This window comes from Vibrio sp. Y42_MX_L11 (assembly GCF_024181785.1).
Lineage (GTDB): Bacteria > Pseudomonadota > Gammaproteobacteria > Enterobacterales > Vibrionaceae > Vibrio > Vibrio diabolicus.
This window is the reverse complement of the sequence record NZ_JAMZAP010000001.1, coordinates 57,672-115,342: the sequence shown is the minus strand read 5'-3', so window position 1 is coordinate 115,342 and position 57,671 is coordinate 57,672. Positions and strand designations below refer to the sequence as shown.

The 57,671-nt window shown below is 45.2% G+C and carries 47 protein-coding genes (2 of these 47 cut by a window edge); 19 read left to right on the top strand and 28 right to left on the bottom strand.

Going from position 1 to position 57,671, the window contains the following annotated elements; all coding sequences use genetic code 11:
• Both NL643_RS00465 and cls read right to left on the bottom strand, forming a co-directional pair.
• Nucleotides 1-884, bottom strand: the 5' portion of a protein-coding gene (locus NL643_RS00465) for a cystathionine beta-lyase (protein ID WP_253643723.1). The gene continues 325 nt to the left of window position 1, outside the view; 884 of the gene's 1,209 nt are visible here — the first part of the coding sequence; it begins with the start codon at nt 882-884; the stop codon falls past the left edge of the window.
• 241 nt (nt 885-1,125) lie between these two features.
• Complete coding sequence (cls, locus tag NL643_RS00460) at nt 1,126-2,580, bottom strand: cardiolipin synthase (protein WP_005393277.1); 1,455 nt, start codon at nt 2,578-2,580, stop codon at nt 1,126-1,128.
• A gap of 430 nt (nt 2,581-3,010) precedes the next feature.
• On the opposite strand from cls, the gene NL643_RS00455 reads away from it, so the two are divergent.
• From NL643_RS00455 to NL643_RS00445, 3 genes are all read left to right on the top strand, one after another.
• Entirely contained in the window at nt 3,011-4,381 is a 1,371-nt protein-coding gene (locus NL643_RS00455; protein ID WP_043884644.1) for a sodium-dependent transporter, read from the top strand.
• Nucleotides 4,382-4,463: 82 nt separating this feature from the next.
• A complete protein-coding gene (locus NL643_RS00450) occupies nt 4,464-5,156 on the top strand; it encodes a TIGR01621 family pseudouridine synthase (RefSeq protein WP_005393273.1) in 693 nt (230 codons plus the stop codon).
• A 31-nt stretch (nt 5,157-5,187) separates the two neighbouring features.
• Nucleotides 5,188-6,129 carry a class I SAM-dependent methyltransferase gene (locus NL643_RS00445; protein ID WP_005393271.1) on the top strand — a complete coding sequence of 314 codons (942 nt, stop codon included), beginning with the start codon at nt 5,188-5,190 and terminating at the stop codon, nt 6,127-6,129.
• Nucleotides 6,130-6,359: 230 nt separating this feature from the next.
• On the opposite strand, the gene NL643_RS00440 is transcribed toward NL643_RS00445, so the two are convergent.
• From NL643_RS00440 to NL643_RS00400, 9 genes are all read right to left on the bottom strand, one after another.
• Complete coding sequence (locus NL643_RS00440; RefSeq protein ID WP_182033827.1) at nt 6,360-7,415, bottom strand: hybrid-cluster NAD(P)-dependent oxidoreductase; 1,056 nt, start codon at nt 7,413-7,415, stop codon at nt 6,360-6,362.
• An 81-nt stretch (nt 7,416-7,496) separates the two neighbouring features.
• A complete protein-coding gene (gene hcp / locus NL643_RS00435; protein ID WP_253643722.1) occupies nt 7,497-9,158 on the bottom strand; it encodes a hydroxylamine reductase in 1,662 nt (553 codons plus the stop codon).
• 174 nt (nt 9,159-9,332) lie between these two features.
• On the bottom strand, nt 9,333-10,862 hold the full coding sequence (gene norR, locus NL643_RS00430; RefSeq protein WP_253643721.1) for a nitric oxide reductase transcriptional regulator NorR: 1,530 nt from the start codon (nt 10,860-10,862) through the stop codon (nt 9,333-9,335).
• Between the two features lie 212 nt (nt 10,863-11,074).
• Nucleotides 11,075-11,554: a glycine zipper 2TM domain-containing protein gene (locus NL643_RS00425; RefSeq protein ID WP_005393265.1), complete on the bottom strand. Its 480-nt coding sequence runs from the start codon at nt 11,552-11,554 to the stop codon at nt 11,075-11,077.
• A gap of 124 nt (nt 11,555-11,678) precedes the next feature.
• A complete protein-coding gene (locus tag NL643_RS00420; RefSeq protein ID WP_253643720.1) occupies nt 11,679-12,290 on the bottom strand; it encodes a CDP-alcohol phosphatidyltransferase family protein in 612 nt (203 codons plus the stop codon).
• Nucleotides 12,283-12,930 carry an ATP-binding cassette domain-containing protein gene (locus NL643_RS00415; protein WP_253643719.1) on the bottom strand — a complete coding sequence of 216 codons (648 nt, stop codon included), beginning with the start codon at nt 12,928-12,930 and terminating at the stop codon, nt 12,283-12,285. Before NL643_RS00415 ends, NL643_RS00420 begins: the two co-directional genes overlap by 8 nt.
• Nucleotides 12,896-14,605: an ABC transporter permease gene (locus NL643_RS00410; protein ID WP_253643718.1), complete on the bottom strand. Its 1,710-nt coding sequence runs from the start codon at nt 14,603-14,605 to the stop codon at nt 12,896-12,898. Before NL643_RS00410 ends, NL643_RS00415 begins: the two co-directional genes overlap by 35 nt.
• A gap of 9 nt (nt 14,606-14,614) precedes the next feature.
• A complete protein-coding gene (locus NL643_RS00405; protein ID WP_253643717.1) occupies nt 14,615-15,775 on the bottom strand; it encodes an ABC transporter substrate-binding protein in 1,161 nt (386 codons plus the stop codon).
• A gap of 466 nt (nt 15,776-16,241) precedes the next feature.
• Nucleotides 16,242-16,688 (bottom strand): META domain-containing protein, encoded by a 447-nt coding sequence (locus tag NL643_RS00400; protein ID WP_005393252.1) that lies wholly within the window; start codon nt 16,686-16,688, stop codon nt 16,242-16,244.
• 210 nt (nt 16,689-16,898) lie between these two features.
• Between NL643_RS00400 and NL643_RS00395 the strand changes: the two genes are divergently transcribed.
• Entirely contained in the window at nt 16,899-17,147 is a 249-nt protein-coding gene (locus tag NL643_RS00395) for a DUF1289 domain-containing protein (RefSeq protein WP_048626242.1), read from the top strand.
• A gap of 98 nt (nt 17,148-17,245) precedes the next feature.
• Here the strand turns inward: NL643_RS00395 and NL643_RS00390 are convergent, their stop codons facing one another.
• On the bottom strand, nt 17,246-17,467 hold the full coding sequence (locus NL643_RS00390) for a hypothetical protein (protein ID WP_005393249.1): 222 nt from the start codon (nt 17,465-17,467) through the stop codon (nt 17,246-17,248).
• A 414-nt stretch (nt 17,468-17,881) separates the two neighbouring features.
• Nucleotides 17,882-19,570, bottom strand: a complete 1,689-nt coding sequence (ushA, locus tag NL643_RS00385) for a bifunctional UDP-sugar hydrolase/5'-nucleotidase UshA (RefSeq protein ID WP_237311822.1) — start codon at nt 19,568-19,570, stop codon at nt 17,882-17,884.
• A gap of 749 nt (nt 19,571-20,319) precedes the next feature.
• On the opposite strand from ushA, the gene NL643_RS00380 reads away from it, so the two are divergent.
• On the top strand, nt 20,320-20,835 hold the full coding sequence (locus NL643_RS00380) for a GNAT family N-acetyltransferase (RefSeq protein ID WP_031780335.1): 516 nt from the start codon (nt 20,320-20,322) through the stop codon (nt 20,833-20,835).
• Between the two features lie 147 nt (nt 20,836-20,982).
• Here NL643_RS00380 and rplY read toward each other — a convergent pair whose 3' ends face one another.
• From rplY to NL643_RS00355, 5 genes are all read right to left on the bottom strand, one after another.
• Nucleotides 20,983-21,261, bottom strand: a complete 279-nt coding sequence (gene rplY / locus NL643_RS00375; protein ID WP_005393245.1) for a 50S ribosomal protein L25 — start codon at nt 21,259-21,261, stop codon at nt 20,983-20,985.
• A 284-nt stretch (nt 21,262-21,545) separates the two neighbouring features.
• Complete coding sequence (locus tag NL643_RS00370; RefSeq protein WP_253643716.1) at nt 21,546-22,895, bottom strand: ATP-binding protein; 1,350 nt, start codon at nt 22,893-22,895, stop codon at nt 21,546-21,548.
• Entirely contained in the window at nt 22,885-23,544 is a 660-nt protein-coding gene (locus NL643_RS00365; protein WP_005378073.1) for a response regulator transcription factor, read from the bottom strand. Before NL643_RS00365 ends, NL643_RS00370 begins: the two co-directional genes overlap by 11 nt.
• 76 nt (nt 23,545-23,620) lie before the next feature.
• Nucleotides 23,621-24,046, bottom strand: a complete 426-nt coding sequence (locus NL643_RS00360; RefSeq protein ID WP_253643715.1) for a PepSY domain-containing protein — start codon at nt 24,044-24,046, stop codon at nt 23,621-23,623.
• Nucleotides 24,047-24,141: 95 nt separating this feature from the next.
• A complete protein-coding gene (locus NL643_RS00355; RefSeq protein ID WP_104969302.1) occupies nt 24,142-25,893 on the bottom strand; it encodes a DEAD/DEAH box helicase in 1,752 nt (583 codons plus the stop codon).
• Between the two features lie 121 nt (nt 25,894-26,014).
• Here NL643_RS00355 and rsuA point away from each other — a divergent pair, with 121 nt between their 5' ends.
• The 3 genes from rsuA (at nt 26,015) to NL643_RS00340 (ending at nt 29,014) form a co-directional block, all read left to right on the top strand.
• Nucleotides 26,015-26,716 (top strand): 16S rRNA pseudouridine(516) synthase RsuA, encoded by a 702-nt coding sequence (gene rsuA / locus NL643_RS00350; protein WP_033905117.1) that lies wholly within the window; start codon nt 26,015-26,017, stop codon nt 26,714-26,716.
• A gap of 436 nt (nt 26,717-27,152) precedes the next feature.
• A complete protein-coding gene (locus NL643_RS00345) occupies nt 27,153-28,355 on the top strand; it encodes a Bcr/CflA family multidrug efflux MFS transporter (protein WP_253643714.1) in 1,203 nt (400 codons plus the stop codon).
• A complete protein-coding gene (locus NL643_RS00340) occupies nt 28,355-29,014 on the top strand; it encodes a DUF2913 family protein (RefSeq protein WP_176320378.1) in 660 nt (219 codons plus the stop codon). The genes NL643_RS00345 and NL643_RS00340 overlap by 1 nt, the downstream gene beginning before the upstream one ends.
• A gap of 86 nt (nt 29,015-29,100) precedes the next feature.
• Here the strand turns inward: NL643_RS00340 and NL643_RS00335 are convergent, their stop codons facing one another.
• Genes NL643_RS00335 through NL643_RS00325 form a run of 3 tightly spaced genes read right to left on the bottom strand, consistent with a single transcriptional unit; the run spans nt 29,101 to nt 34,391 of the window.
• A complete protein-coding gene (locus NL643_RS00335; protein ID WP_253643713.1) occupies nt 29,101-31,083 on the bottom strand; it encodes an MtrB/PioB family decaheme-associated outer membrane protein in 1,983 nt (660 codons plus the stop codon).
• A 9-nt stretch (nt 31,084-31,092) separates the two neighbouring features.
• On the bottom strand, nt 31,093-32,073 hold the full coding sequence (locus NL643_RS00330) for a DmsE family decaheme c-type cytochrome (RefSeq protein WP_253643712.1): 981 nt from the start codon (nt 32,071-32,073) through the stop codon (nt 31,093-31,095).
• A gap of 53 nt (nt 32,074-32,126) precedes the next feature.
• Nucleotides 32,127-34,391, bottom strand: a complete 2,265-nt coding sequence (locus NL643_RS00325) for an OmcA/MtrC family decaheme c-type cytochrome (protein ID WP_253643711.1) — start codon at nt 34,389-34,391, stop codon at nt 32,127-32,129.
• 451 nt (nt 34,392-34,842) lie between these two features.
• Between NL643_RS00325 and NL643_RS00320 the strand changes: the two genes are divergently transcribed.
• Together NL643_RS00320 and NL643_RS00315 are read left to right on the top strand one after the other, a co-directional pair.
• Nucleotides 34,843-35,466, top strand: coding sequence for a c-type cytochrome (locus NL643_RS00320; protein ID WP_253643710.1), 624 nt, complete (start codon nt 34,843-34,845; stop codon nt 35,464-35,466).
• A gap of 22 nt (nt 35,467-35,488) precedes the next feature.
• Entirely contained in the window at nt 35,489-36,073 is a 585-nt protein-coding gene (locus tag NL643_RS00315; RefSeq protein ID WP_145532244.1) for a NapC/NirT family cytochrome c, read from the top strand.
• Here the strand turns inward: NL643_RS00315 and NL643_RS00310 are convergent.
• Entirely contained in the window at nt 36,030-37,508 is a 1,479-nt protein-coding gene (locus NL643_RS00310; RefSeq protein WP_104971537.1) for a DUF2867 domain-containing protein, read from the bottom strand. The two genes, NL643_RS00315 and NL643_RS00310, sit on opposite strands and share 44 nt — an antisense overlap.
• Before the next feature lie 95 nt (nt 37,509-37,603).
• On the opposite strand from NL643_RS00310, the gene NL643_RS00305 reads away from it, so the two are divergent.
• The 8 genes from NL643_RS00305 to fabV all read left to right on the top strand — a co-directional run bounded on the left by NL643_RS00305 (nt 37,604) and on the right by fabV (nt 49,970).
• Complete coding sequence (locus NL643_RS00305; protein ID WP_170902136.1) at nt 37,604-38,980, top strand: MATE family efflux transporter; 1,377 nt, start codon at nt 37,604-37,606, stop codon at nt 38,978-38,980.
• A 187-nt stretch (nt 38,981-39,167) separates the two neighbouring features.
• Nucleotides 39,168-39,839 (top strand): ABC transporter ATP-binding protein, encoded by a 672-nt coding sequence (locus NL643_RS00300; protein ID WP_005393230.1) that lies wholly within the window; start codon nt 39,168-39,170, stop codon nt 39,837-39,839.
• On the top strand, nt 39,820-42,273 hold the full coding sequence (locus tag NL643_RS00295; RefSeq protein WP_005393229.1) for an ABC transporter permease: 2,454 nt from the start codon (nt 39,820-39,822) through the stop codon (nt 42,271-42,273). The genes NL643_RS00300 and NL643_RS00295 overlap by 20 nt, the downstream gene beginning before the upstream one ends.
• Nucleotides 42,273-43,397, top strand: coding sequence for a lipocalin-like domain-containing protein (locus tag NL643_RS00290; protein ID WP_253643709.1), 1,125 nt, complete (start codon nt 42,273-42,275; stop codon nt 43,395-43,397). The genes NL643_RS00295 and NL643_RS00290 overlap by 1 nt, the downstream gene beginning before the upstream one ends.
• Nucleotides 43,398-43,726: 329 nt before the next feature.
• A complete protein-coding gene (gene nhaA, locus NL643_RS00285) occupies nt 43,727-44,878 on the top strand; it encodes a Na+/H+ antiporter NhaA (RefSeq protein ID WP_006742626.1) in 1,152 nt (383 codons plus the stop codon).
• Nucleotides 44,879-45,603: 725 nt separating this feature from the next.
• Nucleotides 45,604-46,248, top strand: a complete 645-nt coding sequence (locus NL643_RS00280; protein WP_005393225.1) for a TetR/AcrR family transcriptional regulator — start codon at nt 45,604-45,606, stop codon at nt 46,246-46,248.
• Nucleotides 46,249-46,310: 62 nt separating this feature from the next.
• On the top strand, nt 46,311-48,593 hold the full coding sequence (locus NL643_RS00275; protein ID WP_253643708.1) for an acyl-CoA dehydrogenase: 2,283 nt from the start codon (nt 46,311-46,313) through the stop codon (nt 48,591-48,593).
• Between the two features lie 174 nt (nt 48,594-48,767).
• Nucleotides 48,768-49,970: an enoyl-ACP reductase FabV gene (gene fabV, locus NL643_RS00270; RefSeq protein WP_006742624.1), complete on the top strand. Its 1,203-nt coding sequence runs from the start codon at nt 48,768-48,770 to the stop codon at nt 49,968-49,970.
• Nucleotides 49,971-50,046: 76 nt separating this feature from the next.
• On the opposite strand, the gene NL643_RS00265 is transcribed toward fabV, so the two are convergent.
• Together NL643_RS00265 and NL643_RS00260 are read right to left on the bottom strand one after the other, a co-directional pair.
• Nucleotides 50,047-51,729: an aspartate:alanine antiporter gene (locus tag NL643_RS00265; RefSeq protein WP_253643707.1), complete on the bottom strand. Its 1,683-nt coding sequence runs from the start codon at nt 51,727-51,729 to the stop codon at nt 50,047-50,049.
• 174 nt (nt 51,730-51,903) lie between these two features.
• Entirely contained in the window at nt 51,904-52,170 is a 267-nt protein-coding gene (locus tag NL643_RS00260; RefSeq protein WP_005378026.1) for a GrxA family glutaredoxin, read from the bottom strand.
• Between the two features lie 378 nt (nt 52,171-52,548).
• On the opposite strand from NL643_RS00260, the gene NL643_RS00255 reads away from it, so the two are divergent.
• Nucleotides 52,549-53,793, top strand: a complete 1,245-nt coding sequence (locus NL643_RS00255) for an iron-containing alcohol dehydrogenase (protein WP_253643706.1) — start codon at nt 52,549-52,551, stop codon at nt 53,791-53,793.
• A gap of 77 nt (nt 53,794-53,870) precedes the next feature.
• Here the strand turns inward: NL643_RS00255 and NL643_RS00250 are convergent, their stop codons facing one another.
• The 4 genes from NL643_RS00250 to NL643_RS00235 all read right to left on the bottom strand — a co-directional run.
• A complete protein-coding gene (locus NL643_RS00250) occupies nt 53,871-54,725 on the bottom strand; it encodes a MurR/RpiR family transcriptional regulator (protein WP_005378021.1) in 855 nt (284 codons plus the stop codon).
• 311 nt (nt 54,726-55,036) lie between these two features.
• Nucleotides 55,037-56,683 carry a pyridoxal-dependent aspartate 1-decarboxylase PanP gene (panP, locus tag NL643_RS00245; protein ID WP_237311810.1) on the bottom strand — a complete coding sequence of 549 codons (1,647 nt, stop codon included), beginning with the start codon at nt 56,681-56,683 and terminating at the stop codon, nt 55,037-55,039.
• 199 nt (nt 56,684-56,882) lie between these two features.
• Nucleotides 56,883-57,395, bottom strand: a complete 513-nt coding sequence (locus NL643_RS00240; RefSeq protein WP_253643705.1) for a hypothetical protein — start codon at nt 57,393-57,395, stop codon at nt 56,883-56,885.
• 206 nt (nt 57,396-57,601) lie between these two features.
• Nucleotides 57,602-57,671, bottom strand: partial view of a lysine exporter LysO family protein gene (locus NL643_RS00235; protein ID WP_006742620.1) — the 3' end only. 836 nt of this gene lie beyond the right edge of the window; 70 of the gene's 906 nt are visible here — the last part of the coding sequence; its start codon lies beyond the right edge, outside the window — the gene reads right to left on this strand; it ends in the stop codon at nt 57,602-57,604.

The following is a 57,671-nucleotide window of genomic DNA, read 5'->3' as shown; positions in this document are numbered from 1 at the left end:
TCATGCCCAGGGCATGATTCCAAAGCTGGATGGCGGACATGATCAACTTCCGGACGAGAAGTCAGCCACTTGGCGACTTTCAAGCTACTTTCTGCGTGTTGTCTTAGGCGAACATCCAGCGTGCGAATACCACGAAGGCCTAGGTATGCGTCGTCAGGAGAAACGCATTGGCCCATCAAGTAGCTTTGTTCACGCAGTTGGGGCCAGTATTTTTCGGAAGCTACCGCTGTACCTAACATTACATCAGAGTGACCAACTATGTATTTGGTGGCGGCTTGAATGGAAATATCGACACCATGTTCAAATGGTGAGAAGTTCACGCCAGCTCCCCATGTGTTATCAAGCATCACAATAATATCGTGCTCGTGAGCAATGCGCGCCAATGTTGGTACGTCCTGCACCTCCATTGTGACTGACCCCGGAGATTCTAGGAAAAGGACTTTGGTATTTGGTTGAATCAAATCACGAATACCTTCTCCAATCATTGGATCATAATAGGTAGTTTCGATGCCCATTTTCTTCATGATGGTATTACAAAAATCACGAGTTGGTTCGTAACAAGTGTCCACCATCAGAATGTGATCGCCAGTTTCGACGAAAGAGAGAATCGCATTTGAAATTGCTGCCGTGCCACAAGGGTAGAGAGCACAACCTGATCCACCTTCAATCTCAACCATTGCATCTTGAAAAGCGAAGTGCGTGTTGGTGCCACGGCGACCATAAAATAATGTTTTATTGGTGCGGTTCATGGTGGCTTGGTTCTTCTCTGCAACCGTGTTGAATACCACGGTTGAAGCGCGTTGAACGGGTGGGTTTACAACACCGTTTGTCCACTTTTTATCGCGGCCAGCGGTAATGAGCTTGGTTTTTTTGCCCTCTGACATAAAAGTTCCCTGTCTTAAATATTACGATTTTGATTATTTAAAACATGGACGACATAACGTTTGCAAGGGAAAAGTCAACTATCACCCAATAATAGCCGAGATTATCGAGTGAAGGCGTCAAAGCTGAAAGGTTGAGTTGTAGGCTTAGAGTGTATCGCTAAGGTGAAAAACGTAAGTAGAACAAACCTCCGGCAAGATGTTTGAAGCGCTGGAGGTTTTTTTAGTCGGTGTATTTGAGGTGTTAGAGGAGTGGATTGAAGAGATAGAATACTCGCTCTAAGAATCGAGAAAATAGACTTCTTTTCTCCCATTCTTCCAATACAACAGTGTGAGATTGCTTAATATAGCTATCTTGTAACCAAGACATTTGCTTCGTGAACTCTTCGTCGTCAACGGCGAGGGTAACTTCGAAGTTCAGCCACAAGCTGCGCATATCCATGTTTACGGTGCCAACTAAACAGAATTGGTCGTCAATTACGACGGATTTCGTATGCAGCAAACCACCGTAAAACTCATAGATTTTGACTCCTGCACACAAAAGCTCACTATAAAAAGCGCGTGACGCCCATTGCACCATCATTGAGTCATTTTTATGTGGAATAATGAGTTCAACATCAATGCCTCGTTGTGCTGTCATCTTTAACGTTTCAAGTAAGTCTGCATTGGGCACGAAATATGGCGTTGTAATTCGTACCGAGCGATTGGCTTGGTTGATTGCCAATGTTAATACTTGATAGATCAGATATTCCGGCATACCAGGGCCAGAAGGCACAACCTGAATAGGGTGTTGGAATTCACTCTCATCGATCTTGCATTCAGGTAGTCTTGGTAAATGACGTTCGCCAGTTTCGACTTCCCAATCCCAACAGTGGATGGCACTCAATACGTTTACCGTTGGTCCTGTAATGCGAACCATGATGTCCACCCAATGCCCGACGCCACTGTTTTGCTTGAAGTAAGCCGGGTCAACCAAGTTCATTGAACCTGTATAAGCAATTTCATCATCAATTACGATGATCTTGCGATGTTGGCGAAGATCAAGACGACGTAAGAAAATACGCCACATCTTCACTTCTAGCGCTTGAATAACTTCAATTCCAGCATCCTGCATCATTCGATACCAAGGACTTCTGAAAAAACGTGGACTACCTGCTGAATCGAGCAATAGTTTGACATCTACGCCGCGTTTAGCCGCTTGGATAAGTGCAGAAGCGACAGAGTCAGCCAAACCACCTGGATGCCAAATGTAGAATACCATTCGAATACTGCTCTGCGCATTTTCGATGTCTTCAATAATGGAATGCAAAATCTCATTAGGTGACTGTTGCAGCGACAATGTATTACCGCTCAATGCGGGAAGACCAAGGCGGTTGTTACAAAGTTCATCAATTCGGTAGATGTGCCTTCCCATTGTTTCTGGGTTGTGCGCGTTACAGTCGTTTAACTGACTGAACCATTTCTCGAATGGTGTAAACATCTCTTTTGCGCGTTCGGCCCGTTTTCTGCCTAAGTTCAGTTCACCGAAGAGGAAATAACACGCGACACCCAGAACGGGAAGGATATAAATGATCATTAGCCAAGCTAAAGACACGCTCACTGCACGGCGCTTTAAAACGACACGAATGGTCACACCTGCGACCAGTAACCAATATAGCCCGATGCCAGCTAAAGTAAGAAAGTGATAAAACTTGTCCATATACGCTCAGAGTAATATGCCCTTCTAGGATATTAAGCATAAAAGTGGGTTGGGGGAATAGATTTCCCATTTAGACGTGGGATTGACCTTATATGAGGAACGAATTTCATAACAGCTGATTCTGTTATTTTAATGTGAAAAATAAGGCCATTCTTTAACTTTTGAACAAAAAAGCAGCATTTAACCTGCGTAACTCGACACTTGTGCGATAAATGTACTTTTTTGGGGTTCCAATTTTAAAGGGGAGCTGCTTTACTTTCTAGACATAGTGCGTCGAACGCTTATTTTATAAGTGTACAATAATTTTTACATAAACTTTTTAGACGCCTATCTCTATGCATACACAACAAACTAATTTTGGAGAAAAAGCGTGGCTACAACTAATACAGCAGCACCACGTGATACGTGGGGGTCTAAACTAGGCTTCGTAATGGCAGCAGCGGGTTCCGCTGTCGGTTTAGGCAATATATGGAAATTCCCTTACACAGCGGGTGAGAGTGGCGGCGGTGCATTCGTTGCTATCTACCTTATCTTTGTTATTTTTATCGGCTTTAGCGTGATGCTGACAGAGTTCGCTATTGGTCGTAAGACAGGTCTTTCTGCCGTAGGTGCATTCAAAACAACTGACCGACGCTGGACGTTCACTGGCGTTATGGGAGTCTTTAGTGGTCTTTTGATCATGGGCTTCTACCCAGTGGTTGGTGGTTGGGCATTGGCCTACATCTTTAAAGTGGGCGGTGGTCTACTCAGCGCGCCAGAAGCAATTGGCGACAGCTTTGGCGGTTTCATCTCAGATCCGATTCAGCCTCTCATGTGGATGGGTGTTTACCTGTTCCTTAACGTCATGATTGTGATGAAAGGGATCTCGGGTGGTATTGAGAAAGCCGGTAAGGTTCTGATGCCGCTTCTGTTCTTAATCCTGATCGTTGTTTCTGTTAAGGGCTTAATGCTGCCAGGTGCAATGGCTGGCCTTGAGTTCTTATTCATGCCGGACTTTTCTAAAGTCGACAGCAACGTGGTTCTTGCTGCACTAGGGCAGGCGTTCTTCTCACTTAGCTTAGGTATGGGTTGTATGATGACGTACGGTTCTTACCTGAAGAAGAAAGAGAACCTAGTTCAAACAACCGGTATGGTTACAGCGATGGATACAGGTGTAGCGATTCTTGCTGGCGTTGCTATGTTCCCAGCTATGTTTGCCTTCGGTATGGAACCTGCGGCAGGCCCAGGTCTTGTATTCGTTGTCGTTCCTCAACTATTTGCTGAAATGGGCGGTGTGATTGGGTTGCTATTCGCGTTGCTATTTTTCATCGGCTTGACGGTGGCTGCATTAACTTCTTCAGTCTCACTATTGGAAGTTGTCGTGTCTTACCTAATCGATGAGAAAGGCATGAAGCGCTCTAACGCTGTTCTGTCTGCAAGTGCAGTTATGGCTGCATTATGTATTTTTGCGTCACTATCGTTAGGTGGAATGGGACCAACGCTGTTCGGTACCGGTGCCTTTGATATCTTCGACTTGCTAACGGACAAAATCTTCTTAGCGGTTGGTGGTATGTTGGTTTGTATCTTTGCAGGATGGCGCCTAAGCCGTGCTGAGCTAGAAAAAGAGATCACTAATGACGGCGAAGTATCCTTCCCGCTATTTGGATTGTGGTACAACCTAGTTAAATACTTGATTCCTGTTGCGATCGCTATTGTTGCCTTCATGGGGATTAAGTCTGGCTTTGATAGTGGTAAAGGTGAAATCATGCTGCTGGGTATCGCGATCATTGGTCTTGCTGGTATTTTCTCTAGAAAGCTCTAGCTCAGGCCTTGGGGCAAGCCTCGATAGCTTTGTCCGATAACTTATGTATACTGCTGGCTCCAAACGTGGAGCCAGTTTTTTTATGTTCGATATTCTACATACCCATCCCGATTTTCTGATCATCAATAAGCATCCCAACGTCTCTGTTCATAAAGACGATGGCGACACAATGCTGCTGCAAGAAGTGGCTAAGCAGAGTGGTGATGAGCAGCTCTATCTTATCCATCGCTTGGATAAAATGACATCGGGTATTCTGCTCCTCGGACGCAACGCCAAAGCGGCCAGTGCGTTATCGCAAGCCTTTGCTGACCGCCAAGTGGAAAAGTTCTATCTGGCGATTGGCTCTAAAAAGCCGAAAAAGAAACAAGGTTTGGTCGTTGGTGATATGGAGCGTTCGCGCCGTTCATCATGGAAGCTGGTCAACAACAAAAATAACCCAGCCGTTACCCAGTTTTTCTCTCTTGCGGCAGAGCCCGGAGAACGCCTATTTTTATGTAAGCCGCACACTGGTAAAACGCATCAAATCCGCGTGGCATTAAAATCGGTTGGCTCAGGTATTGTTGGTGACCCGATTTACAATGCAGGCAATGAGGCTGATCGCGGTTACCTGCATGCATTTTCACTTTGCTTCCAATACCGAGATGAGCAATATCGCTTTGTTTGCGATCCACGAGAATACCAAGTGCTAGGTAGCAAATGGCACAGTGAAATCGTCTCTCAGGGTTTGGATACTTGGCTTTCCCCTTGGGAACTGAACTGGCCTACGATCAAATAACCGTCACAAAGAAAACTAATAAGAGAACTCGATGCAAGCATCACAACTTCCGCTGTTTTTTCAGCATCTAGAAACCGAGCTCACGCAAGCTCCGAACGAAATTCGTCGACTGTTTCATGGTCGTGGCCGTCGTTTTGAGGGCTTAGAGCAAATTACCTGTGACTGGTTACAAGGTCAGTTGATCATCAACTTGTTTAAAGAAGTCGACGACGCGTTTCTCGCTGAGCTGAAAAGCGGCCTCAATGCGTTGGTACAATCACAACTGTGGGCAGACAAGCAAGGTCGCACTATGGTTCTTCAGCACCGTTATGCCGATGGTGCGCCTTCAGAAGTGCTTGTCGGTGAATTAGACGCTCGCCCTGTCGTTGAAGAAAGCGGTTTGAAATACCAATTGGATATTGGCCGCAACCAAAACTTCGGTCTGTTTTTGGACATGCGCTACGGTCGTGATTGGGTACGCGAAAATGCGAAGCATAAAAACGTGCTTAACTTGTTTGCTTACACGTGTGGCTTTTCTGTCGCTGCCATTGCGGGGGGCGCAGATAAAGTGGTTAACGTCGACATGGCGAAAGCATCGCTGTCTAAAGGTCGTGAGAACCACAAGCTAAATGGTCATAACATCAACCAGGTAAGCTTTATGGGGCACGATATCTTTAAATCGTGGGGTAAGATTAAAAAATCTGGTCAGTATGATTTGATTATCATCGATCCGCCTTCATTCCAGAAAGGCAGCTTTGCGCTTACGAAAGACTACAAAAAGATTTTACGTCGGTTGCCGGATTTGTTGGCAGACAGCGGTCAAGTGATGGCATGTGTGAACTCGCCATCTGTGACAAGCGACTTCTTGATTGAAAGCATGAAAGAAGAAGCGCCAGAGTTGACATTCCGTGAGCGTCTGGATAACCCACCAGAGTTTATGGACGTAGACAGCGAAGCAGCATTGAAAGTGTTGCTGTTTAGCCAGAAGCAATGACGACGAAACGAAAGTTGTACCTATCTAAAAGTTGTAACTATCTATAATACCAGCCGTTTGAGTACGGCTGGCATCTCCGCGATACCCCGTCAATCTGAATAGCGAGACGCGAGTGTGATTCAGAGTCTATTATCAGAATGAGTTATTCCTAACACGCTGATATTAGGTTTCTGATCTCGCCTAGGCTCGTCGGAATGACGGGAAACAATAAAAGATCGATACCAGCAGCATTAACCGATCTGCACTTCAAGATCCGCTTCGATGGTTGATGAGCAGGCGAGCACATAGCCTTGTTCAATTTCTTCTGGCGTTAATGTTTCTAGGCTGGTGGAAGAGACGCTGCCTTGACGAACCTTGCATTTGCACGAGCCACAAATGCCGCTACGACAAGCGACGATTAATGGTAAACCTGCGCCTTCAAGCACATCGGCCAGTACCTGACCTTTTTGCGCATCGATAGTTTGAGCAAAGTCAGGAGCAGAAACACGAACAACTTCATCGGAGACCGATGTTTCTGCGCCAGTCGCTGGCGTAAAACTCTCTTGGTAGAAGTTCGTCATGTCAAAACCAAGGTCATTCAAATAGCCGTGAACATCTTGCATGAACTGACTTGGACCACACAGGTAAACGGTGCGTTGCTTGAAATCAGGAACAAGCTCTTTAAGCCAGTCGGCATTCAAACGACCTTGTGGGTGTGACGTTCCTTCGCGGTTTTTCAGCAACAGCTTTAAATGGAAGTTGGGATACACAGCGTCGAATGTTTCTAGCTGATCGTAGTAAATCGTCTCTTCAGGGCTGCGTGCGATATGAAGAAATGCGATGTCCACATCGTTGTCGTTTTCATCTTGCTCACTCAGCCAGTGTTTTGCCATCGAAAATACGGGCGTGACGCCGCAACCTGCACTGATAAGCAAGGCTTTTGTTTCACCATCACGTAAAACGGGTGGGTGGTCAATGCAGTTAAATTCGCCCGCTGGTGGTAATGCTTGAACGGTATCACCGAGCAGCAGCGAGTCAACGATGTAGTTCGATACTTTACCGCCAGATACTCGTTTGATGGTGAGTTGAAGGTGATCGTCTTCATTGATCGAGCTGATTGAATAGGCACGAAACTCCATTTTTCCATCAATTTCGACGCCCAAGTTAATAAACTGGCCAGGCTTAAACTGAAACAGAAGTGACTCGGTTAGCTCGGCTAATTTGATGCTGACGGTGTCGTGTGTTTCGAAGTATTTGTCGATGCAACGGAGTGTGACGGGTTGGTTACCTTGCCATTCAAAAAACATAACAATCTCTTTGGTTGTGGCTATTTTTGGTTCGAAATAGATAGCGCCTCCGCGTAAGGAGGCGCGTAACAAGCAAGTTTATTAAGCTGCTAGGATGGCTTTTAGATCATCCTGAACATTGCCAATACTGCGCATATCGAACTTCTCTTGGATGATGGCGATTAGGTTTGGCGTTAGGAATGCTGGTGCAGTAGGGCCTGTGTAAATGCCTTTCACGCCCAATGCAAATAGCGTTAGCAAGATAACGATCGCTTTTTGCTCGAACCAAGAAAGCACAAGTGTGAGTGGCAGTTCATTGATGTCACAGTCAAACTCTTTCGCCAGTGCAAGTGCAAGCTGGATTGCAGAGTAAGCATCGTTACATTGGCCCACATCCAATAGGCGAGGGATGCCGTTGATATCGCCAAACGTATTCTTGTTGAAGCGGAACTTACCACACGCCAACGTCAGGATTAGCGTATCTTCTGGCGCTTCAGCCGTAAAATCGGTGTAGTAGCTGCGTTCCGCTTTATCGCCGTCACAACCGCCGACTAGGAAGAAGTGCTTGATGTTACCTTGCTTCACTTGGTCGATAACCGCAGGGGCGGCGTTCATCAGTGCATTGCGCCCAAAACCAACCGTGATGTGGTGTTCGATTTCATCGTGTTGGAAACCGTCTTGCGCTAGGGCACATTCAATCACTTGGCTAAAATCATCGCCTTCGATGTGAGCCACACCAGGCCAGCCAACAATACTACGGGTGAATAGACGGTCTGCGTATTGACCCACATTTGGATTCAACAAGCAGTTTGACGTCATTACGATTGCGCCAGGGAAGTTTGCGAATTCTTTCTGCTGGTTTTGCCATGCGCTGCCGTAGTTACCGACGAGATGAGGGTATTTCTTCAGCTCAGGGTAGCCGTGTGCAGGCAGCATTTCGCCGTTGGTGTAAACGTTAATGCCTTTGCCTTCAGTCTGTTGCAGGATTTTTTCTAGGTCATGCAAATCATGGCCAGAAACAAGAATGCATTTGCCTTTTACTGGCTTGACGTTCACCGTGGTTGGTTCTGGATGGCCGAAGGTCGTTGTTTCACCTTGGTCGAGCATTTCCATCACTTTGTAGTTCATTAGGCCAATGCGCATTGAGCAATCAAGTAGTTCGCCGAGATCTTCAGGATCTGTGCCCAACCACGCCATGATTTCATGGTATTCGGCATAGATATCGTTGTTTGTTTGCTCAAGAACACGTGCGTGCTCCATGTACGCTGCGGCACCTTTAAGGCCGTATAGGCAAAGTAGGCGCAGGCCAATAACATCTTCATGTACTTGGTCTTTACCACGGTTAACGGCAACTTGAGGAGCAAAAGCTAAGATTGCTTCTGCACTGTTTGGCAGCTCAAAGTGAGCAACCGCAGGAATGTCAGCAACTTCGGTATCGGCGAGCGTGGCTGCAGACATCACTTGCTCTTTTAGCAATACTTTGTAAGTTGCTGCTTGAGAAGTCAGCTCTAGGACACGTTCAGGGTCGAAGTTTACGTTCGTCAATGTAGAGAAAAATGCTTTTGGTGCCCATTGGTTGATTTCATCGTTAATGATATTGAATTCAAGTGCTTTTGATGCCCAAAAAGAAACCCCTTGCAGTGTGTAAACCAACACGTCTTGTAGGTCTGATACTTCAGAAGTTTTGCCACACATGCCTTGTGCAAAAGAACAACCTTTAACAGCAGGGGTTTGAATTGTCTGTTCACATTGAATACAGAACATATTGGGTTCTCCAGTGATTGTTTTAATAGTCGTGATGTTGACCACTAGAGAGCAGAATGCGTGCCAATTGTTATCTTATTGATTTATATTCAATTTTATCGTTTTTAGATGAGTGATTGATGTAATTAAGACAACGCAGTTGATGTCTTAATTACATCGGCTTCTTGTGGTTGGTTATTTATTGATCCCGAGCTTTTTACCCATCCGATATAAGTTCCCGCGATCCATTTGTAAAAACTCCGCTGCTTTTGCCCAAACGCCACCAGTTTGGCTCAAAGCATGTTCAATTAAATCACGCTGATAGCTTTCTATTAGCTCTCGCATTGGCTGGCTTTCTTTAGGCAGATAATGCGATGTGTTTTTTACATCATCGAGAGCCAGTGAGGTGTCGAAATGGTTAAGCATGATCGTGCTCGCACCTTGTTGAATGGCGTGTAAAGCCGCGCGAGTTAAAGTGTGTTCGAGCTCGCGTACGTTTCCGTACCAAGGTAAAGACTCCAGTTGAGTCAACACTTTAGGGTGAACGTGCAGATTGGGCGCATTAAATTGTTGGCGTACCTTTTCTAACAGATATCCGGCTAAAACGGGAATATCACCGTCACGGGCACGAAGTGGGGGAACTTGGATTGGGAATACGTTTAAACGGTGGAAAAGGTCTGCTCGAAATGCGCCAGCTTCGACTTCTTTTTCCAGCTGTCGATTGGTCGCGGCGATGATGCGCACATTGACCATCAAATGCTGATCGCTACCCACACGTTGCAGCTCGCCTTGCTGAATTACGCGCAGCAATTTTGCCTGCAAAATCAAAGGCAGTTCGCCCACTTCATCAAGGAAAATCGTTCCACCGTCTGCCAGTTCAAACTTACCGGCACGGTGGCTATTAGCTCCTGTAAATGCGCCTTTGACATGGCCAAACAGTTCACTCTCAGCCAGACCTTCAGGCAGGGCCGCACAGTTGACGTAAATCATCGGCTTATCGCTACGATGAGATTGCGCGTGCACCGAGTGCGCGACCAGTTCTTTACCAGTACCGGTCTCTCCTGTGATAAGTACCGCGTAATCCGATTGAGCAACGGTCGCAATGCTGTTTCGTAACTGGTTGATCTGCGGACTCAAACCCACCATTTCGCCATGTTGGGAACGGGCTTGTTGGATAAGGGTTTGAGTGACGCTTTTCTGCTTTTGGTTTTGTGCTTTGAGCGCTTTTAATTGAGCAATGTTACGCAATGTCGCAGCGGTCAAAGCCGCCAAGGTTTCGATAGCGACAGGATCGATATCATCAAACGCGCCCACCGTTAGGGCATCCATGGTTAGTGCGCCAACAAGTTGTCCTTCCACATACAAGCTAAAGCCCATGCAATCGTGAACATCAATGCACTGGTTTTCGGTTAATAGTGTGCCGTCAAAAGGATCAGGCAGTGAACAATCGGCATCGAAACGCACTGGTTCACGGCTATGAATAATGGCATCTAAGCGTGGATGTGCTTTGGGGAAATAGCGACGACCTAAGACCGAGCTGGATAAGCCTTTTACCGCGACAGGAGTCAGAAACCCATCCTCATCGAAGATAAACAGGCAACTAGCATCACATGGGAATACTTGCGCGACCCCATCAATGAGGTTTTGATATTGTTGTTCGTGAGAGCGATTAGAGCTGAGGTTTAGCGCGATATTAAGGAGTACGTGGTCAACAGTCGGAGTCATAACAAGCCCAAAGTTATCTGGAATGGGCTCATGCTAGCAACTTGATGTCATTTGAACATCGAAAGGTGTGGGAGATTGATGTTCCATTGACGACGATCAAACTTGATACAAATAGAATCGCGCAAGCCGATGAGTAAGCAACGTACGCTTGCGCGGATTAAGCTCTTTGAAACAAAACAGCAGACCAATGGAAAGGAGTAACCGCGTTCAAATTAGCGAGGAACAACCCTTGCTTCATTGCCAGACATGTTGATTTGAACCGCTTGGCCTGGCTGAAAAATCATGTTTGGGTTTGCTTCTTGAACGACAGAGATTATTTTTCCATCCTCTAAGCGAATAGTCAGATTCACACCATTTCGTTTCGCGGTTGCTTCAGCAGCTTTACTGCCGGCATAACCACCCAGAAGACCACCACCAATAGCTGCGATATCCGAGCCAGAGCCGCCCCCGACTTTTGAGCCTAATATACCACCCACGGCGGCACCAGCGATTGTGCCTATGGCGTTGGATTGGGTAGAGGCATCAATGGTTACTGGTTCAACTTTTTCAATCGTTCCGTAGTAAACCTGCTGAACTTTGCGCGTGTCTGAAGAGCCGTATGCATCTCCGTACGGGTTAGGTGAGGTACAGCCGCTAAGCATAACAATACAAGACATGATGAGCAGCATACCTAGCTTGACGTATTTTTTCATATAGCCTCCGAATGATTTCTCTCCATCCAAAGAGTATATACCCCAATTTAATATATGCTTTAGTGTTATATAAAACAGGTACTTAGCGGCTGTTCTCTCAAGAAAACGTGAACTTCTAAGTGGTTTAATGGCCTTTAAGCGTATGAAACCCAGAGTAAATACGTGTGAGTGTGGTAAACCAACATGCTGCACCAAAGATATAAGCAATGACGGCAAAGTGTTGCGGTAACAAACAAAATAGCACCAAACAACCAATGGTTTCAGTACCTTCGGTTAAACCGCTCATGTAGTAGAGAGATTTGTGTTTATACACTGGATTATCGATGCCTTGTTTGCCTGCCATGATGGCAAAAGCCAAAAAGCTGCTTCCCGTCCCGACAAAGGAAAAAATCAAAAATGCCCCTGCAATGGCATTTTGTTCTGGGTTTGCCAACACAAAACCAAAAGGAATCAGGGAATAGAACAGAAAATCCAAGCTGATATCGAGAAAACCACCCGCATCGGTAATGCCTTGAATTCTCGCCAGTGCGCCGTCTAATCCATCACAGATTCTGTTCAGCAAAATAAACAGCAACGCCAACAAGTACTGTTCGGCGATCAAAGCCGGTAGGGCAAAACAGCCAAGCACAAAACCAAATACTGTCGTCTGATTTGCGGTGATGCCACATTTATCGAGGTATGTCGCACTGAGTGCCAGCGGTTTGCGGATGAGCTTTATACTCAGGCTATCAAGCATGGTTTGTCTCCCACGGCCAATTTAGGCAGCGGCTGCCATCAGGAATATCATCCTCATCGTGCGTTACCATCAAAGTAGGGATGTTCGCTTGCTGTAATTGTTTGACCACCCAGTTGCGAAATTGTACACGCAGGTCTTTATCCAACTTGCTATAGGGTTCATCAAGTAGCGCAACTTTCGGCTTTGCCAGCAGCATACGAGTCAATGAGATACGGGCGCGTTGTCCTCCGGAGATTTGATCTGGGAAGGATTCGGCAAGTTTGGTCAATGCAATGTTCTTAAGTGCTTGCATGGCGTGTGCTTTACGCTCCTCACCTTTGATTGAGTTTGGTAGCGCGAATGCAAGATTCTCCCATACCGTTAAGTGAGGGAAGAGCAAATCTTCTTGGAATAGAATACCAACCTGCCGCTTATGTGCAGGGAGGGCATCCAACTTTTCGTTATCAAGCGTAATGGAGCCAGAGTAGTTGAACTCGGCGGAGAGGTGTCCAGCAATGGCATCCAACAAAGTGGATTTACCACAACCGCTTGGTCCCATCAGAGTAACAATTTCACCTTTCTCTACGGTCATGTTGAACGCTGAGAAAAGCGTGTCGCCATTGGTTTTACGGATGGCGAGGTTTTCGAGACAAAGACTCATTCAGTAGTAAACCTTTTATAGACAAGCGGCGATACTTCACGTGCAAGCGGCTTAGTAGTATCGCAAAAGAGAAGAACAAGAACGGCAAGAGTGCTTGCCAAATGGCATAAATCGCGGTGACACGTCGGTCAAAACCACTGGATAGCGCAACGGCTTCGGTGGTGATGGTGCTAATGCGCCCAGCCCCTAGCACCAGTGTCGGTAGGTATTGCGCCAGACTTACGCTAATACCGACCGCCCATGCGAATGTAATTGCAGGTAGGAGGATTGGCAGTTTCACTTTTAACCAAGCTTGCATCGGTGATTTACCCAAGCTGAGTGCGACGCGAGTTAAGCCGTTGTCGAAGCTGCGCCACGGGCCGTCTAGCGAGAGGTAAATAAATGGGAATGCGAAGAACACATGCGCCCAGCATACCCAAAAGAAATACGCGTTACTGTTAAAATACAGTGTCACTACTTGCATACCGAATAGCACCGATAGCTGAGGAATCAGCATTGGGATGGCGATAATGTAACCGGGCACCTGCCAGCGATAACGAAGGCGATACTCGTGTGCGATCAAGGCAAGGACTAGAGCGACGGTCGCGCTGATAACAGCAATCAGCATGCTCTGTTCCAGCGTGCCAAGAATGCTGTGCCATCCGTATTCCCAAAAACGCAGGCTATAGCGGCTCGGTAGTAAATCTGGAAAGCGCCAGCGTTGAGCAAAGCTCCATACCACCATGAGTGGAATCATTAGAAGTGCGAGTAGCGCAATCAGTGAAAACAGGGTCTTACCGGGTAAACGAAACCCGTTTCGACCAGAGTACTGCCAGCGTTTGAAGCCTTTGGTAATACACCATTCCATTAAGCGTGCAAATCCAATCACAAGGCTAGCGATCGCAAACAACACTACCGCGCCTGCGGCAGCTCTTGGTAGTAGCGATAAATCAGGGTCGTTAAACCACTGCCACACTAAAACCGCAAATGTTGGTGGGTTGGTAGGGCCAATAATCAATGCAACATCGACAACCGACAAGCTGTAAGCCAATACCGCCAGCATTGGAAAGCGCAGTTTTGCTATCCATTGTGGGAACACGCACTTCCACCACGCTTGTGCCGAACTGTAGCCCATCGAATGACTGACTTTTTCAATCTTATCGACTTTCAATTGCTGAAGAATAGGAATACTCATCAACAATAAAAACGGCACTTCTTTAATCGCAAGCATGATGACCAAACCGAATGCATGCGGGTCTTTAATCAGCAATGCTAAGTCATTCACCGTTTGCGCATTGGGATCGTAACCAAACAGTTGGTTGAGAACACGAACGCCCATACCAGTTGGGGCAAACAAGAACGCAAAGCCAATCGCAAACGCTACGTGCGGCATGGCAAGAAGTGGCGAGAGGCTTACTTCAATTTTTCGCCAAAACTTGCTGCCCCACGATGCTTGCAAAATCGCAAATGTGATCAAGCAAGCCAAGTAGCTACTGAAAATGGCAGAGTAGAAAGTCAGCCCGATGGATGTCCAAACACCCTCCCAATCAAAAACAGCGTTAAAGCCATCTAAAGAAAAGTGATGCAAGCCGATAGGAGGCACATAACCGAGCGCAGAGACCACCACTCCGAGTAGTCCCGGAATGGTAGGCAAAATACAAACAGCGATAATGACTAAATATAGCGCTCTTAACATGGGCTCTTATTAATTTCCGTAGCGTTTCAACCATTCTTTTTCTAAGGCAGATTGCCAGCTTGGATGCGGCTCAGCGATAGATTTGAATTGTTGAGTATTTTTAGCCGAACCTGTTAGGTATTGGCTGCTTAGCACTGAAGGATCGCCCCAGATGTTAAGGTTACCTTTGCGAGATTGTGCTTCAGGGCTCAATAAAAAGTTTATCGCAACTTGCGCACCGGCACTGGCATTTGCGTTCCAAGGAATCGCTAAGAAGTGAATGTTTGAGAGTGCACCTGCGTCCATCGCATACGCTTTGGTGGTTTCTGCAAGGTTACCGCTCGACTGAGCAGAGAAAACCGCGTTCGGGTTAAAGGTAATTGCCAGGTCAGTCTGACCATCATCCAGTAGTTGAAGGGTTTCTGCTGTACCGCCTGGGAACTGTTTACCACCGCGCCAAGCGACTTTATGGAACTCATCTAGATAAGCCCACAGCGGTTGAGTGATTTGCTCAAATGTTTCACCAGTGACTGGTTTTTGTAAAGCGGGATCGTTGTTGGTCAACTCAATCAACAGTGCTTTAATAAAGCTTGTACCATGAAACTCTGGTGGGCGAGGGTAAGTTAGGCGATTTGGAAACGCTTTTGCGTAACTCAGCATTTCTGCGAATGATTTTGGAGGGTTATGCAGGGTTTGCTCATCATGGATAAACACTAATTGCCCCACACCCCAAGGTGCTTCCAGACCTTCAGTCGGCTCTGAAAAATCCACATCAATTGGCAATGATTTATCGACGTATTGCCAGCTTGGCAAACCTTCAACAAAAGGACCAAACAGCAATTGGTTATCCTTCATTGATTTGAAGTTTTCGCCATTGATCCAAACCATATCAACACTGCCACCGCTGTTTTTACCTGCGGCTTTTTCTGCGATAAGTCGAGTGGTGGTCTCAGAAATATCGGTGACTTTAACGTGGTTTAGCGTCACGTTATAACGCGATTTTAGCTCTCTACTCGCCCACTGGATGTAGCGATTAATTTCTTGGCTTCCGCCCCAAGCATGAAAGTAGACGGATTGTCCGTCGGCTTGTTGTTCGATTTTTTGCCATTCACTAGCAACCGATGAGTTGGCAAAAGAAGATGTCGCGAAAGTGGTGGCTAAAATGCCAACGGTACTGAGTAGCTTTTTCATATCTATTCCGTGTTATGTCTTTTTATTCTCGTTTCCGACGTTATTGACGTCTAAACAAGTCGCTCCGCTTTGTTACAAGGATAGTAATCCATCTCTCTCTATTATCAATGACAATCCCAAACGGAATCACTCATTGATTCAAAGAATTATTCTCAATGTGAAGCAAAACGAAGAAAGGACAATTCTGGTGTCGTTTTAGGTATACAAGAGCGGACCGCTTGTTTGACGATATTCTTTCAAGTAATTGAAAATTATTGTCCTCAAGCAACTTCAATATGTTGATTTGGAAGACTGAACCCGCGTCGTAGACGTGGCGTTGAGTGCGTAAAGATGGAAAGAGTTTGTCGTTTTAAACGATTTTGCTAACCGAAACGTGCGAAACAGACATCCTGCCTGCTTTGATATGGATTAGGAGGCATAAAAAAAGCAGCCATTTTATGGCTGCTCTTAGAATATGAAATGGGACTTAGTTTACCCAATCACGCAACTGAAACGTTAGTTCGTGATCGTCATTTTTAAGCATTAGCCCTTCTTTGGTTAGCGTTATATCACTCCATTCAGTAAGAGTTTCAGACATCGCTTGCTCAATTTTCATTTGGTCATCCATACACATCTTCATGGTCATTCCCATTTTTTCGATGCGTAGTTGATTGTTTTTTAGTTCAGCTTGACCAAAGAAGTTGTTACACCCCGCGTTACCATTTGCAGTCAGATTTTCTCCGATTTCTAAGCGAGGCGCTTGCTGACGTTCTTTTAATTCGATGTTTTTACCATCAATCTGAACCAGCTCCCAATTATGGTGCTGTAAATCTTGAGCCGTAATTTCTTTCACATTGTCACCGTTGCTAGCACATGCAGTCATAAGAACAGGAAGAGAGATTGCTGTAACTAACGTTTTTAGGCTAAGCTTCATTTTATAGACTCCGTTTTTAGAAAACGTGGTAAGTATAGGTAATAAAACACTGTTTTTGTCAGCATAAGGTAATAGTTTCGTATTACTGTGACAGAGTCCAGTTTATATACTCAAACGGCTTCAAGGTGCAAGATGTATAGCACTGTTGGGAGCGTATATTGAAGTCGTTATAATATCATTACAGCACAGCGAGCAAAAAACGGTTAGAGCATGGAGCAACTAGAGTTTTTTACCGTCCCAAACCCTTGCGTTGGTATTTGTAGTGTGGACGAAAAAGGGTATTGCAAAGGATGTATGCGTAAAAGAGAAGAGCGATTTAACTGGCTCACTTATACGCCTGCTCAACAGTTGCATGTAATTAAGCTATGCCGTCAGCGCTATAGAAGAAAGGTATTGGCAGGGAAGGGAAAGGCAGAAGAGTCTCAAGAAGAATTATCACCACAGCAAAATCTCTTTTAAATTTCGAATTATCCCGGCTCGGCAATAATCAATGATGAGCCGGGACTGTATTAGCTCTTACTATGCGGTGCGTGTAAGGCAAACTCGTTAAATTAGCGCTACTTCATTGACCAACGGTCACTGACCCATCCCCCAGCATGTTCGTCAAAGTGGCTTCCTGAAAATCGATGATTGAATTCAACATCTAATTTACTAGTAGGGCGTTCATCCATCAGTTGATGAATGTATCTCGCCATAGGGTCCGTGCAAGCTTCGCGCTCTCTACGGGTAACCACTTCTTTGATCATTTGAAGTCTGTAGCTATTGCTGGCTCGTTTCATTTTTGACCTCCTGAACTCGATGGCAGCAGTTTGAACATATTGACGTCCAGATCGCTGCTCATTGGTGAACGCTTGGCGGCGAATCACCTTCGTTTTAGGTCAAAAAGACAAATTGTTTGAGAGCAGTGTTTGTAACGCCATTCACATCTTTCCTAGAATCATCCACTAAGCTACGAAACTTCATAGCGAAAAGTCAGTTGATGAATCTGTATTTTCGAAAGACCTTATCAAACATAGAAGCCCAGCACATGGGCGTCAACAACACAAATGAATAATTTTTGAACACTTTATGAAGGGCGATAATTTTCAGCACTTTAACGAAAATAAAAAAACCGAAGCGTCACGCTTCGGTTTTTAGGGAGGCTCTGACGGAACAACTTCTAAAAGCTCTTCACGTCAGAGTGTAAGGTGTTTTTAGCTATTAGTTGCTGGGCAACCTTTCACAGCTTGACCGTTACTGAAGTACTTGATGTTTTCTAAGTTCTTGTTGTAGCTATCCGCAGAGATCTGTGGGTTATTTACGAAGAACTCACGTAAAACGTATGCATCGGTTAGCTGGGTAGATTGAACATCGATGATTGGATAGTTATCGCCACCAGCAGCACTGAAGCTGATTACAGAGAATGTGTACGTTGCGTCTAGATCGAAGCCTTTATCGTTAATGTCGGTAATGGTTACTGAGCCAGCATCACAATCTACATCTAAAGTGATGTTATCTAGTTGAGCGTAAGCACCAGAGCCTGCAGATTTCGTTGCTACGACATCAAGGTACTCTTTTACTTCTTGACCAGTCATTGTCGCTTTAGTCACGAAGTTACCGAACGGCTGGACTGTAAGTACGTCACGGTAAGTGATGTCACCATCTTGGATTGAATCACGCACACCGCCAGAGTTCATCACACCAAAGTCAGCATCTACCGTTTTGTAAGTACGGTATGCCTCGCCTAGTAGGTGACCTAGATTAGTTTGCTGAGAGCGAACTACGTTACGATCACCTTCTAACTTACCCGTCGTATTAGAAATCTTCTCATCTAATAACTCTTGACCTTGCTGTTGGTATGGCAGTAGTAACGCTTTTACCGTCGCATCTTGTTGAATGCGTTCACCGATCACTTCATCGTTGTCGTCCAAAAGGTTTACAGGAATCAGTGCGTAATTCGCTAAGTGAAGCTTGCCGTCGTAATATTCGAAGTCCGCACGACCCACATATTTACCCCACTCATGCGCTTGCATAATCCAAGTGCCTTTTTGTTGGTCTGGCGCGCAATCATCACCAGGTTTGAAATCAGCATACTCATTGGTACCTGGCTCCATACACACTGGGTTTTGTGAGTGACCACCGATGATAGCGTCTAGTTGTCCCTCTTCGAGAGAGCGAGCGAGCTTCACGTCCCCTGGTGCTTCACTACCATTATTACCATCTTGGTAGTGACCCATGTGCGTCGTTGCAAATACTAGGTCTACTTTTTCGTTTTCTTCGATTTCCTTAAGTACTTTTTTGATTTCAACTTGAGGGTCTTCGAAGTGGATGTTTGATACGTTGTCTGGATTGACTAGCTTCGCCGTGTCCTGGGTGGTTAGACCAATTACAGCGATCTTAAGGCCGTTGATAGTAAATACTTTGTAAGGGTCGAAGTAACGCTCATTGGTATCTTTCTTATAGATATTCGCAGCCAGCATAGGGAAGTCAGCTAGCTCAGCTTGCATATCGAGAATATCTAGTGAGTTATCAAACTCGTGGTTACCGACAGCCATTGCATCGTAACCAAGTAGGTTCATCCCTACGAAGTCTGGAACCGCATCTTGCATGTCTGATTCTGGTACGCCGGTATTAATATCACCGCCAGACAGCAGAATGGTTTCACCGCCTTTTGCTTCGACTTCTGCGCGAATAGATTCGATTAAAGTGTGACGCGCAGCCATGCCATATTCGCCGTCGCTGTTATGCCAAAAGCGACCATGGTTATCGTTAGTGTGGAGAACGGTGAACTTAGTACAAGAATCTGCAGTCTCGCAGGTTACTGGAGAATTATCGCTGTCTGAGCCGCATCCTGCTAGCGCAGCGCCCACTGCCATTACCAAAAGAGATTTGGAAAACTTCATAAGGGATCCTTTCTTTGTGATTTTGTTATTGTTACGGCGTGAAATATACGGAATTAATGTGAAACTTTAGTGATCTATCTCTTATTTATACTTCTATCGGAGAAATGAATTAATAAGCCTGCAAACTACGTCTCCAATTAAACAGAAATAGTTTTTAGTATATTGAAATTAGAGGGAGGGGGTTATTTTGTGAAGTGGCCAATTGAATGAATGTGGTTTGTGTGAATCAATGCGCATTTTTGCGAAGTATAGCGCTGATTTTGGTGATTATTTTGCCAAGTTCATGTTTTTCTTAGCAGCTATGACACAAATCGTTATAAATTTTCGCTCTGATGATGAGGGAAATATTTTGTATATAAAATGATCACTGTAAAACCCAAACTCGTTTGATCTTGGCTTACTCTGTTTAATACAACCAGAAAGGGTATTTCTCTCTGTACTATAATTGCGACCGTTTAGAAATCTTATGCCTTAGATATCGTTTATTTATTCTTATTCGATACCTTACCGTGTTTATCCCGCTTTCGATACCCGGATGTTAAAACAAATAGATTCAATCTAATGAGCGAAAGTGAAACGTAAATAACGAGGCGTTTTCTTCGGATATTACGATGTGCACTATCATTGAATTAATGAAAATGAAATAGAGTAATGTAAAGCGTTGCATCTGTGGCTGCTCGCTTTGAGCTTCGATTTAAAGAGTAGGGTTGAAAGAATTTGTAAGTGGTGAATTTTAAGAAAGGATAGTAATGAGATACACAGTAAGGAACGCAGTCAGAGAGGAAGCAACTCAAATCGCCAAGATACATGTTGATTCGTGGCAGGTAGCATACAAAGGGTTAATGCCACAGAGCTACATCGATCAGTTTACGATTGAGCGCCGAGAAAGGATGTGGACGCGAGTCATGACTGAGCAACTGGCCCAATTGATCGTCGTTGAGAGACAAGGGGAAATCGTCGGCTTTTTAAGTTACGAACTACCTAACCACACCTGTGAAGATAAAACGGCGTGGGTAACATGTTGCTATGTCTCTCCTTTGCATTATGGGCAAGGGGCAGGGAGTGCATTATTAGATGAACTAGAAACGCGTCTACTCTCTACGCCCGTTATGCAGATAAGTTTGAAAGCACTGGATACCAATAAACAGGGGCTTAACTTTTACAAGAAGTGTGGTTTTGTGCGTACTGGAGAGGAAGAGGCGGAAATCATTGACCGTATGACGCTGACGGATCTCACTTTAGTGAAGTACATTGCCCGTTCGTAAATCAATTGTTATATGCCACATATAGTAAAACCCCGGAGGTGGTAAGACTCCGGGGTTTTGAAATTTTTTAGATGTCTCGGTTGGTAAGTCCGATTATCTTTAATGCAAAAGGTTTGGATTTAATCCGATTAATTCCTTGGTAGGGAATTAGATACGGATGAAGTCCATGTGTTCAACTTTTGGCTTGAACGCGTGACGTTGAACGTCTTGTGGCTTAACTTTAACTTCTTTGCCATCGATAACTAGAACTAGGCCTTCGTAGAATTCAGGCTTGTCCATTTGGTTTACGATGTCGTCGTGGTTAAGAACGATAGCTACTGCTGCTTCTTCACCGCCGTATACAACTGCAGGGAATTTGCCAGCGTGACGTAGGCGGCGGCTCGCACCTTTACCTAGTTCAGTACGTACTACTGCTTCGAATTTCATAGTATTTACTCTCAAATTAGTAAAAATCAAATGTTCACAATCAACAATGCGACCTTGTTGTTCGTGGTAAAGCTTGAAACAGGAACTGTTCAAGCGAGCGCGGATACTATCATTCCACTTATAAATGGGCAACCCAAATCGTATCCAAATCAACAAAAAGGTATGATTTGGCTAGGTGTAAGGCTATCCCTTTTAACGCTTTGCTTGGATTTTGTTCACATCGGCTTCATTTTCATCGGTTTACTAATCATGGTCCGAAGAACACAGTTTATGCGTTATATGCTTTATGTTCGGCTGAGGTGTAAGACTAAAGATGCTTTTAAGCCACCTAAAGCGCTCGCTTCCAGTGTTAATTGACCTCGGTAACTGTGTGCCATTTCACTGACTATATTTAGACCAAGACCTGAACCAGGGGTTGCTTCATCCAATCTAACGCCTCTCTTGATTACTTGACTCAGTTTCTCTTTAGGGATACCTGGTCCGTCATCTTCAATGATGATGTGTATGTTGTCTTTATCCTGAGAGGAGTGCACACGAATCATGTTGTTGGCCCACTTATAGGCATTTTCAAGCAAGTTACCCAGCATTTCGTCGAGATCGGTCTGCTCTACCGCTACATTCAGCTCTGAATCAAGTTCATTAATTAAGGAGATATCTCGGCTCGCATACACTTTATCAAACGCCATTGAGATAGCATCCACACGCTCTGCTGGGTTCGATTTCACTGATAAAATATTCATAGACCCCGCCATACGAGTACGACCCAAATGGTAATCGATATGGTCTTGTATTTGATTGATTGGAGTACGCAGACGGGATTGCGTACTAGGTTCTAACGTCTGTACTTCATTTTTTAGGACAGAAAGTGGGGTTTTTAGTGCATGTGAGAGATTGCCTGCATGATTCCTAGCTCGTTCTAACAATTCCTGATAATGGAAAAGCAGAGCGTTGAGGTCGAAGATAAGAGGAGAAATCTCTTTCGGATAGGTTTCTTCTAGACTCTTTTTGTTACCAGACTTCAGCTCGGCCAACTCTTTTTGTAACTTTGTAAGCGGACTCAATGACCATGCAATTTGCAGCAAAATGACGGCAAGAACCCCTGCGAATAATAAGCCTAAAATAAGCCAGAGTTGCCCGATTAGCGTTTGCAGGGTGCTTTTGATAGGCTCTTCATCAATACCAATAATGATATGGATAGGTCCATCGTAATCTGGTAAGTACAGAGCTTTTTCGATGGTAATCAGCCTTTCGCCTCTCGCGCCGTAAGCATCGTTATCCAGACCTTTGTATTCGATTTTTTTGTCCCACAAAGAACGAGAACGCTCGAGACTCGTCTCAGTGGAGGCACTCCAATATAAACCACTGTAAGGTCGGTTAAATCGAGGGTCTGAGAGCAGAGCAGCGAGTGAGAGGTGCCCAGTCTCATCGACTTCTAACTGAGCGGCGATTTCATCCATAAAAATGCTCAGCTGTGAGCGAGTGTCGTCAACCATATAGTTGTACACTTGGGTCGGTATCGTCACACCAGCTGCGAGGATCATTGCCGTCAACCAAACGATCGCCGCTAAAACGAGGCGACTTTTGATACTCAGTCGTTTTATTGCGTTCAACGGTAGCCTGTTCTTATTCGGCATTTAATTGGTATCCCAACCCTCGGACAGTTTTGATGATCTTTGGCGCGATTTTTTTGCGAATTCGGCCGATAAAAACTTCGATTGTGTTGGAGTCACGATCAAAGTCTTGTTTGTAAATGTGCTCGACGAGTTCGGTGCGAGAAATTACTTTTTCTGGGTTATGCATAAAGTAAGCGACCACTTTATACTCCAGTGCCGTTAAGCTTACTGCTTGCCCTTGCCACATTACTTTAGAAGTGCGCGTATCCAAGCTCAAGTCGCCAATTTGCATCACAGGAGAGGCGTTACCTGATGCTCTTCGTAGTTGTGCGCGAATACGAGCGATAAGCTCAACCATTTCAAACGGCTTAGTTAGGTAATCGTCTGCACCTGCGTTTAGACCTTCAACTCTCTGCGTTAGGGTATCGCGAGCACTCAGGATAACGACAGGGGTATTGATGTTTTCATCACGAATGCCTTTTAGCACGGTGAGGCCATCCAATTTCGGCAGTCCTAGATCAAGAACAATAGCGTCCCATTCTTCCGATGTCGCGCGATACAGAGCGTCTATGCCATCTTGAGATAATTCTGGTACCCAGCCGGTACTTTCTAATGTTTCGATGATTTGCTCGCCTAAACGAGGGTCATCTTCAACGACAAGTATTTTCATATTGGTGATTCTTATTATGTTTGGAGTGTTATCGAAGTAAGTTACGCATTGCGTCGGGATTACGCATTAGACCAGTTTAGTTGTTTTGTGGCTTTAACGCTTTGTTAAAGCTGCGACCTTTGATCTCAAGCATTTCCAGCGTGGCGGCGTCATACTCAACTTTCAGGACGCTATTGTTGTACAGGATTTTCAGTTCATACACCCAAGCATCATCATCTTCTTCAAGCTCGACCTTGATGATACGGCCGTATAGGTCGTTTTCTACTGCGGCGTAAAGGTCCGAAAATGGTCGTATATATCCTTGTTGAACCGCGCGATAGACCTCATCTTGATCTTCATCGAATTCAATACGTGTTCCAGGATTTTCGACATCTTGCACGATGGCGTGACCATTTTGTGAGGCATAGTAGTCGTCATGCTTGGCGAAACTTGGTGCACACATCAATGTCGTGATAAGGCCGAAAAGTAACGCAGAATGTTGAGAAGTCGTTGCTTTATACATAGTCAAACCTTTTCTAGAACGTTAGCCGCAGTATATCGGATATAGATGAACAGAGAGTGAATCATCGAGTTCAGTTTTACTAAATGTTGCGGACGTTATTTCAACTCGTCTTCAAAAATTTTGTCTCGCAATTTCCAAAAGCGACCGGATTTCCTTGCAATAACAAACTGAGGTAAACGGAAACGATGTTGATTGGCAACAACACGTGTCGGTGAAGCCTCTTCAAAAGGGCGATGCTTGTCTGCCAAGTGAGGGCGCACAAACTGGTCTTTAAATGTTTGTTTTTGTTTTTTGGTACTCAATGACCAAAACTCATGAACTAACGCATTGCCTTCTCCTTGGTATGGTTCACCAGAATACGTCACCTTGAGTTGAGATTTACCATCACTGGACTTGAATACTGACAGGTCCATTTCTGTGCATTCAAAGATTAATGCATCCTTCAGATTAAGGGCTTCTTTTAATTTTTTATCTGGATCAACAAGCGTTGCGTCACACTCATGACAAATGCGCGCAGCAATATCGTTGTCGGCACCACATTCACCACAGTATTTGGCACGAAAACGGTAGCCACAGTGTTCACGCTCGCCTGTGTCTTCATCTTCAAAGTAACCCTGGCAACGTCTGCCAAAGTGTTCAACCAAGAAACCGTTACTATCCAACTTACCCCAGAAGTTGTTATTGAATCCGCAAGCCGGGCAGGGAATCGTGATAATTTCACTGTCAGAGTCTGGTTTGGGATCACCGACTTCAGGTTGGTATAAATCGTAGCTGTTGCCTGCGTAATCAAGCACTAAACATTCTGATTTTCCGTCTGATAAGCGTAATCCTCGCCCTACAATCTGCTGGTATAGACTGACTGACTCTGTTGGTCGCAAAATCGCGATTAAATCGACATGCGGCGCATCAAACCCGGTAGTCAGTACCGAAACATTGACCATATATTTTATTTGACGATTCTTGAACGCTTGGATGATCGCGTCACGTTCCGGCGTAGGTGTATCACCAATGACGATTTCAGTTTCGCCTTCTGGCAGTAAACTGTGGATCTCTTGTGCGTGTCGGACAGTCGCGGCGAAGATCATGACACCTTGACGTTCTCTCGCATATTGCATGATTTGCTCAACAATTTGCGGAGTGGCGCGTTTGGCTTTATCGATCACCATGTCCATTTCTGCTTCTTTGTAGCGTCCGGTGTTTGCGGGTTTTAGTTGCGAGAAGTCATAAGACAAAACAGGCGCGTCCATCATTCGTGCCGGAGTGAGGAAGTTTTCGTCGAGCAAGTAACGGATCGGCAGTTCGAAAATACAATCGCGGAAGAATCGAGGCTCTTCGGTGCGTACTTGACCTCGGGTATGGTACTGATAAATCCAGCCCATTCCTAAACGATAGGGCGTTGCAGTTAGTCCCAGCACCTTAATGCCTGGGTTCAGTTCTCGTAAGTGAGTAATAACTTTTTGGTAGCTGCTGTTTTTGTCATCCGGCACACGATGGCACTCATCAATAACGAGCAGAGAAAACTGGTTTTTGAACGAATCTAAGTTACGTACGACCGATTGAACCGAAGCAAACACGACTTGCTGATCAGTTTCTTTTCGTCCTAATCCCGCTGAGAAGATAGAACCTTTTAAACCATAACCTTCATACTTCGCGTGGTTTTGCTCGACTAGCTCTTTAACGTGAGCGAGGACTAACACTCTCCCTTTCGCAAGGCGAGCAAGCTCTGCGATCACCAAGCTTTTTCCGGCACCAGTAGGCAGTACGATCACTGCTGGTGTCGAGTGTTTACGAAAGTAATGAATGACTGCTTTAACCGAGTCGGCTTGATAAGGGCGAAGTGTGTACATGAAAATATGTGAAATTGCTCAACTATTCGAACGAGGAACGCTATAATACCTGACTTTTATACCCAAGTGACCTTTAAACCGAGATTTGGAGGTTACTTGGGTATAATTCAATGAGGTATTCATGCGTTTAGATAAATATTTGTGTGACGCTCTGGGTGCAACACGCAAACAGGCAACAAAGATCATCAAAAGTGGTGACATCACCGTTGACGGTGAGGTTCAAAAAAGTGGTGCATTTAAAGTACCTGAAGGTGCGGAAGTAATGTGGGAAGACCGCGTTATTGGTGCTCCTGGCCCTCGTTACATTATGTTGTACAAGCCTGCTGACTTTGTTTGTTCACATGAAGATGGCTACAACCAAACTGCATTCGCATTGCTCGATGAGCCTAAAATTGAAAACCTTCACTTTGCGGGCCGATTAGACGTCGACACAACCGGTTTGGTGTTGATTACGGATGATGGTAAGTGGTCTCACCGCATTACCTCACCGAAGCATAAGTGTGAGAAAACGTACCGTGTTTGGCTTGTCGATGCGATTCAGCCTGATTACGCGGAAAAGCTCGAACAAGGCATCATTTTGCGCAATGAATCAGAAGCAACATTACCTGCTCGTTTGGAGATCGTGAACGAGGCAGAGAATGAAGTATTGTTAACTATTGTGGAAGGTAAGTATCACCAAGTGAAACGCATGTTTGCGGCGTTAGGAAATAAAGTTGAGTACTTACATCGTGAGCGTATTGGTTCGATTGAACTCGATGAGGCACTAGAACCTGGTGATTATCGCTACCTCACGCAGGAAGAAATTGATTCTATTTGGAATTAATTATCGGCATGGGAAATTCTTTAGTTCCCAATTGGAACTAGTTTTTTGGTAGGAATTGGCTCAAAATTAATTTTCCTACCAAAATTAGTGCCTAGACAATTCCGGTGTGCTTACTCATCTGAGTGATATGCCTTTGCATTTAGCTGAGCCATGCATACTCTTATTGCAAAGCATTCGGCTGTGGTGAATAAATGGTGGAATCAATTCCATCATTTTTACTGCATTGTGTTTATTTCCCATAAACACACTTCGCTTTCACACGCTTTTCTATGTCGAGTTCGTCAAGGTCACACCTTGGTACATATTTGCCCTTATGATTCTCGAACGTTGATAGACCAGGCCTTTGGCTTCTAGATATCAGCGATATGAGAACCGTCCGTTACGTTCACTTTGCTCTGAAAGTATTGACGAAAGGGCTCCAACAAGAGGTAAAAGAATGACAGAAAAAGCTCAAAGCGCTCCGCAATCCCAAATCAGTTTTCTATTGTTTCTTGTATTAGGAGCGATTGGTGCTTTGACGCCTTTGGCGATCGACATGTATCTGCCTGCAATGCCGACCATCGCGAAAGATTTGGGGGTCGCGCCTGGCGCGGTTCAGATTACGTTGACGGCTTATACGGCAGGTTTTGCGATTGGCCAGTTAATTCACGGGCCGCTTGCCGATAGTTTTGGCCGTAGACCTGTACTGATTTTGGGTGTGCTTTTCTTTGGATTAGCGGCGGTAGTGAGTGCGACCACAAACGGCATTGATGCATTGACTTATGTGCGAACAGCGCAAGGTTTTGCTGGCGCGGCAGCGGCGGTCATTATCCAAGCCGTCGTGCGTGACATGTTTGACCGTGAAGACTTTGCCCGTGCAATGTCTTTCGTCACCTTAGTAATCACCATGGCACCCTTGGTTGCGCCTATGATAGGTGGTCACCTAGCGATCTGGTTTGGTTGGCGTTCGATCTTTTGGGTGTTAGCCATTTTCGCTGTGGTGGTAATTCTACTGGTACTTTGGAAAATTCCAGAGACGCTGAAACCAGAAAATCGTCAGCCGCTTCGTTTTCGCACTACGATGAGAAACTACGCCAGATTATGCTCCAACCCTGAAGCGATAGGTTTGATGCTTTCTGGAGCGTTTTCATTTTCCGGAATGTTTGCATTTCTGACTGCGGGCTCGTTTGTTTATATTGATTTATATGGTGTTCGACCAGACCACTTTGGTTATTTATTTGGTTTGAACATTGTTGCGATGATCATCATGACCAGTGTTAATGGTCGCTTGGTGAAGAAAGTTGGCTCTCATGCCATGCTTCGTTTTGGGTTGTTCGTGCAACTTTTGGCGGGGATTGGTTTATTCGTAAGTTGGTTGATGGACTTCGGATTATGGGGCATCGTACCTTTTGTTGTGCTGTTTATCGGTACATTGTCTACGATAGGTAGTAACGCTATGGCGCTGCTTTTAAGTGGCTACCCATCAATGGCGGGTACAGCTTCGTCTCTGGCGGGGACGTTAAGATTCGGTATCGGCTCATTGGTTGGCGCGCTGGTGGCATCACTACCAGGTAATGTGGCGTGGCCGATGATCATTGTGATGTTTGCTTGTTCTGTGCTTTCAGCACTGTTTTATTGGACTTTAGGAAGAAAGGCGTAATGTCGAATTACACCAAAGAAATTCAAAATTTAGTTAACTCAGCACTTGAAGAGTTAGATCAAGAGCATCGCTCAGGTAAGTTAGCCAATGCCCCTGTTGCGAATAACCATTATTTAGTGCGCTGGGTTACCAAAGCACTTAAATCTCAGCGTTTCGGTCGAGCCGTAGGCGATGACTTAACACGTTGGCAAAAAGCGGGTCGTTCAAAGGGTAATGACGCTGGTTTGTTGTTTATCTTCAAGCGTATTTCCGCTTTTTACGCTCAGTTTTTTCCTGAAGATGAAGATTCAAAAGTGATCAAAGACTCTGACGTCGAAGCATTTTTAGATGTGATGGAGCAAGCAGGTTGGGAAGTTTCTACCTCTGAACAATTGGTTGGTTGTGGCAAAATCCAAATCTTCACGGAAGGTCAAAACTCTTTGGCGCTATGTGCAGAACAATGCGAAAGCTGCTTCGACGGCGAGTTGCTCGTCAAACCAATGAGCTGGTTTGTACGTGGCAACCATGCTGAGTTTGTTGAGAAAGCAGCGCAAGCGGGCTTTATGGTGCATAAAGTGACGGACTACAAATCGATGGTGAAATACCACGGCGAGTACCTTATCTTTCCTGCAAACGAAGGTAACCAATTGGCTGAGATTCCGTTGAGCTTCCAAGCTTAATCAACTTCTCACAGCAGTAGAATTGAAATACGAAAGCATCAGGCGTTTGAAACGTCTGATGCTTTTTTTGTTACGTCACTCTGTATTTAAAAGCGATATTTCCAATAGACGCCACCATATAGACCTTCATAGCTTTGCAAAACGTCGCCCATCGTTTCGGTTTCGTTATTAAACAAGTAATCCTCTTCTGAGTAGTCTTCATAACGGAGGTTAAGCTGCACGTTTTGATTTTCAGATACTTCATAGTCAGCGATGACTTCAAATCGGTACGAGTTCGCGTCGTTATCAGGATATTGGTAGCCGTCAGATGTGGTTGAAGATTTTCCATCAGCTTGGCTGTAGCTGTAATCAAACGAGATAGAAAGTTTGTCGTCTAGTAGCTGCTCTTTACTCACACCAAAGCCAATGGTTGTGATGTCATCTTTGAGTTTGGTGGTGTAGCGATTCCAACCGACAACGTCAGAGTTTGCTTGTTGTTGCTCGGAGCGGATGACCTGTTGATTGTAAAAAACATGCCCGTTTAGTCCGTCGAGTAAATTGAAGTTGACGCTGATATCGTAGCCGTAATCTTCTCCTTCGCTTAAACCTATATCGGGTTTAACATAGTCGTCGTTTCCGTACCAAAGCTCAGCAAGTAACTGGACATCGTTTGTTACGTCATAGCCGCCGTCGCCACGGAGCTCAATCCTCTCTTTATCGGCTAAATAGTATTGGCGCAAATTAGGCGAGTCGCTGCTGTCGTCCTGCCAATCAGAGCCATCGCGAAAAGAGTAGGAGACTTTACCGCCTAATTGCCACGGTCTATTTGGTCGGTACTGGGCCCCAACAAAAACGCGTTGTTCATCGGTACGTTTTCGGTCGGCATAGCTTCGCTCATCTTGTCTAAAATGGTAACCCGTATTCACTTTTACATCAGAAGTAACACGATGCTTGAGTGTTGCTTCCAGTTTGGTTTTGGTGTGGTCGTATTTTTCTCTCGTCGATCCGATGATGGTGTTTCTATCGGAGTTATCGTCTTTATCTGAATAGTCCGCAGAAATGGCGAAAGCAGTGTCTCGCGAAAGTTTGTTGTGGTAATCCGCGCTCATTTGCCAAGTGTTAGTTTCGCCATGGAATGTATTGGAGTTAACGGGGGACTGCGGGAATGGATTTAACCCGCCTTCAGAAGACGTCTGTGACCAAAGTAAGCGGCCACTGAACGTTTGTTGATTCAACCGATAATTCCCCGTGACAGCAAACTGGTGAAAGTCGTTGTCAGGCTCATACGCGAGGTGGTTAGCGTAAGGATTGGTAGTGCTGCCGTAATAAAGTGCGGACTTGTCATTTCTAAAAAACGAGCCGCGATACGCAATATCCACCAGCCAAAAATCTTCCATGTAGCTTACTCCTACTTGAGTATTTAATGTTTCATGGTCGACGGCTTTGGGTATGAATCCCGGCGCGTTGGCGTAACCCGGAATAGTCGATGAATAAAGCGAAGTTGTGCCTTCTTTACGTTCGTGCTTCATGGATGCATATGGTTTCCATGGCGTATGTGGTGTGTACTTGAGTTCTAACTTAAACGTCTCTCGCGTCACTGAGTTTTCATATTTCGATAGGTCACCACTGACGAGTGCATCCTCTCTTGGATGATACGCACTGAGTGAGGACTGGTTCCAGAAATACGGCGTTTCACTATAACTGCCGAGGACACGTAATCCGTCGTACTGGCCCATTTCCCACTGCAGTAAGAAGCGTTGCAAACCAAGATCTTCGACGACGATTCGATTGTAGAACCCATCGTCTTCATATTGTTCGATATCGGCGTTTAGGCTCGCGTTAAAGTGTTTATTGTCAGAGTTTGTACCGTAAACGGGTGGATTCCAATTATAGAATCGCGAGGAACCATCGTTGTTAAGGTAACCGACGCCAGCGCTGACTTCTCCACTCCACGTGCCATCGCTGCTGCATTCACTGCACTGCCAGCGGCTAGTGTCGGCTGGTTGAGAACGTTGTAACGAATAATCGTTGGCGTGCGCTTGCACAGCAAAAGCAAGGGAAATAGCGATGCACAGTTGAGATAGTTTCATGCCTCCCTCCTAATAACTTAATGTTTGACCACGTGGGTGGTTAGAGCCATGCACTTGATTGTGGCAGTTCAAACAACTTCCGCCGCGCACTCTCAAGTCGTTTTCAGGAATGACTACGTTTGCATGTGGCACACGGTGGCATTCCTGACATAGCATTGGCAGCCGTTTATTGAGCAGGGCTTTGTTCACTGAACCATGAGGTGTGTGGCAGGATGTACAATCTTCAGTTACAGGCTCATGCTCCCATAAGAATGGGCCGCGTTTTTCTGCATGACACTCGTAACAAGCGTTATTGACGGTTGACCAGTTCAGGCTCGCTTCATTTAATGCCTGATGTGGATTGTGGCAGCTAGAACAAGTCATGACGCCGTCAATGATAGGATGACGACTACGTTTGTGGATATCCGATTTGGTGCGGGAGTGACAATCGGTGCATTTGTCTGCTTGCATTTCGGCAACCATCATCGGATCGTCTTTTTGATGCAGTTGGTGACAGCTTGCACAAGACAGACCTTCAAAAGCGTGCTCACTGCTATGCCAAGTCGAGCGTTTCGCATCTTGGTGGCAAGATAAACACACGCTGTTTTGCTTTTCGGCCGGAACAGGGGAGTTTGGCCCAAAGGTGATCATCGGCTCACGAACTTGTCCTTTTCGCGGATTGCGCGCGTGATTGTTTGCTGGGCCATGGCATGCTTCACATTGTTTATCATTCATTGGACCATGCAAGTTCGCTGACTTGCCGTGGATGTTGTCGAAAATACCGGTTGCAGGTTTGTCTGAGGTATCGTCATGGCAACGAAGGCAGCCATCTGGCCCGCGGCGTGAATATTTCCCCTCGGAAAACTTGGTGTCTAATATGGTTTCAATTTCTTCTTGAGTTAACGTCGCCGCTTTGGGTTCTGGCTCGGCGACATCTTCCGAACTGACGGTGAAGATGACGCCTAACCCAAGTATCCCAACTACCAACCACCGCAGAAACATTGCTTTCATAGCTCTTCCTTTTCTTGTCCTTAATTGTCAAAGCATTGTGTTCAATGACGAATTCAACGGTAGTCGTATACCTTGTGAACCTTATCTACCCCTTGTGACTGACCAATGGCATGGCAAGTTGCACATTGCTCGGAGCCCATGGCTTGTGCTGCTGTGTCTGCTCCAAATACCGCGCCGTGATTCAGCATATGGTTCAGAGGCGCATCTCCTGCAACACTATCCGGGTCAGCATTAGCTAAAGATGACTCTAAGTGACACGCGCCACAGGCGACTAATGCAGGACTAAAGTACTTACCACTCGCAAGAGAAGGGCGCGTATTTTGTTGGCTAGGTAAGTTGTATTGAGCATTGGTATGGCAGGCCTCACAGTTGTTGACTGCGCCAGGGAAAGGCGCTTCACCGCTATGAGCGGAGCCAAAGGCGTGGAATGAGTGTACGTGGTACTTTAGATCAGCTGCCATTCCAGGATAAAACGCAGAACGTTCAGAGTTATGGCAATTTTTACATTGTTGGAAGTCGGTGGCGGCATGCGGATGCTCACCAAGCTTATGGATAGTCAGCTCTTTGTGACAATCGTTACACGATGAAATGTCCGCGCCCACTGGCAGTTTGTGTTGCTTGTTGATACCAGACACATCAAACGAGCCGGATACGTTATTGGCGGCAATGACGAAAGGCGATTTGATAAGATCGATGCCTTCAAACGTGACGCATTCGGCGAGCTCGCCATCTCTAAGGTTGGCGCAAAGTGGCATGTCGGCGATGTTAACCGTCAACGTAGAGTTGGAGATTGGCTTAATCGCAGCGTCAGTGAAGTCTTTATGACACAAGAATAGGCCTTCTCCTTGAGCCTCACAGCCGTCACCAAGTGCGCCATCATCGGCGACGTTGAGACTGTTGTTTGCGACCATCGGGCCTTGGCCGTTATCCCAGTTCAGCAACAAATTGAGGTGGCCATGTTCATTGATGAAAGGTGTCAGTTCGTCGATGGATCCAATACCTGTGCCCGCTTTCGACACTCTTAGTTCAACCTCAAACTGGTCATCAATAAATCGCGCGCTTTCAACGTTGATTTCAAGCGAATCACGTGCCTTTGCAAGATTCTCTAAACGCATTACGTGAACCGTTTTAGCACTTCGGCTCGCGTCTTGGCCGATGATTGGAGCGCCATTGTCGTCTCGGTCATAAGGTCGGTGACAGCCAGAGCAGGAGTTTTGTGGTTCGCCGTTTCTTACCCAACCCGTACCGATTTGGTTATCATGCGCTCCTCTGTCTCGGTACAAGTGACAGGTCTCACAGGCAACTTGGCTTGGGTGTTCAAACCAATTGTTGGCGTCTGATGCTTTCGCGACATCGGTTGAATGGCAGGTTGTACAGTTGCGGGCATCTTGCGGGAAAGGGTTGCCTTCAATGACTAAACCATTGATGTCGGTAACGAGCACGTCATTCTCGTCGACAGGCTGTTTGTAAGTGTCGGTGTTATTTCTGTCGCTACCTAATTTGAAAACATTACCGTGGTATTGATGAACAACGGCAGCGAGAGGGCGTCTGGCTGGTGCAGCGCCAGGATTACTGTCATTGTGGCAAGCGGTACAAACGGCAATGTTGTTATCAATTGAGCGATAGCCCGGTCCATGATGAAGCGGTTCGCCCATATGACAGTTTTCACAGGTGCCTGTTTCAATCACATTGCGGGAGACAGTCGTATCTGAACTTTCTTGCGGCACCCATTCAAACACGTAGGTAAAACCGTTGCCTTGCTCGCCATACGCCATGACGATTCGGTGGAGTTTATCCGCATCCCAAGCGATAAAACCGTTGTTGCTAGAAGAGTCGGCAGTATAAGGATCGGACACTTTTAAAACGTCAGGAATGGCAAACGTGTAGCGATACCCTTCGTCTGTTTTTACTAGTGTTCCATCCCAAACACTCTCCATGCTGGCACGGTTATTTACGGTATTACTTGAGTGATGGAAACTCTTCCAATAGGTATTGCCATGGCGTCCATTGAAGGCAAAGGCTGGATCGCTCGAGTTTTGTGTATCGACACGAGAGGGCATAGCTTTGAGAAGTGCGATGCGAAAATCTTTCGTTTCGTCTAGCTCATGAGGTCTGCCACTGCCGTCTTTGACGGTAAAATTGACCACCAGTTTGGTTTCCCCGGTTTCTTGAGTGACCAATGATGGCTCGGAAACACTGATCTCGAAATCACAAAGTGCAGGTGGTGGTGTATTCTGATCGTTTTTGCTGTCTGGACCACATCCGGTGAGCAGTAAAATAAAAAATATTAATGTAGCGATCGACTTTAAACCGTTCATAGTCCCTCTCGATTCGTCCTAAAGTAAGTGGGAATGCATGGGAATGGTTTAATATTTCAATAAACGATTGATTGAAATATTAATTTTATACTCAAGCTAAAAGAAAAATATCCATATTTACATCGCTTGAATAAATCGAAATACATGGCTTGTAAGAGTATAGACGCAATATGAAATATTATTAAAATAAACCGCTATTTTTGTATGTGAATTTTGGGGTTGAATTTATTATCATTTTAAATCAATTGTTTGGGTTGGATTTTCTGCGATTGAAGAGGTCGGCGCAGAAAAAGTAAGGGTATTGAACTACGCTACTTTAAATAGTTGACGGCTTAATATTTTTATCTTGGATATCGTTGGTTTTAAGTCGTGTTTATAAATTGATTTTCTTATCGTTTATTCGTTGTCTGGTTTTGATTAATAAAGATAATTACTACGGAGTCAGTCTAATATGCACCAACTAATTAAATTCTCTCTAAAATTTTCCTCGGTGTTAGTCATTAGCTCAGTTTTAGCCTCCCACAGTTTAGCGTCACCAAGTGAGCTAATTTCACAATACGAATGTGAAGCTTGTCATGGGCCAAACGGTGTTAGCTCAGACACGAATATTCCTACCATCGCTGGGATTCCCGAATTCAATTTTTTTGACCAAATGCTACGTTACCTAGAAGGTAGGCCTGCAAATTCTGTTAGTCACGCTTACGGAGACACGAGCAAAAAAGGCGACATGGTGTCGATAGTTAAATCTTTATCTGAGGCGCAGATTGAAGAGTTAGCAAAACATTATGCTGGGCTTGAGTTTGTGCCAGCTAAGCAGTCTTTTGATCAAGCGTTAGCGATGAAAGGTAAGGCTATCCACGCGAAAAGCTGCGAGAACTGTCATTCGGATGGTGGCAGCAACGCTCTAGACGAAGCGTCGATCTTAGCTGGTCAGCAGAAGGGATATCTCGCCACGACATTGAAACAGTTTAAGCAAGGGAAACGCTCCGTTGATAAAAAAATGGACGAAGCATTCAAAGGGCTTAGTGCCGATGATTTAAATGCGCTCGTTGAATACTATGCGAGTTATCACTAGCGCTGTTTTGGGATGAACCCCGATGAGTTTATGGCGTAAACCAAACAGGAAGTGGATGCTCGGCATACCAATTGGTGGCTTGTTGGCGTTTATCCTTGGTGGGTTGGCAGTTAGTGTTTTTCACTTTGGTATGGATTACACCAATCGCAACGAGTTTTGTTATAGCTGCCACATTGGGATGGATACGATAGTTGAGGAGTATCAAGCATCCCCACACTTCAAAAATGCTCAGGGTGTGGTTGCCGCTACGTGCAGTGATTGCCATGTCCCTAGGGAGTTTTTTGCCAAAATAGCATTGAAAATCGGCGCTACAGCAGATATCTATCACAAACTGACTGGTGATATTACACTTGAGAATTTCGAGGCAGAACATCGTCCGAGATTAGCAGCTGAAGTTACAAAGCAGTTTATCGAGAATAAATCAAAGCAGTGCCGATACTGCCATTCTGTTGACAAGATGGATTTCGAAGCGCAAGGACGAACCGTTGCGCGTCGACATCAAATGATGGAAAGCCGAGAGCAATCGTGCATAGATTGCCATGCGGGGATTGCCCATCACCTGCCTATTTCTCTAGATTCTCCAGAGACTGTCCCACCTGAGGAGTAATACTGATACTTTCGGCTTCTTTCGCGATGGCTTTGACCATGCCTTTGAATATGAATAGATGGGCTGGCATCATGGCAAACCAGTAAAGCAGCCCGAGAAACCCCTGCGGGTGCCACCAAGCTGTGATATCCAGTTCTCGTTCATCACCATGGTCTTTGATGGTAATTTCTAAACGTCCAAGCCCCGGGCCTTTCATCCCAAAAAACAGTGAGAGGAACTGATCTTCCTCGCAGCGAATCACTTTCCAAGAGTCAATAAAATCGCCGACTTTGAGCTCCGGCCCCGGAGGAGAAACGCGAATCGGTTTCCCGCCACCAAAAAAGATGTCGAGCCATTCACGTGTGCGCCACAAAATGTTGGCAAAGTAATAGCCTTTTTCACGACTCCCGATTTTTTGAGCCACTTTCCATAATGCCGCAGCGGAGGCTTGAGTTTTTATGCTCGCACCGGCTTGTTTAGGGTAGTAGCCATACCCCGGTTGCCATCGACGAAGTGCCGCTGGCTCAAAGCCCCAAACATTGCTGCGCACAAACGTGCCTTCATCTTGAATGGTATCGGATACCGCTTGCTCGTAGCTGATCAGCGTTTGCGGAAATCGTGCTTCAATCGCTTTGGAATCGGCAATGTAGTCATGCTCTAACCCCGCGAGTAATGCTTTGCCGATGTTTGCTGGTACAGAGGTGACCAAGCCGAGCCAGTACGATGCCATTTTTGGGGTAAGCAACGGTGTCGACCACAGCCGATAAGGCTTGTTGGTGATTCGGCAAATGACTTTAAACTGCTCGCGGTAGCTGAGTGTATCTGGCCCACCAACTTCATAAATTTGGTTTTCTTCTGGGGGTGATGCTTCGGCCAGCTGCAATAAATAGTGATTGAGGTTGGGTAGGGCAATAGGGTTGGCTTTTGAGTCGACCCATTTAGGCGCGATCAAAATAGGTAAGTTGTAGACAAAATCTCGCATGATCTCGAAAGCCGCGGAGCCGGGGCCAATGATGACGCCAGCACGCAATTCAGTTACTGGAACGCCAGACTGTCGGATAATTTTGCCCGTAGCTTTGCGAGCGGCTAAATGGCGCGAGTTTCCGGTTTGCGGTTGGATGGCACTTAAATAAATGACATGTTTGACACGGCTTTGCTCCAATGCGTATTTAAAATTCAAAGCAAGGTTTAGCTCGTACTCAACAAAGTCATCGCCTTGTGCCATTCCGTGTACTAGGAAAAATACCAAGTCAAAATCGTTCACCACAGCGAGCGTGGCTTCTGCGTCGGCTAGGTCCAGATACCGCAACGTTAAATTAGGATGGGGCCGAGTCCTTGACTCCAAATAATCGATATGTCGCGCCGCAGCCGTGACGGCGTAACCTTTATCTAAGAGTAACGGAAGAAGTTGAGAACCAATGTAACCCGAGGCGCCTAGCACCAACACCTTTTTCATTATCTGTCCTTTTAATCGTTTGTGGAATAAACACCACAGAGTATAATCATGAGACACTTTCCCCATTCTATCAATAAGTTGTCGTTGGAGCGCTTGTGACTTTTCTCTCTCAACTCTCAATACATGCAGATAAAGCATTCTTACGTCGCTTATTCGCGATCGCGCTACCAATTACACTGCAAAGCATGATGTTTTCTAGCCGAAGCCTCGTCGATGTGCTTATGCTCGGCCAACTTGGTGAAGCTGAAATAGCCGCTGTTGGGGTAGCGGCGCGCGCGACGTTTGTTACTACCATCATGTTAGTTGGGGTGACGACGGGTGGTGCATTACTGACCGCACAATATTGGGGGGCAGGCGATAAAGTCGGGGTACGTCGCAGTACCGCTTTAACATGGATGATAGCCATGGTATTTGCCGCCATTGCCGTTGCTTTGTTTGTTATTTTCCCACAGCCAGTCATGAAACTGACGACAGACTCACAAGAAGTGATTGAGTTAGGGGCCAGCTATCTAATTATTTCATCCGTTAGCATGTTTGCTGTTGCGTGTGTCGCTAGCATGTCGGTGGGGTTGAGAGCGATGCACCAACCGGGGCTGAGCACATTTTTTAGTGGTATAGGCATTCTGTCTAATGTTTTCCTCAACTGGGTGTTAATTTTTGGTCACTTAGGTTTTCCTGCTTTAGGGATTACAGGGGCAGCCATTGCAACGGTTATCAGTGGCGCTATCGAAGTCGGTTGTCTATTTGGCTATTTATGGCTGAAGAAACACATAATTGCATTTGGTTGGGATGATATACGCGCAGGTTTGGTTTTAGACAAAATAACGCGTTTCTTGAGCCTTTCCTTACCGACCACATTTAACTTTTTGGCATGGGCTGGTGGATTGTTCGCTTACCATGCCATCATGGGGCAAGCGGGTGTGCAAGGTTTGGCAGCGTTGTCGGTGATGACGCCGGTTGAGTCAATCGCTCTCGCTATGATGATTGGCCTATCGAATGCAGCTGCGGTTTTAGTGGGTAACCAACTCGGCGCGAAAAACTTTGAACCTGTGTATTACCAAGCTTGGGCTACGGTCATTTTGAATGTGTTTATCGCATTTGTGGTCGCTGTTGTATTGATAGTGTCCAATCAATGGATCCTTAATGCGTTTAGTGCACTGACAGCGGATACTCGCCAGTTAGCTGAACAGTTTATGGTGATTCTTGCTTTAGGTGTCGTACTACGCTCGGTGCCGATGATGGTCATTGTTGGGGTATTACGTGCGGGTGGTGACGTTAAGTTTTGTTTGTATCAAGACATTCTTGCGCAGTGGGTGATCGGGATTCCACTCGCGGCATTTGCAGCGATTCAGCTCGGTTGGGAGCCGCAATGGGTTTACTTACTCTTTTTGACCGAGGAAGTTGTGAAGTGGACGATTTGTCTGCCAAGAATGGTGAGCCGAAAATGGATGAAAAACCTTATCGGTCAATAGAGGTAAACAGAGCTTTCTGCAGCTGCAAAAATCTGCTCAATACGTCAACAAAATTAGGAACAGAAAGTGAATCGAGTTGCATTTGTACTCTCATAGTGTGATCAAGCATTCAAAATACTTTCTACTAACAGGATTTTAGTGTAGATTCTGATCCCAATTTTTAAATACCATCCGAGCGGCATAATCAATGTTAAAACTGTCAGACCTATGTAAAGGCTATGTAGACGGGGGAGAATTTCACCCTGTATTACAAGGGGCAGAATTAACATTACAGCAAGGTGACCAAGTCGCTCTGATGGGAGAAAGTGGTTCGGGTAAAAGTACTTTGCTGAACTTAATTGCCGGACTGGATACTGCAGACTCTGGTGAAGTTCAGTTTCCAAATTTTGCCATGCATGATGCGCCAGAGCATTTGAGAACCCTTTATCGCCGCAACAATATTGGTAATATCTTCCAACAGTTCAACTTGCTTCCTACGCTCAATATTGCCGATAACATTCGTTTTTGTCGTCAGTTAAAGGGTTTGCCAGAAGATAAAGAGTTGTGGCGTCAAATTCTTTCTGCTCTGGATTTAATGCCTCTGCTAGGCCGCTACCCGGAAGAAGCATCTGGTGGTCAGCAACAACGTGCTGCTATTGCTCGCGCACTCTATATGGAACCTAAAATCCTACTCGCTGATGAGCCAACTGGTAGCCTAGACGAGCGAAACGCAGAAGCGGTAATGCGCTTATTGACGAGTCTCGCTCGCCAGCTGGAGTGTACTTTGCTCTTAGTGACGCACAGTGAAAAAGTGGCGGCCCATATGGAAGGTAAGATTCGACTTCAAGGAGGGCAACTGCATGTTATGGCCCGTAGTTAAGGCACTACTCGGTCATTACCGTCGTTACCCACTACAAATTATTCTTGTCTGGCTAGGGTTAACCTTAGGCGTGTCCCTTCTTGTTGGTGTTACTTCTATCAACCAGCATGCAAAACAAAGTTATGCGACAGGAGAAAAGCTTTTCTCCAATCCTTTGCCATACCGAATCCGAACTAAACACTCTGCCAATAAAATCCCTCAAGGTTTCTATATCCAGTTGCGTCGAGCTGGGTTTAACCAATGTGCGCCGTTTGACGTGCTACATCTAGATGCTAAAACCGATATGAGCTTGATGCTGGTGGGGATTGATCCTGTCGCGATGATTCCATTGCAGCAAGGCAAATCTTTGGGTGAGATGCCCGTTCTATCATTAATGAAACCTCCTTATCCCATTCTAGTCAGTCAAGATTTGGCCGCTTACATGAGTTGGCAGGATGGGGACTTTATTGAGATGAATGACGGAAGTCGTCTCGGACCGATTCAAGTCGATAAAAACAAAATGCTCTCAGGGACTCGGCTGGTTACTGATATATCGTTGTTGCGTATGCTCAAGCGGAGCTCAGGTTTATCTGCGATTTCTTGTGGTGAAATGCCAGAGGAAAAGCTAATAGCACTGAAAAATATGCTACCTAATGGCATGACGCTCGTTAGGAATACGCGTACGGAGCTTGAGTCGTTAACTAATGCATTCCACATGAATCTCACTGCGATGGGGATGCTGTCATTTTTGGTCGGGTTGTTTATTTTTTATCAAGCGATGTCTTTGTCATTTATTCAGCGACAACGTTTGGTGGGTATTTTGAGACAGACGGGGGTCAACGGAACGCAGTTGGCTCAAGCATTGTTGTTAGAGTTGTCGTTGCTCGTCTTTATTGCGTGGGCGTGTGGTAACTTTTTTGGTTTGATCTTGGCAAATGAGCTGATCCCTGCAGTCTCATCGAGCCTGAGCGATTTGTACGATGCCAACGTAGGCTTAACAATAGGATGGTCTTGGCAGTCCAGCTTATATAGTCTGATCATGGCAGCGATGGGCGCATTAATATCGTGTTTGTGGCCATTGATTCGTTTGTTGAAGTCACAGCCAATTCGTCTATCTTCTCGACTGTCATTAATGCGATTTGCAGGGCGTGAGTTCTCTTGGCAGGCTCTTGCTGCGTGTGCGTTTTGTGTCGCGGCAATCGCAGTGTATCAAGCACCGAAAACACAAGAAACTGGCTTTGCCATTATTGCGCTGATGTTGGTTAGTGTGGCCTTGTTCATGCCATTTATTATGTGGCATATGTTCCAGAGCTTTTCTTACACCATGCGTTGGGTACGTGTACGTTGGTTTTTTGCCGATGCGGCTGCGAGCATGAGTTATCGCGGTGTGGCAACAATGGCGTTTATGTTGGCACTGGCGGCAAATATCGGCGTAGAAACGATGGTAGGCAGCTTTAGGGATACAACCGATAAATGGCTCAGCCAGCGATTAGCAGCGGATATTTATATCTATCCGACAAATAACTCAGCAGCTCGGATGAGTGCGTGGCTGCAAAACCAACCAGAAGTCAACTCGGTTTGGTGGCGTTGGGAAAAAGATATGCCAACCGAGCATGGTGCTTTGCAAGTGGTGAGTACAGGCTCTTCTGAAGGTGAGCTAGATGCACTGACGGTAAAACTAGGTGTCCCGAATTACTGGTATCAACTGCACGCAACCAAGAGCTTGATGGTGAGTGAATCGATGGCCTTGAAGTTGGATATTCGCCCAGGAGACTTCATTAACTTGCAGGAACCACTGGGTGGAGACTGGCAAGTCGTTGGTGTTTATTACGATTATGGAAACCCGTATAACCAGGTGATGATGTCGCACCGGAATTGGCTGTATGCATTTGCAGGGACGGGCAATGTTGGCCTTGGTGTGGTGTTAAAAGATAGCGTTAATGGGGAGGGGCTGAAAAATCGCTTAGAAAATGTATTCCGCCTCCCGCAAGACCGTGTGTTTGATAATGGTAATATCTATAGTCAGGCAATGAGGGTATTTGATCATACCTTCGCTATTGCAGGAACCTTGGGCAACATCACGCTGATTATTGCTGTGTTTGGTTTATTCTTCGCGACATTGGCGGGCGAACTGTCGCGGCAGCGGCACTTCTCTTTGCTGAGATGTATGGGTGTATCCGGAAAGGAACTTGTCGCATTGGGTGGTTTGCAGTTGTTTGTCTTCGGGGCCATTTCCGCGATTATTGCGGTGCCACTTGGTCTGGCACTTGCACACTTGATCGTTGATATTATCATTAAGCAATCATTCGGTTGGTCTCTGGAGCTTCAAACGATCCCTTGGGAATACGCTCAAACTATTGCTTGGGCGATGCTTGCCATCATGATTGCCGGCGCATTGCCAGTTATTAGAATGATTAAGAGTACGCCAATGAAGTCATTAAGGGACGCGTTGTAATGAAAAAAGTGGGCTCTAAAAAACGCTTGTTAGTTTCAACGATCATTGTTATTACGTTTGCCTTTTTGACTGGGGCTGCTTTTTACTCAACTTTTTGGTTGGAAGCGACAGCGACACAAGAAAGCGAGCTTAATTCTATTCTAACGCGTGAAAATCAAACGATTTTCGAACCTGTATTACCTGACGAGCATGTCTCTTTACCGTCAGACTTTCGTTTTCATCCTGAGTACCAACATGAATGGTGGCACTACTTTGCGAAACTGAAAGATGAACAAGGGAAAATATACAATGTTCAATGGAGTTACTTCAGGGTCGCGACAGACGAGCGAGAAACCAGCGGATGGCAAAACCCTCAACTGTACATTTCACATGTTGTCGTTAGCCATGGTTCGCACGTCTGGAAAGAGCAACGTGTAGCGAGAGGCGGGATAGGCCAAGCTGGCATGACTAATCGTCCTTTCAGGTTATGGATTGATAATTGGACGTGGCGTTCACTTGGTGCAACGCCTTTCCCTGGTAACTTGAATGTGACTACCGATACGTTTGGTTTAGATCTCAATACTATGACAAATGGCCCCTTTGTCGTGAATGGAGACAAAGGTTTTCAGGTTAAACACGCGTTGCAATCTGTTGCCTCTTTCAGTTTTAGTGCGCCATTTTTAAAGGTGAAAGGGAGTTTGAACATTAATGGCAAACGCTTCTCTGTTGCTGGCTCTGCTTGGGCTCAGAAAGAGTGGGGCAGTGGCTTAATTGGTGAAGGGCAACAGGGTTGGGATTGGTTTGTATTCAATTTAGATGATGGTCGAGCACTGACTGTCAGCCGCTATCGCCACCATGGACAAACACCGCACGTGTTTGGCACCTTGTCCACACGCTCAGGTAAAGTCATCAATCTCTCAGATGATGATATCAGTATTAAACCAATGCAAGTGACCAGTTTATCAAATGGAAGAAGGCTGCCTTTGCAGTGGATTATTAATATTCCACTGCATCAAATTAACTTGACCACTCGTATTATCAAATCAGATATGTGGCTTCCTTTTGTTATACCGTATTGGGAAGGTCCTACCTTAGCTTCTGGCTCCAACGAGGCTTGGGGCTTTATGCAGCTCACTGGTTATTAAATTCTGATAAAAACCACCCCAATGGGTGGTTTTTTAGTGGATGAAACTTCCTGAATTTTTCTCAAAAGTATGGGGTTATCATGACAGTACATGCCATGTTATGCTGATTTTCTCATAATCTTGATAAACATTTGGCGCGATAACCACAAGTACGCGCTGTGATCAAAATTGAGTGTTATGTTGGAAAATACGATGTATAGTAAACTTCATATCGGAAAAATCGAAGTTTATACTCTGAAGAAGCGATTATTCTAAAGTTTTCGACCGCTATACACTCTTATCATTCTTTGTTAATCGTTTATTAAGATAATAAATATAAGGACGAAACCATGAACGATGTCATTCGTGACTTTTTCAAAATGGAATCAGCTGGTGGTATTCTTCTCGTGATTGCCGCGGCAATTGCGATGACCATTGCTAACTCACCGCTGGGCGAAACTTATCAATCTGTACTGCATACTTATGTATTTGGTATGTCAGTTTCTCACTGGATTAATGACGGCCTAATGGCTGTTTTCTTCTTACTCATTGGCCTTGAAGTTAAGCGAGAGCTACTTGAAGGTGCGTTAAAATCAAAAGAAACCGCAATTTTCCCTGCGATTGCAGCGGTTGGCGGTATGTTAGCTCCTGCTCTTATTTACGTAGCCTTTAATGCCAACGATCCTGAGGCGATTTCTGGTTGGGCAATTCCAGCGGCGACAGATATCGCTTTTGCTTTAGGTATCATGGCGTTATTAGGTAAGCGTGTACCAGTAAGCCTAAAAGTGTTCTTGCTGGCGCTTGCTATCATTGATGATTTAGGTGTGGTTGTTATTATCGCGCTATTTTACACCGGTGACCTGTCGACCATGGCGTTGCTTGTTGGCTTCATCATGACTGGTGTCCTATTCATGTTGAATGCGAAGGAAGTAACAAAACTTACGCCATATATGATCGTCGGTGCGATCTTATGGTTCGCGGTGCTTAAATCTGGTGTTCACGCAACATTGGCAGGTGTAGTGATTGGTTTTGCTATCCCACTAAAGGGAAAGCAGGGCGAACATTCTCCACTTAAACATATGGAGCACGCGCTTCACCCATACGTGGCATTTGGTATTCTGCCTCTATTCGCATTTGCCAATGCGGGGATTTCGTTAGAAGGCGTATCGATGTCAGGTCTAACTTCAATGCTGCCACTCGGTATTGCTTTGGGTCTACTGGTTGGTAAGCCTCTAGGTATCTTTACCTTTAGCTGGGCAGCGGTAAAAATGGGCGTTGCTAAGTTACCTGAAGGCGTTAACTTCAAGCATATCTTTGCGGTATCTGTGTTGTGTGGTATTGGCTTTACAATGTCTATCTTCATTTCCTCTTTAGCGTTCGGAAATGTAAGTCCTGAATTTGATACCTATGCTCGACTCGGTATCTTAATGGGTTCGACGACAGCAGCATTACTTGGCTATGCCTTACTGCACTTTTCTTTGCCTAAGAAAGCGCAAGCGTAAGATAAAAATGCGCTATTTTGTAAAGCCTCCCAATCGGGAGGCTTTTTTATACCCATAGTTCAGTACATCAGCGACTTAATAGCGACACTTTCGTATTGAGCGGATGTCTAGACCATGGAGATGAACGGAATCATCGAAAAAGATAGGTTGGTAGATCTGCGGGCGAAAAAAAGCCCAGCCGAAAATTTGACTGGGCGGATACAAACATAGGAGTTAATAAGAAAAAAGCAGCAACGTAACAATTAGATGGAAACAAGTTTGACGGCCAGTGAAACTTAAAATGCCCTAGTTGTTACATTTATTCAGACCGAGCCTTTTCCAAACAGTTCCATTTTTTTTCAAAAAAAATTCGATTTAATTCTTTCTGCCCGCTTGTATCGTAAAGAAGTAAGAGAAGAGGCGAACAGCGTAACCAACTTAATGGCGGTTTGAAACTCGATAGCCCTCTTTTCTATAGTAGCTATAAACTTAAATTGCATTTCAAACCAGCACCTCCTGCTCCGACCGCCTAACGACATTGCTAGCGTTTCAAATACGATGGTTTGCGAAACTTGGTCATTTTCTTCAGGCGAGCATCATTTGCTTATTAGACTTAAATTCAAAAGATTAGATCACACCTTCTAAGTTCTGGTCAGACCAATTGGTGAAAGTGTGATGTTAATCATTTGTTAATCTAAGGTTTCAGGAGTATATTTTCAAACAGTTGTTTAATACGAGTGATTAAAATGGCCCCGAGAACATCAACAAAAGAAAAAATACTCGATGTCGCAGAAGGACTCTTTGCTGAACATGGCTTTAATGATACTTCTCTAAGAACGATAACAGGTAAAGCGAACGTCAACTTAGCATCGGTAAATTATCACTTTGGCGATAAAAAAACGCTAGTTAGAGCGGTTTTAGATAGATACCTAGAAGCGCTCATGCCGAGCATTAAAACATCACTAATTGAGTTAAATACGCGTGATAGCTACGACATGGACGACGTCTTTGAGTCATTGCGTTTACCTTTGCGTACATTAAATGATGTGCGCCCCAATGGTACTGCATTATTCATGTTGTTAATTGGCCGTGGTTACACAGACGTACAAGGTCATCTGCGTTGGTTCATCACCACTCGATATGAAGAGGTACTTAACCTCTTCACCTTCTCGATAATGAAGGCAAACCCGGAACTATGTGAGGAGCAGCTGTTTTGGCGACTGCACTTCACGCTAGGTACCTGCGTATTTACGATGGCTTCAAGCCAGGCTCTTTCAGAGCTTGCTGAAAGTAAATTTGAAAAGGAAGTCGATGTGAAATCTGTCGTCGATTTACTGATTCCTTATTTGTCAGCAGGAATGTCAGCGAAGCAGTTGGCACAAGACAAATAAGAAAGTTAAACCAATAATAAAATTATGCCCAGAGCGGTTACGTGAACAAAAGGATCTGAACTATGAGCTCTCTACGAAGAAAATGGATTAGTGACCCAGCTTTTAAAGTGTTCAAAAAAGTATTGCCACCTCTCTCTAGCACCGAGAAAGAGGCGATGGAAGCGGGTAGTGTGTGGTGGGATGCCGAACTATTTTCAGGCAAGCCTAACTTCACTACATTGCACCATTATCCAACGCCGACACTGACAGCAGAAGAGCAGTCATTTATGGATAATGAGCTTGAAACCCTGCTAGAAATGCTTGATGACCAGAAGATTGTCAAAGAAGACAGGGATTTACCGCCTGAAGTATGGGAGTACTTACGTAAAGAGCGATTTTTCTCACTGATCATTTCAAAAGCGTATGGTGGTCGTGAATTTTCCGCTTTAGCGAACTCAACCATTGTTTCTCGTATTGCGACTCGAAGTATCAGTACCGCGGTATCGGTAATGGTACCGAACTCTCTTGGTCCAGGTGAGCTTTTATCGCACTATGGCACGCAAGAGCAAAAAGATTACTGGTTGCCTCGTTTAGCTGATGGTACCGACATTCCTTGTTTTGCATTAACAGGGCCCGAAGCGGGATCTGACGCCGGTGGTATACCAGATCAAGGCGTAGTTTGTTATGGCACTCACGAAGGCAAAGAAGTGCTTGGCGTGCGAGTTAGCTGGAATAAACGCTACATCACACTTGCGCCAGTGGCGACAGTGCTCGGATTAGCATTTAAGCTACAGGATCCAGAAGGGCTACTTGGTGATAAGAAAGAGGTTGGAATCACATGTGCGCTGATCCCCGCTGATCATGAAGGTGTCGAGATAGGCGAGCGCCATGATCCTCTGGGTTCTGCATTCATGAATGGTCCGACTCGTGGTGAAGATGTCTTCATCCCTATGGACTGGTTGATCGGTGGCGCTGGTTACGCAGGTAAAGGTTGGCGTATGCTGGTTGAGTGTCTTTCTGCTGGTCGTGGTATCTCTCTCCCAGCGCTTGGCACAGCGATTGGCCACCTTACTACACGTACAACCGGTGCTTATGCTTACGTACGTAAACAGTTTGGTATGTCGATCGGTAAGTTTGAGGGTGTCGCAGAAGCTATGGGGCGTATTGGTGGTCTTACTTACCTACTAGAAGCGACGCGTACGCTGACGACGACTTCTCTCGATATGAAAGAAAAACCTGGGATTGTAACCGCGATTGCCAAGTACCACATGACGGAAATTGCGCGTACTATTCTAAATGATTCGTTTGATATTCATGCAGGTCGTGCGATTCAAGATGGCCCAATGAACTATCTTGCTAAACATTATCTCGGTATTCCAGTTGCTATCACTGTTGAAGGCGCGAATATTCTGACTCGTAACCTGATGATTTTTGGTCAAGGTGCGACTCGTTGTCACCCATATGTACTGAAAGAAATGGAAGCCGCGGCGAATCCAGATTCTGAACAAGGGGCGAAAGAATTTGACAACTTGCTCTTTAAACATATCAAACATGCGGTAGGCAATACATTTGGTGCATTTGGCGCGGCGCTAACTGGTTCTCGGTTTGTAAAAGCGCACATGAGTGGCCCAACACAGCAGTACTATAAAGAAATCACAAGATTAAGCCGAGCGCTTGCCGTTAGTGCTGACTTCGCGATGTTAACACTAGGCGGTGATTTGAAGCGTAAAGAAATGATTTCCGCACGTCTGGGTGATGGCTTAAGCTATCTATATATGGCGTCTGCCGCACTGAAAAAGTATGAAGATGAAGGACGTCAACAAGGCGATCTGGACTTCGTTCATTACGCTGTTCAACACTGTTTGCATAACGCATCTAAGTCATTAAATGAGGCTTATACCAACTTCCCTGTGAAATACGTTGGCGGTGTGCTGAAAGGGTTATTATTCCCACTTGGTAATCATTTTAATAAGCCAAGCGATGAACTGTGTGTGAATCTGGCGGAAGCGATGATGACGCCAGGAGCACAACGCGATCGACTCACGCATCTTTGCTACATCGGAAAATCCGACGACGACAGCGTAGGCTTAATGGAGAATGCCTTCCTCGCAATGTACGAAATCAAACCATTAGAGCGTAAGCTTATGAAGGCGGCGAAGGATGGGAAAGTGGCTCGTAAAGGTCTGCTACACGACCGTCTGCAGCAAGCATTTGAAGCTGGCGTGTTAACTGAGCAAGAAATTGACCAAATAATGGCGGCAGACAAATTGCGTTACAAGGCGATTCAAGTTGACCACTTTAGTCATGACTTTTCTGAAGTACGAACCGATTGCCCAAAAAAGTCGCATTTGAACCCGGCGGCATAGTAAACCGTTAATACTAAGAAAAGCACCTCAATGAGGTGCTTTTTTGTGTTCTTGCTGAGTGGATGTTGGGATAGTGCTCCAACCACTTGCCTTTTCAGAGCATTTTTACAGAAATTAGATGCGAAATCCCGACGAAACTTTTATCCTAACAAGGTTTTTTAAAGGAAGTTGAATATGATCATCAAACCTAGAATTCGTGGATTTATCTGTACTACAACGCACCCTGTTGGTTGTGAAGCTAACGTAAAAGAACAAATTGCGTACACTAAAGCGCAAGGCCCAATCAAAAACGCACCTAAGCGCGTTCTTGTTGTCGGTGCATCAAGTGGCTACGGTCTATCTTCTCGTATCGCTGCGGCATTTGGTGGCGGTGCATCAACTATCGGTGTTTTCTTCGAAAAAGAAGGTACTGAGAAGAAACCAGGTACGGCAGGTTTCTACAATGCAGCTGCTTTTGAAAAGCTAGCGCGTGAAGAAGGCCTGTACGCAAAAAGCCTAAACGGCGACGCTTTCTCAAATGAAGCGAAACAGAAAACTATCGAACTGATCAAAGAAGATTTAGGTCAGATCGATATGGTGGTTTACTCACTGGCTTCCCCAGTACGTAAAATGCCAGAAACTGGCGAGCTAGTTCGTTCAGCGCTTAAGCCTATCGGTGAAACTTATACATCAACTGCTGTTGATACCAACAAAGATGTGATCATCGAAGCAAGTGTTGAGCCTGCAACAGAAGAAGAAATCAAAGACACAGTAACCGTTATGGGCGGTGAAGACTGGGAACTTTGGATCAATGCACTGTCTGATGCTGGTGTTCTTGCTGAAGGCTGTAAGACAGTCGCGTACAGCTACATTGGTACTGAGCTAACTTGGCCAATCTACTGGGATGGCGCACTAGGTAAAGCGAAAATGGACCTAGATCGTGCGGCGAAAGCGCTAAACGACAAGTTAGCAGCGACAGGCGGCAGTGCAAATGTTGCTGTACTTAAATCTGTTGTAACTCAGGCAAGTTCCGCAATTCCTGTTATGCCACTGTACATTGCAATGGTATTCAAGAAAATGCGCGAAGAAGGCGTACACGAAGGCTGTATGGAACAAATCTACCGTATGTTCAGCCAACGTCTGTACAAAGAAGATGGTAGCGCAGCAGAAGTGGATGAGATGAACCGTCTACGTCTGGATGATTGGGAACTTCGTGACGACATTCAGCAGCACTGTCGTGAACTATGGCCTCAAATTACGACTGAGAACCTAAAAGAACTGACTGACTACGTAGAGTACAAAGAAGAGTTCTTGAAACTATTTGGTTTCGGTGTTGAAGGCGTAGATTACGAAGCGGATGTAAATCCAGCGGTTGAAGCTGATTTTATCCAAATCTAATCGAATGACTGATTAGACAACCGATATACAAAAGGCGCTCATTGAGCGCCTTTTTTGCTTTCATCAGTCAAAGTTATTAACTTAATATTATCAGGATTGTACCTGCCAACGTCATCAGAATATTGGCAATCGCATAGGTACCCGCATAGCCAAGAGCTGGGATGGTGGATTTAGCGTAGTCGTTGACGACATCCATAGCTGGGGCACAAGTTCGGGCACCAATAATGGCACCGAAGAGCAGGGCACGGTTCATCTTGAGTATGTGTGCGCCCACTAAATAGGCCAATACCACAGGCACAACACTAACAATGAATGCTAAACCAATCACTTTTGGACCAACTTGAGTCAAGTGCTCGAACATCTTTCCGCCTGCACTTAGACCTATTCCCACCATAAAGAACATCAAACCCAAATCTTTGACCATATTTAGTGCCCCCTGCGGGACATAGCCGAAAGTAGGGTGATTTGCTCGTAAGAAACCAAGTGTAATACCAGATAACAAAAGACCTACCGCGTTACCCAAGCTGAACGAAACCTGGCCGAATGTCATCGTGATGAGGCCAAACAGAATACCCAAAATAAAGAAGCTGCAAAAAGCGAGTAAATCGGCCATTTGACTGTGGATCGAGATGAAGCCGATTTTTTCCGCGAGTCCATGTACTCGGCTTCTCTCGCCGCTCACCTGAAGGACGTCACCTTTAGCGAGCACAATGTCTAAGTCCATCGGCATTTCTATTTGCGCACGTACCACGCGGTTTAAGAAACAGCCAAACTCAGATAAGTTTAAATCAGATAAACGCTTGCCTGCGATAGCGTCACTTTTTACGACAATTTCTTCTTCAACGATGCGCAAATCAAGCAAGTTACGATCAAATACTTCTTTTCCGTTGCGGAAGCTAGGATCCAAGCGAGCATGGCTATCAGGGAAGCCAACCAGTGCAATTTCATCACCCTCTTGCAAAATGGCATCACCATCTGGATGGGCGAGAATACCATTGCGGCGGATTCGTTCAATGTAACAGCCAGTTTGACGATAAATACCCAGTTCACGCAAGTTCTTGCCGTCAGTCCAGTCAATCAATTCTGGGCCGACTCGGTAAGCACGAATAATCGGTAAGTACACTTTTCTTTGGCTTGAATTTCCAAGGCCACGTTCTTGAGCAATTTGCTGCGCAGAATCAGACAGGTTCTGCTTCTGCAGTTTTGGCAACAGCTTCGCGAACATGATCATGCTAATTAAGCCCACCAGATAAGCCATCGCGTAACCCACGGATAGATTTTCTAATACCAAAGAAAAATCCATATTGCGCGGTATAGTCGCAAGGCCAGAGTTAAGAGCATCTTGAGCACCAACTAGCACTGGTGTTGCTGTCAACGCGCCGGCCATCATACCGGCTGACAAGCCAAAGTCGAGGCCGAAATAGTGGCTCAAGCCATACGTTAAGCTGACTGCGGACACGAGAACGGTCATACTTAAAATAAAGTAATGCTTACCATCTCTGAAGAATATGCCAAAAAAGTTTGGTCCAGCTTCAATGCCAACGCAATAAATAAACAGCATAAAGCCAATGGTTAATGCTTCTGCATTGAATGAGAAGCCAAGGTGACCCATTACCAACGAGGTAATTAGAACGCCTATGGAGTTGCCTAGTTGTAATTTGCCAAATCGGATTTTTCCGATGGCAAGGCCAATGGCTAATACGACGAAGATTAGAAGGATAGGGTTTTGCTCAAGAAGGTATACGACGTCTATGTTCACTGTGTGGCTCGGTAAAGTGTGTGCCAAAAAGATTAAGAATTGCGAATTGTAACTAAATATAGCAAAAAGATAAGTGAATTTTTTTAGGTTTTACCATTAGTTGACGTAAGGTAATAACCAACTGAAAAATAATAAAAAAGCCGCATGAAGCGGCTTTCTTAAAAACTGTCTTTATTACTCGTCAAATAGACCTAGGTGCTCTTTCGCGTACGCTTCGAACTCGTCGCAGCCACCGATGTGCTCTTGGTCGATAAAGATTTGAGGAACAGTTTCAACTGGTTTACCAACTGTTTTCTCAAGATCTGCTTTAGAAATACCTTCAGCATGGATATCAACGTAACGGTAGTTGAAGTCGTCACGCTTCGCTTTTAGCGTTTCTGCGTGTTCTTTTGCACGAACACAGAAAGGACATGCAGGGCGACCAAAGATAACAACGAACATAATCTTATTTCTCCTAAATCTATTCTTTTTTGAAAGCGTACAAAACATAGCGGCTGAGTGCGCTCTCTTTTGTTGCAGTAACTATGCCCGATCCAGATACGGAAATAAAGCGGCAATTACCTCTTGGTTCTATAGGTGAAATCTATCGAATAAAAACTAAACGCGCTCCCTTATTCTATGGCTCTAAAGTATGTGAAGTGACGCATAAAAAACATACATTTTAAGGGGTTAATGATGGCAAGGTGGAATTGGTCAATTTTTTTTATTCAAAAACATAGCAATCTAATCTGGCTATACGCAAATGACTTCAACTCTTCCATAAGTGTTAAATCAGAGGGCAAGAGGTTATTTGGGTATATTATTTTTGGGAGGATGTGTATGTTTCAGTTTATGACTGCAACAAGGATTATATTTGGTGAAGGTGCACTTCAGTCTTCATTATCCGTTATCAACCAATTTGGCTACAGTGTTTTGCTGGTAACCGGGAAGGAAACCCAACGAGCCACGCCCATCATTAACTACCTTAAAGCTCAAAATATGCGTTACCAACACGTAGCAATCAATGGCGAACCTTATATCACAATGGTAGAAGAGACCGCGGTACTCGGTAGAAAATTCCAGCCTGATATGGTGATTGCTATTGGCGGTGGCAGTGTCATCGATATGGGTAAAGCTCTAGCCGCTATTATTCCTAATCAAGGCAATGTTTACGACTACGTCGAAGTGGTAGGAAGAAACGTACCATTAAAGGCAAAACCTCTTCATTTTATTGCAATTCCTACGACAGCAAGCACGGGTTCAGAGGTGACTCGAAATGCGGTGTTGAAGTCTGGACAAGATAAAGTGAAAGTGAGTCTTCGAAGCCCTGATATGCTGGCAGACGTTGCCATTGTGGATCCGACGCTCACCTATGGAACCGATCAATACACATCCGGGCGTGGCGCGATGGATGCGTTCACTCATTTGATGGAAGCGTATGTGTGTGGTGAGCCAAACCCTCTTACAGATATGGTGTGCGAAGAGGGACTTCGTCGTTTAAGCCGTTCAGTGATTGCTGCTTGTAAGCAAGATAATCATAAGGCTCGGTCTGATTTATCATTCGCTGCGTTGCTCGGTGGCATGGCCATTACTAATGCCAAATTAGGTGCTGCACATGGGCTTGCGTCGGCGTTAGGAGGTAAGTTAGATGCGCCCCACAGCGTGATCACGGCGCGTCTTGCACCGCACGTGATGCAGGAAAATATTAACGCCGCGAAGCTCGCTGGCAGGAATGATGTGATAAGTCGTTATCGTAAACTTGCCCAATTGGTTACCGATCGTGCGAACGCGAATGAGCACGATGGGGTTCTTTGGGTAAATATGGTGTTAGATAAGTTAGCGTTGCCGTTACTTGGCCAATTCGGAGTATGCCAAACTTCTTTTGAACAAGTGGCGAACGATGCGCTTAAGTCGATGGCGATCAAAGGCAACCCGTTACCCCTTAATCAGGAACGTTTGATATACATATTGCAGCAAGTCTGTGATTGCAGTAGAGAGTGTGTGGCAGAGAGCACACAACACGTGAGCTCTGTAGAAGTGCTTGAATCAAGAACGGACTTATCGAGTGTGAACGACTTGGGTTGATGTATTGATCTAAAGCACGTTGAAAAAAGGGGAGCGTTGAGCTCCCCTTTATTAAATCTTTCACTAAACACCAGTACTTAGTACTGACTTAGCTTGTCATAGCGACTGTCTTTCAACGCATCTTTTACGCGTTTTAGGTTCTCACGGAAACCTGTACCACGGCGGAGTGTGAAGCCAGTTGCCAGTACATCAATCACCGTCATCTGTACAACTCGACTCGCCATTGGCATATAGACGTCGGTATCTTCAGGAATATCAAGCGTAATAGCGAGTGAACTTGCCTTTTCTAGCGGTGAGTCCTTTGCTGTAATCGCAATGACCGTCGCGCCGTTTTCACGAGCAAGGTTTGCTATTTCGACCTGACTCTTCGTTCGACCTGTGTGAGAAATAAGAACCACAACATCATTATCACTGCAGTTAATACAACTCATGCGCTGCATGACAATGTCTTCAAAACAAGTAATTGGAATGTTAAAGCGAATAAACTTGTTTTGTGCGTCTCGGGCTACAGAAGATGATGCACCAAGGCCAAAGAATGAAATGCGCTTCGCTTGCGTTAGCAAATCGACCGCACGGTTCACTTGCATTGGATCTAGGCTGTTTTTCGCGACATCTAAACACGCCATGGTCGATTCGAAAATCTTATGGGTGTACGCGTCTGGGCCATCGTCTTCTTCCACGTTACGGTTAACGTAAGGGGTACCATTGGCTAGGCTCTGTGCCAAGTGAAGCTTAAAATCTGGAAAGCCCTTGGTGTCCAGACGACGACAGAAGCGGTTTACAGTGGGCTCACTAACATCAGCCATTTTAGCCAACGTTGCAATGCTTGAATGAATTGCAGTTTGTGGAGACGCCATAATTACTTCCGCAACTTTGCGCTCTGACTTACTGAAATTCTCCAGGTTTTTTTGAATTTTTTCTAATGTATTCATAGTGTTCACGAGGGTATAGAGAACAACTCGCTGGCTCTGTTAACGAAAGGAAACACGAAGATTCCAGAGTAGAGTGGGGCGTTAACGAAAACAACCAGCGCCATAGAATCAGTATAAACCTGATCTTCAATCAGTCTAAACCAATAACGGATACTATTTAGTGAGAATTTGACAGGCCTCAAACAAAATGTTGTAAAAACTACAGAATTGGATGTGTAATCGATGTTTTGTTGCGCCAGTCGCACGAGAATGATGTTTGAGTTACATCAAAACGAAAAAAAATTTCAAATTGATGTAACTCTTTCGGGCCATTAAGACGATTGGATATCAGTGACCACCTGCTGAATTCTTTCCATCAAATTTGGTGCTTGCTTGGCGATTTCACGCTGTTCATCAAGCACCGAACTCAAAATCTCTTTGGTCGTCAGCGGATTTGCCAAAACCACTCGGAACACAATCGTGTTCATGCGCTGCCATTGGTCTGGGTTCAGTCTTGTACGTGAAACAAACGATTTGCCCGTTTCACGCTGACGCTTTTGAATAAACTGTGTTAATTCATTAATCAGTTCATTCAGTTGTTCTTTTTGTGAACCTTCCGCTTTTGCTAATGCCTCACGGATGAATGGCGGCAAGTAGCGGTATGTGAGCAGACAAAGCTCTGGTTCAGAAACCAATTCGAAATCATCTTGCTGCTTGATTAAATCTGCAAAGTAGCGAGCTTTTTCAATGCTTTGGTCTATCAGCAGCTCATAGCCAGGGCGGCTGATTATGTGCATTGCGGCATAGACTAACATTGCCATGCCCGAACGAGAGCCTTCTAATGTATGGCTGCCTAGGTCTTTTGAGCCTTTACGCAAGATATATTGAGCGTGATGCTCTATGGATTTCATTGCGTCAGGATCTTTGAACAGAACCATACCAGCGCCCATCGGGATGTAGAGTTGCTTGTGCGCATCAATGGTTACTGAGTCTGCCATTTCCACACCGTTAAGAAGGTGACGGTGGTGATTAGACATAAGTGTTGCGCCACCCCATGCGGCATCCACATGGAAATGACAACCGTGAGCTTGGCAGACTTCTGCGATTTCAGGTAGCGGGTCGACATTACCAGTCTCTGTTGTACCAGCTACACCAATAACAGCAATAGGCTTGATGTTTTGTTTCTCTAGTTCAACAATTTTCGCTTTAAGGTCGTCGACAATAATACGGTTGTTGGCATCCGTTTTAACCGCAACCAAGCCATCTTGACCTATACCTAGTACATCGGCTGCTTTCTTAAGGGAGTAGTGACCACGCTCAGACACCAATACCGCTAAGCCATCGTAGCCATAATGCTTCATGGCTTTAAATAGGCCTTCTTTCTCAACGCCTTTAAATGAACCATTGGCTCTTAACGCCTTGTTACGTGCTACCCAAAGTGCAGTGATATTGGCAATGGTACCGCCGGAGCAAAATGCGCCCAATGAGTGGTTTGCGCTATGCATCCACTGATCGTAAAACGTATCGCTCTGACCATAGATCAAGCGATGTAGCATGCCCAAAACTTGACGTTCAAGCGGGGTAAAGGCCTTAGAAGTCTCTATCTTTACCAGGTTTTGGTTTAAGGCGATCATGATCTTTGACAATGGCATCAAGAAATAAGGCAGCGCCGATGTCATATGACCAATGAAGCTTGGTGAAGAAGTGTGAACGGAGTGCGACACCAAAGTGTCGAGTAAGTGTTCTGTATGATCTGACACGAACTCTGGCTGCTCAGGAATCTGAGCAGAAGAAAAGTCTTTTTCGATTTCGCGTAAAGGCTTTTCTTCTGCCACGATGTGTTCACGAAGAAATTGATTTAGGTTTCGCGAGAGGCTCTCGTCAATTTTGGTTAACGTTGAGTCAGGACCTTCTGGGACAGTGAAGATCTTTAGCAAGCTCTCAAAGCTAACGTCAGCGGTTTTTTGTTCCTTAACCATAGCAAAGAATCTTTGTAGTTATTTTGGTAATGCGAGCGGCACAATCTAAACTAAAACGGGCGCAAAGTCCCGTTTTAATTGTTGAAACCCATGTTGCTGAAATGAAAATTTTAGGTGAGGGCTACAATCTTCGCATTAAAAAATCGTTGATTTTAATGTGTTAAAACACTCGGCGTTTTCGAGCATCCTCAACGATTAATTAATCACACTTCTGCTTTTCAATCTTCTCTATTGACTGATTGTACTTATTAAGCGCGGTATCAATTTGTTGTGGATGGCTAAGCAGGTCGGCGAATGCTGAACGGAGTTCGTAGTTTTTTGGATGGTTAGTCGATTGACGGTCACTAAACGTTTGTTTTGCGACTTCACCTAACTTATCACTTCGGCTTGCTAGCTGCTTAACGTCGTGTTGTTCTAATTTTAGCCATGCTTCGATTGGCTGTTCTGTTGCAATACGGCTAGGATCGTTCTCTAGAAAATAGTGCACTGCTTCACGGTTTAATTCAAAGTGATGTTTACGGCCGTCCAAGAACCACTGGCTAACTTCTTTTAGATCTGGATACTGGGTAACCGTCAAATCGACAAGATCTTGATACCACTGTAGTGAGGCATCAACATAGCCGTCGTATTTGCTTGCAAGACATTGTTGATCTGCGGCAAACGTAAAAGTTGAGCTTGTAGCGAGGAGCGCTGCAACGACAAAGCGTTTCATTCTTCTTCCTTCTGGTTGTTATCCCTTTATTAACGCAAGGCACATAAGTTGATGTTTCATCCTTCTTTCTCTTTAGTCGTGATAAATCATTGGGCTAATTGACAAAAAGAAAGCGGATTATTGCCAAAATCTTGATCACTTTGACGTTAACTGGGTATTTGAATTTTTGCCGTATTGTAATGGATGTTAAAGCGAAAACCTGAGATCTAGCTAGCAAGTGATACAAAGAAAAGCATCATAACTGGTACCAGTAAACTCAAAATAAACCCACTAACG

What these genes read in the sequence shown, in the direction of transcription:
- cls (WP_005393277.1), bottom strand. Translation starts at nt 2,580, where the DNA reads ATGGACAAGTTTTATCACTTTCTTACTTTAGCTGGCATCGGGCTATAT.
- NL643_RS00455 (WP_043884644.1), top strand. Translation starts at nt 3,011, where the DNA reads ATGGCAGCAGCGGGTTCCGCTGTCGGTTTAGGCAATATATGGAAATTC.
- NL643_RS00450 (WP_005393273.1), top strand. Translation starts at nt 4,464, where the DNA reads ATGTTCGATATTCTACATACCCATCCCGATTTTCTGATCATCAATAAG.
- NL643_RS00445 (WP_005393271.1), top strand. Translation starts at nt 5,188, where the DNA reads ATGCAAGCATCACAACTTCCGCTGTTTTTTCAGCATCTAGAAACCGAG.
- NL643_RS00440 (WP_182033827.1), bottom strand. Translation starts at nt 7,415, where the DNA reads ATGTTTTTTGAATGGCAAGGTAACCAACCCGTCACACTCCGTTGCATC.
- hcp (WP_253643722.1), bottom strand. Translation starts at nt 9,158, where the DNA reads ATGTTCTGTATTCAATGTGAACAGACAATTCAAACCCCTGCTGTTAAA.
- norR (WP_253643721.1), bottom strand. Translation starts at nt 10,862, where the DNA reads ATGACTCCGACTGTTGACCACGTACTCCTTAATATCGCGCTAAACCTC.
- NL643_RS00425 (WP_005393265.1), bottom strand. Translation starts at nt 11,554, where the DNA reads ATGAAAAAATACGTCAAGCTAGGTATGCTGCTCATCATGTCTTGTATT.
- NL643_RS00420 (WP_253643720.1), bottom strand. Translation starts at nt 12,290, where the DNA reads ATGCTTGATAGCCTGAGTATAAAGCTCATCCGCAAACCGCTGGCACTC.
- NL643_RS00415 (WP_253643719.1), bottom strand. Translation starts at nt 12,930, where the DNA reads ATGAGTCTTTGTCTCGAAAACCTCGCCATCCGTAAAACCAATGGCGAC.
- NL643_RS00410 (WP_253643718.1), bottom strand. Translation starts at nt 14,605, where the DNA reads ATGTTAAGAGCGCTATATTTAGTCATTATCGCTGTTTGTATTTTGCCT.
- NL643_RS00405 (WP_253643717.1), bottom strand. Translation starts at nt 15,775, where the DNA reads ATGAAAAAGCTACTCAGTACCGTTGGCATTTTAGCCACCACTTTCGCG.
- NL643_RS00400 (WP_005393252.1), bottom strand. Translation starts at nt 16,688, where the DNA reads ATGAAGCTTAGCCTAAAAACGTTAGTTACAGCAATCTCTCTTCCTGTT.
- NL643_RS00395 (WP_048626242.1), top strand. Translation starts at nt 16,899, where the DNA reads ATGGAGCAACTAGAGTTTTTTACCGTCCCAAACCCTTGCGTTGGTATT.
- NL643_RS00390 (WP_005393249.1), bottom strand. Translation starts at nt 17,467, where the DNA reads ATGAAACGAGCCAGCAATAGCTACAGACTTCAAATGATCAAAGAAGTG.
- ushA (WP_237311822.1), bottom strand. Translation starts at nt 19,570, where the DNA reads ATGAAGTTTTCCAAATCTCTTTTGGTAATGGCAGTGGGCGCTGCGCTA.
- NL643_RS00380 (WP_031780335.1), top strand. Translation starts at nt 20,320, where the DNA reads ATGAGATACACAGTAAGGAACGCAGTCAGAGAGGAAGCAACTCAAATC.
- rplY (WP_005393245.1), bottom strand. Translation starts at nt 21,261, where the DNA reads ATGAAATTCGAAGCAGTAGTACGTACTGAACTAGGTAAAGGTGCGAGC.
- NL643_RS00370 (WP_253643716.1), bottom strand. Translation starts at nt 22,895, where the DNA reads ATGCCGAATAAGAACAGGCTACCGTTGAACGCAATAAAACGACTGAGT.
- NL643_RS00365 (WP_005378073.1), bottom strand. Translation starts at nt 23,544, where the DNA reads ATGAAAATACTTGTCGTTGAAGATGACCCTCGTTTAGGCGAGCAAATC.
- NL643_RS00360 (WP_253643715.1), bottom strand. Translation starts at nt 24,046, where the DNA reads ATGTATAAAGCAACGACTTCTCAACATTCTGCGTTACTTTTCGGCCTT.
- NL643_RS00355 (WP_104969302.1), bottom strand. Translation starts at nt 25,893, where the DNA reads ATGTACACACTTCGCCCTTATCAAGCCGACTCGGTTAAAGCAGTCATT.
- rsuA (WP_033905117.1), top strand. Translation starts at nt 26,015, where the DNA reads ATGCGTTTAGATAAATATTTGTGTGACGCTCTGGGTGCAACACGCAAA.
- NL643_RS00345 (WP_253643714.1), top strand. Translation starts at nt 27,153, where the DNA reads ATGACAGAAAAAGCTCAAAGCGCTCCGCAATCCCAAATCAGTTTTCTA.
- NL643_RS00340 (WP_176320378.1), top strand. Translation starts at nt 28,355, where the DNA reads ATGTCGAATTACACCAAAGAAATTCAAAATTTAGTTAACTCAGCACTT.
- NL643_RS00335 (WP_253643713.1), bottom strand. Translation starts at nt 31,083, where the DNA reads ATGAAACTATCTCAACTGTGCATCGCTATTTCCCTTGCTTTTGCTGTG.
- NL643_RS00330 (WP_253643712.1), bottom strand. Translation starts at nt 32,073, where the DNA reads ATGAAAGCAATGTTTCTGCGGTGGTTGGTAGTTGGGATACTTGGGTTA.
- NL643_RS00325 (WP_253643711.1), bottom strand. Translation starts at nt 34,391, where the DNA reads ATGAACGGTTTAAAGTCGATCGCTACATTAATATTTTTTATTTTACTG.
- NL643_RS00320 (WP_253643710.1), top strand. Translation starts at nt 34,843, where the DNA reads ATGCACCAACTAATTAAATTCTCTCTAAAATTTTCCTCGGTGTTAGTC.
- NL643_RS00315 (WP_145532244.1), top strand. Translation starts at nt 35,489, where the DNA reads ATGAGTTTATGGCGTAAACCAAACAGGAAGTGGATGCTCGGCATACCA.
- NL643_RS00310 (WP_104971537.1), bottom strand. Translation starts at nt 37,508, where the DNA reads ATGAAAAAGGTGTTGGTGCTAGGCGCCTCGGGTTACATTGGTTCTCAA.
- NL643_RS00300 (WP_005393230.1), top strand. Translation starts at nt 39,168, where the DNA reads ATGTTAAAACTGTCAGACCTATGTAAAGGCTATGTAGACGGGGGAGAA.
- NL643_RS00295 (WP_005393229.1), top strand. Translation starts at nt 39,820, where the DNA reads ATGTTATGGCCCGTAGTTAAGGCACTACTCGGTCATTACCGTCGTTAC.
- NL643_RS00290 (WP_253643709.1), top strand. Translation starts at nt 42,273, where the DNA reads ATGAAAAAAGTGGGCTCTAAAAAACGCTTGTTAGTTTCAACGATCATT.
- nhaA (WP_006742626.1), top strand. Translation starts at nt 43,727, where the DNA reads ATGAACGATGTCATTCGTGACTTTTTCAAAATGGAATCAGCTGGTGGT.
- NL643_RS00280 (WP_005393225.1), top strand. Translation starts at nt 45,604, where the DNA reads ATGGCCCCGAGAACATCAACAAAAGAAAAAATACTCGATGTCGCAGAA.
- NL643_RS00275 (WP_253643708.1), top strand. Translation starts at nt 46,311, where the DNA reads ATGAGCTCTCTACGAAGAAAATGGATTAGTGACCCAGCTTTTAAAGTG.
- fabV (WP_006742624.1), top strand. Translation starts at nt 48,768, where the DNA reads ATGATCATCAAACCTAGAATTCGTGGATTTATCTGTACTACAACGCAC.
- NL643_RS00260 (WP_005378026.1), bottom strand. Translation starts at nt 52,170, where the DNA reads ATGTTCGTTGTTATCTTTGGTCGCCCTGCATGTCCTTTCTGTGTTCGT.
- NL643_RS00255 (WP_253643706.1), top strand. Translation starts at nt 52,549, where the DNA reads ATGTTTCAGTTTATGACTGCAACAAGGATTATATTTGGTGAAGGTGCA.
- NL643_RS00250 (WP_005378021.1), bottom strand. Translation starts at nt 54,725, where the DNA reads ATGAATACATTAGAAAAAATTCAAAAAAACCTGGAGAATTTCAGTAAG.
- panP (WP_237311810.1), bottom strand. Translation starts at nt 56,683, where the DNA reads ATGGTTAAGGAACAAAAAACCGCTGACGTTAGCTTTGAGAGCTTGCTA.
- NL643_RS00240 (WP_253643705.1), bottom strand. Translation starts at nt 57,395, where the DNA reads ATGAAACGCTTTGTCGTTGCAGCGCTCCTCGCTACAAGCTCAACTTTT.